At 38.1% G+C, this 40,624-nt stretch carries 40 protein-coding genes; 3 read left to right on the forward strand and 37 right to left on the reverse strand.

Annotation, left to right across the window (positions count from 1 at the left end):
* The 19 genes from hslU to TP70_RS08520 form a co-directional block, all read right to left on the reverse strand.
* Positions 1-1,412 (reverse strand): ATP-dependent protease ATPase subunit HslU (gene hslU / locus TP70_RS08430; protein ID WP_156962271.1); only part of this gene is annotated, 1,412 nt, incomplete at its 3' end.
* 16 nt (positions 1,413-1,428) lie between these two features.
* Positions 1,429-1,971: an ATP-dependent protease subunit HslV gene (gene hslV / locus TP70_RS08435; RefSeq protein WP_044360966.1), complete on the reverse strand. Its 543-nt coding sequence runs from the start codon at positions 1,969-1,971 to the stop codon at positions 1,429-1,431.
* Positions 1,972-1,978: 7 nt separating this feature from the next.
* Complete coding sequence (locus tag TP70_RS08440; protein WP_411914116.1) at positions 1,979-2,839, reverse strand: tyrosine recombinase XerC; 861 nt, start codon at positions 2,837-2,839, stop codon at positions 1,979-1,981.
* A gap of 148 nt (positions 2,840-2,987) precedes the next feature.
* Positions 2,988-4,295 (reverse strand): FADH(2)-oxidizing methylenetetrahydrofolate--tRNA-(uracil(54)-C(5))-methyltransferase TrmFO, encoded by a 1,308-nt coding sequence (trmFO, locus tag TP70_RS08445; RefSeq protein WP_044360968.1) that lies wholly within the window; start codon positions 4,293-4,295, stop codon positions 2,988-2,990.
* A 24-nt stretch (positions 4,296-4,319) separates the two neighbouring features.
* Positions 4,320-6,389 carry a type I DNA topoisomerase gene (gene topA / locus TP70_RS08450; RefSeq protein WP_044360969.1) on the reverse strand — a complete coding sequence of 690 codons (2,070 nt, stop codon included), beginning with the start codon at positions 6,387-6,389 and terminating at the stop codon, positions 4,320-4,322.
* A 102-nt stretch (positions 6,390-6,491) separates the two neighbouring features.
* Positions 6,492-7,376, reverse strand: coding sequence for a DNA-processing protein DprA (gene dprA, locus TP70_RS08455; RefSeq protein WP_084207680.1), 885 nt, complete (start codon positions 7,374-7,376; stop codon positions 6,492-6,494).
* Positions 7,377-7,493: 117 nt separating this feature from the next.
* Positions 7,494-8,402 carry a succinate--CoA ligase subunit alpha gene (gene sucD / locus TP70_RS08460; RefSeq protein WP_044360970.1) on the reverse strand — a complete coding sequence of 303 codons (909 nt, stop codon included), beginning with the start codon at positions 8,400-8,402 and terminating at the stop codon, positions 7,494-7,496.
* 20 nt (positions 8,403-8,422) lie between these two features.
* Positions 8,423-9,589: an ADP-forming succinate--CoA ligase subunit beta gene (gene sucC / locus TP70_RS08465; RefSeq protein ID WP_044360972.1), complete on the reverse strand. Its 1,167-nt coding sequence runs from the start codon at positions 9,587-9,589 to the stop codon at positions 8,423-8,425.
* A 218-nt stretch (positions 9,590-9,807) separates the two neighbouring features.
* A complete protein-coding gene (locus tag TP70_RS08470; RefSeq protein WP_044360973.1) occupies positions 9,808-10,077 on the reverse strand; it encodes a hypothetical protein in 270 nt (89 codons plus the stop codon).
* A gap of 85 nt (positions 10,078-10,162) precedes the next feature.
* Positions 10,163-10,807, reverse strand: coding sequence for a hypothetical protein (locus tag TP70_RS08475; RefSeq protein WP_044360974.1), 645 nt, complete (start codon positions 10,805-10,807; stop codon positions 10,163-10,165).
* Entirely contained in the window at positions 10,804-11,187 is a 384-nt protein-coding gene (locus TP70_RS08480) for a hypothetical protein (protein WP_044360975.1), read from the reverse strand. The genes TP70_RS08475 and TP70_RS08480 overlap by 4 nt, the downstream gene beginning before the upstream one ends.
* 144 nt (positions 11,188-11,331) lie before the next feature.
* Complete coding sequence (locus tag TP70_RS08485; RefSeq protein ID WP_044361013.1) at positions 11,332-12,111, reverse strand: ribonuclease HII; 780 nt, start codon at positions 12,109-12,111, stop codon at positions 11,332-11,334.
* Positions 12,104-12,985 (reverse strand): ribosome biogenesis GTPase YlqF, encoded by an 882-nt coding sequence (ylqF, locus tag TP70_RS08490; RefSeq protein WP_044360977.1) that lies wholly within the window; start codon positions 12,983-12,985, stop codon positions 12,104-12,106. The genes TP70_RS08485 and ylqF overlap by 8 nt, the downstream gene beginning before the upstream one ends.
* 334 nt (positions 12,986-13,319) lie before the next feature.
* Complete coding sequence (locus TP70_RS08495) at positions 13,320-13,736, reverse strand: cupin domain-containing protein (RefSeq protein WP_044360978.1); 417 nt, start codon at positions 13,734-13,736, stop codon at positions 13,320-13,322.
* 37 nt (positions 13,737-13,773) lie between these two features.
* Positions 13,774-14,409, reverse strand: a complete 636-nt coding sequence (locus tag TP70_RS08500; protein WP_044360979.1) for a putative quinol monooxygenase — start codon at positions 14,407-14,409, stop codon at positions 13,774-13,776.
* Positions 14,393-15,331 carry an amidohydrolase family protein gene (locus tag TP70_RS08505; RefSeq protein ID WP_044360980.1) on the reverse strand — a complete coding sequence of 313 codons (939 nt, stop codon included), beginning with the start codon at positions 15,329-15,331 and terminating at the stop codon, positions 14,393-14,395. The genes TP70_RS08500 and TP70_RS08505 overlap by 17 nt, the downstream gene beginning before the upstream one ends.
* The gene (locus tag TP70_RS08510) at positions 15,315-15,773 is read right to left on the reverse strand and encodes a MerR family transcriptional regulator (RefSeq protein ID WP_044360981.1); all 459 of its coding nucleotides are present in this window, start codon (positions 15,771-15,773) and stop codon (positions 15,315-15,317) included. The genes TP70_RS08505 and TP70_RS08510 overlap by 17 nt, the downstream gene beginning before the upstream one ends.
* A gap of 206 nt (positions 15,774-15,979) precedes the next feature.
* Entirely contained in the window at positions 15,980-16,339 is a 360-nt protein-coding gene (locus TP70_RS08515) for an NAD(P)H-dependent oxidoreductase (RefSeq protein WP_206168158.1), read from the reverse strand.
* A gap of 391 nt (positions 16,340-16,730) precedes the next feature.
* The gene (locus TP70_RS08520; protein ID WP_044360983.1) at positions 16,731-17,678 is read right to left on the reverse strand and encodes an aldo/keto reductase; all 948 of its coding nucleotides are present in this window, start codon (positions 17,676-17,678) and stop codon (positions 16,731-16,733) included.
* A gap of 538 nt (positions 17,679-18,216) precedes the next feature.
* On the opposite strand from TP70_RS08520, the gene TP70_RS08525 reads away from it, so the two are divergent.
* The 3 genes from TP70_RS08525 to TP70_RS08535 all read left to right on the forward strand — a co-directional run bounded on the left by TP70_RS08525 (position 18,217) and on the right by TP70_RS08535 (position 24,163).
* Positions 18,217-20,805: a YfhO family protein gene (locus TP70_RS08525; RefSeq protein ID WP_240626969.1), complete on the forward strand. Its 2,589-nt coding sequence runs from the start codon at positions 18,217-18,219 to the stop codon at positions 20,803-20,805.
* A gap of 349 nt (positions 20,806-21,154) precedes the next feature.
* Positions 21,155-21,535 (forward strand): GtrA family protein, encoded by a 381-nt coding sequence (locus TP70_RS08530; RefSeq protein ID WP_044360985.1) that lies wholly within the window; start codon positions 21,155-21,157, stop codon positions 21,533-21,535.
* A gap of 48 nt (positions 21,536-21,583) precedes the next feature.
* On the forward strand, positions 21,584-24,163 hold the full coding sequence (locus tag TP70_RS08535; protein WP_338091857.1) for a YfhO family protein: 2,580 nt from the start codon (positions 21,584-21,586) through the stop codon (positions 24,161-24,163).
* Between the two features lie 210 nt (positions 24,164-24,373).
* Here TP70_RS08535 and TP70_RS12740 read toward each other — a convergent pair whose 3' ends face one another.
* The 18 genes from TP70_RS12740 to fapR all read right to left on the reverse strand — a co-directional run bounded on the left by TP70_RS12740 (position 24,374) and on the right by fapR (position 40,324).
* The gene (locus TP70_RS12740; RefSeq protein ID WP_044360987.1) at positions 24,374-24,580 is read right to left on the reverse strand and encodes a DUF6007 family protein; all 207 of its coding nucleotides are present in this window, start codon (positions 24,578-24,580) and stop codon (positions 24,374-24,376) included.
* A 245-nt stretch (positions 24,581-24,825) separates the two neighbouring features.
* Positions 24,826-26,016, reverse strand: coding sequence for a spr1629 family repressor/antitoxin (locus TP70_RS08545; RefSeq protein ID WP_044361016.1), 1,191 nt, complete (start codon positions 26,014-26,016; stop codon positions 24,826-24,828).
* A 33-nt stretch (positions 26,017-26,049) separates the two neighbouring features.
* Positions 26,050-26,499 (reverse strand): hypothetical protein, encoded by a 450-nt coding sequence (locus TP70_RS08550; RefSeq protein WP_044360989.1) that lies wholly within the window; start codon positions 26,497-26,499, stop codon positions 26,050-26,052.
* Positions 26,456-26,809: a spr1630 family ClpXP-sensitive toxin gene (locus TP70_RS08555; protein ID WP_044360990.1), complete on the reverse strand. Its 354-nt coding sequence runs from the start codon at positions 26,807-26,809 to the stop codon at positions 26,456-26,458. Before TP70_RS08555 ends, TP70_RS08550 begins: the two co-directional genes overlap by 44 nt.
* 358 nt (positions 26,810-27,167) lie before the next feature.
* Positions 27,168-27,518 (reverse strand): 50S ribosomal protein L19, encoded by a 351-nt coding sequence (gene rplS / locus TP70_RS08560; protein WP_044360991.1) that lies wholly within the window; start codon positions 27,516-27,518, stop codon positions 27,168-27,170.
* A gap of 116 nt (positions 27,519-27,634) precedes the next feature.
* Positions 27,635-28,357: a tRNA (guanosine(37)-N1)-methyltransferase TrmD gene (gene trmD / locus TP70_RS08565; RefSeq protein WP_044360992.1), complete on the reverse strand. Its 723-nt coding sequence runs from the start codon at positions 28,355-28,357 to the stop codon at positions 27,635-27,637.
* On the reverse strand, positions 28,354-28,857 hold the full coding sequence (gene rimM, locus TP70_RS08570) for a ribosome maturation factor RimM (protein ID WP_044360993.1): 504 nt from the start codon (positions 28,855-28,857) through the stop codon (positions 28,354-28,356). The genes trmD and rimM overlap by 4 nt, the downstream gene beginning before the upstream one ends.
* 96 nt (positions 28,858-28,953) lie before the next feature.
* The gene (gene rpsP / locus TP70_RS08575) at positions 28,954-29,229 is read right to left on the reverse strand and encodes a 30S ribosomal protein S16 (protein ID WP_044360994.1); all 276 of its coding nucleotides are present in this window, start codon (positions 29,227-29,229) and stop codon (positions 28,954-28,956) included.
* A gap of 131 nt (positions 29,230-29,360) precedes the next feature.
* Positions 29,361-30,728 carry a signal recognition particle protein gene (ffh, locus tag TP70_RS08580; RefSeq protein ID WP_044360996.1) on the reverse strand — a complete coding sequence of 456 codons (1,368 nt, stop codon included), beginning with the start codon at positions 30,726-30,728 and terminating at the stop codon, positions 29,361-29,363.
* A 13-nt stretch (positions 30,729-30,741) separates the two neighbouring features.
* A complete protein-coding gene (locus TP70_RS08585) occupies positions 30,742-31,074 on the reverse strand; it encodes a putative DNA-binding protein (RefSeq protein WP_044360997.1) in 333 nt (110 codons plus the stop codon).
* A complete protein-coding gene (gene ftsY / locus TP70_RS08590) occupies positions 31,061-32,275 on the reverse strand; it encodes a signal recognition particle-docking protein FtsY (RefSeq protein WP_044360998.1) in 1,215 nt (404 codons plus the stop codon). The genes TP70_RS08585 and ftsY overlap by 14 nt, the downstream gene beginning before the upstream one ends.
* 1 nt (position 32,276) lies before the next feature.
* Positions 32,277-35,846 (reverse strand): chromosome segregation protein SMC, encoded by a 3,570-nt coding sequence (gene smc / locus TP70_RS08595; RefSeq protein ID WP_044361000.1) that lies wholly within the window; start codon positions 35,844-35,846, stop codon positions 32,277-32,279.
* Between the two features lie 3 nt (positions 35,847-35,849).
* Complete coding sequence (gene rnc, locus TP70_RS08600) at positions 35,850-36,521, reverse strand: ribonuclease III (RefSeq protein WP_044361018.1); 672 nt, start codon at positions 36,519-36,521, stop codon at positions 35,850-35,852.
* 187 nt (positions 36,522-36,708) lie between these two features.
* The gene (locus TP70_RS08605) at positions 36,709-36,942 is read right to left on the reverse strand and encodes an acyl carrier protein (protein WP_044361001.1); all 234 of its coding nucleotides are present in this window, start codon (positions 36,940-36,942) and stop codon (positions 36,709-36,711) included.
* Positions 36,943-37,126: 184 nt separating this feature from the next.
* Positions 37,127-37,864 (reverse strand): 3-oxoacyl-[acyl-carrier-protein] reductase, encoded by a 738-nt coding sequence (gene fabG, locus TP70_RS08610; RefSeq protein WP_044361002.1) that lies wholly within the window; start codon positions 37,862-37,864, stop codon positions 37,127-37,129.
* Positions 37,857-38,783 (reverse strand): ACP S-malonyltransferase, encoded by a 927-nt coding sequence (fabD, locus tag TP70_RS08615; RefSeq protein WP_044361003.1) that lies wholly within the window; start codon positions 38,781-38,783, stop codon positions 37,857-37,859. Before fabD ends, fabG begins: the two co-directional genes overlap by 8 nt.
* Complete coding sequence (gene plsX, locus TP70_RS08620) at positions 38,776-39,762, reverse strand: phosphate acyltransferase PlsX (RefSeq protein ID WP_044361005.1); 987 nt, start codon at positions 39,760-39,762, stop codon at positions 38,776-38,778. The genes fabD and plsX overlap by 8 nt, the downstream gene beginning before the upstream one ends.
* Before the next feature lies 1 nt (position 39,763).
* Entirely contained in the window at positions 39,764-40,324 is a 561-nt protein-coding gene (fapR, locus tag TP70_RS08625; RefSeq protein ID WP_044361006.1) for a transcription factor FapR, read from the reverse strand.
* Positions 40,325-40,624: the final 300 nt, after the last annotated feature.

Raw genomic sequence — 40,624 nt, forward strand, 5'->3', positions numbered from 1 at the left:
CGCCATAATATAAATTCACTTAAATCTTTATTTGTTGAGATTGTTTTCAATTTATCATCGACATATTGAGGGGTAATATCAACGTGTGCATGTGGCATGTTCGCTGCCTCATACGATAAATCTTCTAACATTTTTTCTAAAATTGTGTGTAAACGTCTCGCGCCAATGTTGTCTGTTTCTTGGTTGACGTGATACGCCATTTCAGCTAAGCGTTGAATCGCTTCATCACTGAAATTCACAGTTACTTCTTCTGTTTTAAGCAATAATTCATACTGCCTAATCAATGAAAGCTTCGGTTCAGTCAAAATTCTCACAAAGTCGTCTACCGTTAAGCTTTCTAATTCCACACGAATCGGGAAACGTCCCTGTAATTCTGGAATTAAGTCGCTCGGTTTAGAAACATGGAAAGCACCTGCACCGATAAATAACATATGCTCCGTATTTACCGTACCATATTTTGTTTTGACAACGCTACCTTCAAGAATAGGTAAGATATCACGTTGAACACCTTGACGTGAAACATCTTGCCCGCCGCCTTGACTGTTAGATGTCGCAACCTTATCAATTTCATCAATAAAGATAATACCCATCTGTTCAGCCAATTCCAGCGCTTCTTGATTTGCTGTTTCATGATCAATCATCTCATCAGCAAATTCGTCCGTCAAAATTTTACGTGCTGTTTTAACCGGCACTTCTTTTTCAACTTTTTTCTTCGGCATGAGTTGATTCATCATTTCTTGCATTTGCTCGTTTTGTTGTGTACCTAACATGCCAAGTGCACCCGGGTCTTGCGCAACTTTGATACGCACTTTTTCATTTTCCAACATACCTGCAAGAAGTTGCTTTTTAATTTCAGAGCGTTTCGTTTTAATTTCTTCTGTTGGCGGTTCTTCCTCTTCTTCTTGGCTTTGACCAAAGTTAGGCAATGCACCACCAAACAATGATTCTAGCGGATTGTTCGCATTTTGAGAAGCTTTCTTTTTCATACTTGGCACAAGCAATTTTACAAGCTTATCATTCGCTTTTGTACTCGCTTCTTCTTGCACTGCTGCTTTCTTTTGGTCTTTCACAAGTCTTACCGCAACATCAACGAGGTCACGTACCATACTTTCCACATCTCGCCCTACGTAACCAACCTCAGTAAACTTTGTCGCTTCAACTTTAATAAATGGCGCACCAACAATCTTAGCCATACGTCTCGCAATTTCCGTTTTACCAACACCCGTCGGACCCATCATTAAAATGTTTTTCGGTGCAATTTCTTGCTTAATCTCATCATCTAACAAACTACGACGATAACGATTTCTTAACGCAATTGCGACCTTTTTCTTAGCTTCATCTTGTCCTACGATATACGCATCTAGCTCGGAAACAATATCTTTCGGTGTTAACTTAATCGCACTTGTATCCATACCCAATAAACCTCCATTATAATTCTTCCACTATGATGTGATCATTTGTAAACACGCATATCTCTGAAGCTACTTTCAGACTTTCATAAGCCATTTCTCTCGCATTCAGATGCGTTGCATGGCGCTTCAATGCACGACCTGCACTCAAAGCAAAGTTACCACCTGAGCCAATCGCAATAAGGTCATCATCTGGTGCGATGACTTCACCTGTACCGCTGACAACTAAAAGGTGCTCTGCATCCATCACAATAAGCATCGCTTCTAATTGGCGAAGTTGCTTATCGCCACGCCATTCTTTTGCAAGTTCTACAGCAGCACGTTCTAACTTACCACCGTATTGCTGCAATTTCGTTTCAAACTTTTCAAATAACGTAAAAGCGTCTGCAACACTTCCTGCAAATCCAGCAATGACTTTACCATTATATAACTTTCGAACCTTCTTGGCAGTGTTTTTCATAATGACTTGTTGACCAAGTGTCACTTGACCATCCCCTGCCATTGCAGCTTGTCCGTTATGTCGCACTGCATAAATTGTTGTTGCATGAATTGATGAACCCATAAATGATTTACTCTCCTTTTTTCGCACGTGGATGTGCTTGTAAATAGACATGTCGCAATTGTTGGTTGGTCACATGTGTGTATCGCCCAGTCGTCGATAAATTCACATGTCCTAACAAGTTTTGTACCGTTCTAAGATCAGCACCTGCATCAAGCAGATGTGTTGCGAATGTATGGCGTAACTTATGTGGATGAATGGCAGTTACACCCGTTGTTCGCTTCACGATATCATTTAAAATATAGCGCACACCTCTTTCAGTGATTGGCTGACCTTTTAAATTCACGATGAGATAATCGTGAGACGCATTTTGAATCGGGCCGAACGATTCAAAATAATCAATCATACTTTGTCGACAAAACTCACCAAACGGCACAATGCGTTCTTTCTGCCCTTTACCCATTACTTTGAGCAAGGACATCGATAAATCAACGTCAGACTTTTTCAGTCCGACAAGCTCCGACACACGTATTCCAGTTGCATAGAGCAGTTCAAGAATGACGCGGTCTCTTAAACCTTTTGTGTGATCATGGATGACTGTTTGAAACAATGCTTCCATTTCTTCGGCATAAAAAAATGATGGCAAATATCGTTCTTTTTTCGGGTGCACCAGTTGCACAAATGGATTCGTGATATTCTCCTCTATCGTCATCCAATACGCATAAAAACTACGCAACGTAGAAATTTTGCGAGAAACCGTCGTACGTTGCAAGCCCATATCGTATAGCATCTGTAAGTACCCTCTTGCTTCTTGATAACTGAATGATTGCAATGTCAATTGCTCTTGTACCAAAAAGCGATTAAATTGAACGAGGTCATCATGATATGCCTTTAATGTGTGTTCTGAGAATAGGCGCTCATATTTGAGCATATTAAGAAATTGTTGTTGGATTTGTTCCAAAGTAAAAACCCCTCCATCATTTGCATTGTAGCATAATGATAAGGGGTCCTGCATAGATAAACTGTCAAATTTTCACAGTTATCTAAATTTTACTACTTTTGTCAAATACTTTCGTGAGTTATTGCAACGTTTGCTTAAAACTATCAAGATACGTAAGCGCACGGTCTGCCAGTGCTTCATAACGTGCCTTTTTATCTTTGACACGTTCAGGCAATGCAGGTACAAGTCCAAAATTCGCATTCATCGGTTGGAAGTTTTTATTGTTTTCAGCGTGAGAGATATAGTACGCCATACTACCTAACATCGTTTCACGTGGGAAAATAACATCTCCCTTACCTAACATACGATGTGCCAAGTTAATACCTGCAATCATACCACTCGCTGCACTTTCAACATAACCTTCAACACCTGTCATTTGACCTGCAAAGAATAAGTTAGGACGTGCTTTGAACTCATAAGTTTCCGATAAGACACCCGGAGAATTGATAAAAGTATTACGATGCATCACACCATATCGAACGATATCTACATTTTCAAGACCTGGAATAAGACGTAACACTTCTTTTTGTGCGCCCCATTTTAAACGTGTTTGGAATCCTACAATATTGTAGAGTGTCCCTGCCGCATCATCTTGTCGTAACTGAACAACAGCGTATGGACGTTTACCCGTCTTAGGATCTTCAAGACCTACTGGCTTCATCGGTCCAAACAACAAAGTTTTAGGGCCTCGACTTGCCATGACTTCAAATGGCATACAGCCTTCAAAGTATTTTTCTTTTTCAAAGTCTTTCATCGGTGCTGCTTCTGCTGAAATAGCTGCTTCATAAAAACGTTCAAATTCTTCTTTCGTCATCGGACAGTTCAAATATGCCGCTTCGCCCTTATCATAACGAGATTTTAAATAAACTTTGTCCATATCAATAGACTCTTTCTCGATGATCGGTGCAGCCGCATCATAGAAATAGAGCTGGTCAGCGCCTGTTAAAGCAACAATTTCTTCAGCGAGTCCTTCCGTTGTTAAAGGACCTGTCGCGATAATTGTTGGTCCTTCTGGAATTTTAGTGATTTCTTCATTTTTTACAGTGACATTCGGATGATTTTTTAAAGTGTCTGTAATGTATCCTGCAAAGTCATGACGGTCAACCGCTAACGCACCACCTGCTGGTACACGTGCCTTGTCTGCCGCTGCGATAATCAATGAATCTAAACGACGCATCTCTTCTTTTAACACGCCGACTGCATTCGTTAACGCATTACCTCTTAGTGAGTTCGAACATACAAGTTCAGCAAACTTATCTGTATGATGCGCCGGTGTTTGTTTAACAGGTCGCATTTCGTATAAATTTACGTGTACACCACGTTGTGCAAGTTGATAAGCAGCTTCTGAACCTGCCAATCCCGCACCAATAATATTCACAGTTGTCAATGTTACGACCTCCTTTTCTTACTGTTATTTTACAGCTTCTTCTTTATAATCACAGTTTGAACATACTACTTGCGTCGTACGCCCTTTTTTATGTTCAGCCAAGTAATGGTTACATTTTGGACAATCACGTCCGATAGGTTTATCCCATGATACAAAGTCACAAGTTGGATAATTGGAACATCCGTAGAATAAGCGATTTTTCTTCGACTTACGTTCTACGACATCGCCGTCTTTACACGTTGGACATTTGACACCGATTGGTTTCACAATGGCTTTCGTGTTGCGGCAATCCGGGAAGTTAGAGCACGCCATAAACTTACCGTAACGTCCCATTTTAATCACCATTGGGTGTCCGCATTTTTCACAATCTTCTCCCGCTGGTTCATCTTTGATCTCAACTTTTTCCATTTCTGACTCGGCACGTTCGACATCTTGTTTGAAACTATTGTAAAAATCTCCAACGACTTTACGCCACCCAATTTCACCATCGGCAATTTTATCGAGCAACGTTTCCATGTTCACAGTAAAGTCAACGTCAATAATTTCAGGGAAGTAGTCTTTTACTTGCTCATGCACAATCTCCCCTAACTCTGTAGGGACGAAACGTTTACTTTCACTTTTTACATAATTACGTTTTTGAATCGTATCAATTGTCGGTGCATACGTTGATGGACGTCCGATTTTCAATTCTTCCAACGTTTTTACTAAACGCGCCTCCGTATAACGTGGTGGCGGTTGTGTAAAGTGTTGTGCCGGATCAATATTTGTCGCAATGACTTCATTACCCTCTTCAAGCTTAGGTAAGCGATTTTCTTTTTCTTTGGTCACATCATCATTCGCTTCAACATATAATGTCATAAAACCTTTAAACTTGATTGTTTGACCATTGGCACGGAACTTGATGTCGCCTTGTTCTAAGTCAACAGCCACTGTATCAAGAATCGCTGGTGCCATTTGGCTTGCTACAAAACGTTCCCAAATCAGCTTATACAGTCTAAATTGATCACGTGTCAAATAGCTTTTTACATCTTCAGGCGTTCTTAAAGTACTTGTTGGGCGAATCGCTTCGTGCGCATCTTGATCGCCTTGCTTCCCTTTATTGACTACTTTAGAAATATAGTCTTTACCGTATGTTTCTTCGATGAACTGTTTTGCTTCTGCTTGGGCATCTTTCGAAATACGTGTTGAGTCTGTTCTCATGTACGTGATTAAACCGACTGTACCCGCACGTTTTAAGTCGATCCCTTCGTATAACTGTTGCGCAATCATCATCGTTTTACGTGCTTTGAAGTTCAACTTACGTGCTGCTTCTTGTTGCAACGTAGACGTCGTAAATGGGTTCGCTGGTTTACGCGTGCGTTCCTTTTTGTTCACTTTCGTTACTTCAAAACGATCACCGTCTAAAGCATCGGTAATCAGCTTAACGTCATCTTTATTCGTTAATTTAAATGGTTTCCCTTTATAATGAAGAAACTTTGCAGTGAACTTCGACTTTTGATAGCGAAATGCACCTTCAATTGTCCAATATTCTTCAGGTTTAAAGTTTCTAATTTCATTCTCACGGTCGATTACCAATCTTAACGCTACAGATTGAACACGTCCCGCCGATAGACCTTTTTTCACTTTTTTCCATAATACTGGCGAAATGTTATAGCCAACTAATCTATCTAAAATACGTCGTGCTTGTTGTGCATCGACGAGTTCCATTTCGATACCGCGTGGGTTTTTAAAACTTGCCTTTACCGCATCTTTTGTAATTTCGTTGAATACTACTCTATTGTCTGTTTTGTCTTCTAGCTCTAATATATTTGCTAAATGCCATGCAATTGCTTCACCTTCACGGTCAGGGTCACTTGCAAGAAAAACTTTTTTAGCTTTTTTTGCATGTCTTTTTAATTCTTTTACGACAGGGCCTTTACCTCGAATCGTAATATATTTAGGCTCGTAATTATCTTCAACATCAACGCCCATTTGACTACGTGGTAAGTCACGCACGTGTCCCATTGAGGCAATGACTTTATATTTTTTCCCTAAATACTTTTCGATTGTTTTAGCTTTTGCAGGCGATTCAACAATGACAAGATTTTCTGCCAATGCAGATCCCCCCTTGCAATTTCTGATTACAAATTTAAATGATAAACGCTGAATTTTGTTTTTGTCAATGTTTTACCATTATTTCGTCGGGGAATCTGCGAATTATTGACAATAATCTTTCAAAATATCCTTTTCTGACAATACAATTTCTGCACCTTCTTGTACCCTCAATAAATTGCCTCTTGTATATGTGTTAAACATATCGCCAGGTAATACATACACATTCCGGTTCTGATCGAGTGCCTGATCTACGGTAATAAGTGCCCCACTTCGTTCTCTTGCTTCCGTAATCAGTACACCGCGGGCTAAACCACTAATAAGACGATTGCGTTCTGGAAAACGGTATTTGGCAGGCGGTGTCTGGGGTGGATATTCACTTACACTGAGATGATAGGCATCTATGTGTTTTCGGAGTTGTTGCGTATGCTGAGGATAATGATGACGATGTCCAAAGCCTAACACAGCAATTGTGGCACACCCCGCTTTAATAGCACACTGATGCGCAATAGCATCTGCACCTTGTGCAAGCCCTGACACAATTGTTAACCGATGTTGTGCAAAATGTGGCATTAAATAATTTAAAGCTTGTGGCGTGTAGTGCGTATGTTGACGCGAGCCAACGATTGCAAGTGTATGAGTATGTTTTAAAAAGGCTAAGTTACCTCGACAAAAAAGAATCACAGGTGGATCATAAATATGCTTGAGTAATTGTGGATAGTCTGGGGAATCAATGCTAATGGCGTGAACCTTTGCTTTAGATAATGCGTGTTCAATGTGATTGATGTGCAATGTATTAAAACGATGTAATTTTGTATAAAGTCGTGGATCTTCTGCATTTGCAATTTTATCTCTTAATTTTTCATATAACATTTGCTGTGTCCCATATTGGATGTCACTATTGCAGGCGTATTTGTAGATTTGTCTTGTCGTAAAGCCACTATATACAAGCAATAATAAATATTGGCGCAGCGTTAAAGTTGTTGTCATAAAGACCTCCTTTACTTCTATAAATCAAAGCAAAAAAGGGCAGGACAAAAACCTTCTATTATAATATAGAAAGTTTCTTGCCCCACCTAAAACTTATGTTATGACATAAGTTCTATATTATTTTTTAACTGTTAATAAAGATTCGTAAATACCAGCTTCTTTGGCAGCTTCGATTAACGTCGCACCAATTTCAGAAGGTGTTGCAGCTGTTTTAATACCACAGCTATTTAACGTTTTAATCTTTTCAGCAGCTGTCCCTTTACCACCTGAAATAATCGCACCGGCATGACCCATACGTTTTCCTGGAGGTGCAGTTTGACCACCGATAAAGCCGACAACTGGTTTTGTCATGTTCGCTTTAATCCATTCAGCCGCTTCTTCTTCAGCTGTACCACCGATTTCACCGATCATAACAACCGCTTTTGTATCTTCGTCATTATTGAATGCTTCTAATACATCGATAAAGTTTGTACCGTTAACTGGGTCGCCACCGATACCAACAGCTGTTGATTGACCGATACCTTCTTCAGTTAATTGATGTACGGCTTCATAAGTTAACGTACCAGAACGTGATACAACACCTACATGACCTTTTTTGTGAATATAACCCGGCATAATACCAATTTTCGTTTCATCTGAAGTGATAACACCTGGGCAGTTTGGTCCGATTAAACGTGTCTTTTTGCCTTCTAAGTAGCGTTTCACTTTCACCATATCTACTACTGGAATATGCTCAGTAATACAAATTGCTAAGTCAAGTTCAGCATCTGCACATTCTAAAATTGCATCTGCCGCAAACGGTGCAGGTACGTAAATAACAGAAACCGTTGCACCTGTTTCATTTTTCGCTTCTTCTACCGTATTGAATACAGGTACCCCTTCAACGACTTGACCGCCTTTACCAGGTGTTACACCCGCTACGATTTGCGTTCCATATTCTAACATTTGTTTTGTATGGAAAAGGGCAGTTGACCCTGTAATACCTTGTACGATAACTTTCGTATTCTTATCTACAAATACACTCATTTTAGTTGTCCCATCCTTTCCTACGCTTCGTTTACGAGTTTAACAATTTTTTGTGCGCCTTCAGCCATTGTACTAGCTGGCTCAATCGCTAAACCTGATTCTTCTAAAATTTGTTTACCTTGTGCAACGTTTGTACCTTCCAAACGCACAACTAATGGTAATGTTAAGTCGACTTCTTTCACTGCTGCAACAATACCTTCAGCAATAACATCACAACGCATGATACCACCGAAAATGTTAACGAAAATACCTTTTACGTTGTCATCACCTAAGATAATTTTGAATGCTTCAGTTACTTTTTCTTTTGTCGCGCCGCCCCCTACGTCTAGGAAGTTCGCTGGCGTACCATTAAAGTGGTTGATTGTATCCATTGTCGCCATCGCAAGACCAGCACCGTTAACCATACAACCGATATTTCCATCTAAAGCGATGTATGAAAGGTCATATTTAGACGCTTCGATTTCTTTTGGATCTTCTTCGTCTAAGTCACGTAACTCTTGAATGTCTTTATGACGGAATAACGCGTTGTCATCAAAGTTAATTTTAGAGTCTAATGCTAAGACGTTTCCGTCACCTGTTAATACAAGTGGATTGATCTCAACGATTGAGCAGTCTTTTTCCATAAATACATTATATAATGCCATTAAGAACTTAACTGCTTTATTAATTGATTCTTTAGGAATGTTGATATTGAATGCGATACGGCGTGCTTGATATGGTGCAAGACCAACTACTGGATCGATTGTTTCTTTGAAGATTTTTTCAGGACTTTTAGCCGCTACTTCCTCAATCTCAGTGCCCCCTTCTTCTGACGCCATTAACGTCACACGGTCAGTTGCACGGTCAATAACAAAACCGATATAGTATTCTTTCTTGATGTCTGCGCCTTCTTCAATGTAAAGACGTTTCACTTCTTTACCTTCAGGGCCTGTTTGATGCGTCACTAATACTTTACCTAATAGTTCATTCGCATACGTTTCGACTTCTGATAAAGACTTCGCGATTTTAACACCGCCAGCTTTACCACGTCCCCCTGCATGGATTTGTGCTTTAACAACATAAACATCTGTGTCTAATTCTTTTGCCTTTTCAACAGCTTCTTCAGCCGAGAAAGCAACACGCCCCTCTGGTACTGCTACGCCCATTGAGCGAAAGATTGCTTTTCCTTGATACTCATGGATATTCATACTCCATCCTCCTGTTTCTTAAGGTTAAGTTCAACTACAATTATAAAAAATGTAAGCGCTATTGTAAACCGATAGGAACCACTTTCATAAGATTGATTTCAGATTTTCTGTAAATTACTTCTTGAATGAGGTGGTAGAACAGTAGAAATTCATTGCAATAAAAAAGACAACGCATTTGCTATTCATCATTGAATAACAAACGCGTTGCCTTGCATGTATTATTTATCTGTTTGGAAAGTTACTTGTGTATCGTCGTCCATTGGTACGCTGACAATTTTTTGATCGTCTTCTGATGACTCAACGACAAAGTTATGATCTTTCAACACACGAATAAGTTCTGGTTGTGATAATTCTTCTACTGATACATTTAAGTTTTGCTCGATTTCTTGTTTGATTTTAGCTAAAGTGGCTTCATCTTCTGTAATCTCAGTTTCTTTTTCTTCAAAATGTACTAAGACTGTATAAAGCTTTTGTAATGTTTCATCCATAAATTAATATATCCCTTTCTTTTTGGAATGTACATTATTAGTAAAACATAAAATAGTCTGTTTGAAAACTATTTAAGCTATCCATCTAATCGACGATTTCGACGCGACCGTTGTGGTAGCGCACTTTTTGACCTTGTTGAATCTTATCATAATCTTCTTTTGGTAATACAAGCAATCGCTGCTGTTGGTTGTCCATTTTCACTGTGACCGTATACAATTTTTCGCCCGATTTCATCTGTCTTTGTAAAATACGCTTCTGCACATCAAGCGCCATTATTTTTTCTTTTTGTTGTGCATATTCATAGTTATGCGCTGAGACAATTTGGAAAAATAAAAAGTTATTGTAATAGCTCGTTATTTGATATTGTGCAACTGGCGATAGACCATCGCGATACGCCGCTTTAACTGGCGCAATTGGATGATAACGTGATGAAGACTGCTTCGCTGACGCAGAACGGCCTTTATGCTGCGAACGCTGTCCGGTTTGACGTATATTTTGACTGCGAACCGCATTTTGCTGTGCACGTTGCATCGCTTGCCTGCTCGCATTCAATGATGATTGTCTTGATGTTACACTTGTGCGAGACGTACTGCTTGAAGACGAGCTACTCGTTGTTGTCGATGTACTGCTAGAACTTGATGTTGTCGTACTATTTGCATTCACACTGCATGGTAGCATGATACTTAGAAGTAACAAACTAATAATTGCACCGCCAACATGTCGCTTCATTCTTTGTCACTCATTTCGCTTTTATCTACCACTTCACCTGAAACACTGTCGTCACCAAATGTCATATACGGTGGACGATAAACATGAATATCATCTCCGTCCTTTACAAAAAATGGTGCACTTTCATCTTCAATAATATGCTCATAGACATGATCTAAATTTGTATAAACATGCTTTAACTGCCCTTTTTCTTTGTAAGCAATATCAATTTTTGGATAATCTTCATCTCCATTGTTCAACACTTCATAATAAACAAATTCATGCTTATTTTTTTGATAGGCTTCATCATCAGGTGCCTCAACTGGTTCTTCATCGTCACAAGCACTTAATAAAACGATACACATCACAAGTGTGCTGCCTAACATCATTAGCTTTTTCATTTCATCACCGCTCCTTTAAGTTATACTTCCCATTCAAAAATACTCATTCATATTATAACTAACACGCTACAACTCGTGAAGAATGAAAAAACCTACGCATCTGTTGTTCAAACAAATGAATAGGTTGCTGTATTTAATCATTATTTACTGATATTGTGATTTGATCGGTTCAAACGATAGCCGATGAATTGGACATACACCTTGCTGTGCGAGCCCTGCTAAATGTTTTGCCGTGCCGTACCCCGCATTATGTTCAAAATCATAGCCCGGATATTGCCCGGCATACTGCGCCATTAAATTATCACGATATACTTTCGCAATAATACTCGCCGCTGCTATCGACACACTATTGGCGTCCCCTTTAATAATATTTTGTTGGGGTTCATCAAGCTTCTCCAGTGTCATCGCATCAATTAAAAAATGCGTCGGACGTACTGATAAGGACTCAATCGCACGGTACATTGCTAGTTTCGTTGCTTCATAAATATTCAATGTATCAATTTCCTCAACGGTAGCAACGCCAATGCTCCACGCACGTACATTGTCTTTTAATGATTGATTCAGTGTTTCACGTTTCGCCGCATTCAATTGCTTGGAATCATTAATACCGATATGTTGATGGTCCGACTCTAAAATGACGGCACTCGCTACTACAGGACCGGCTAACGGGCCACGCCCCACTTCATCAATGCCGCAGATTAACGCATGCGGTTGTTCATTTAAAATGTCATTTTCATAGCGACACATCATCTCATATTGTTCAACTAACTGCGCTTGTTTTTCAAGTTGCTTCCGTCTTGAGCGAAATGCCGCTTGTACCCCTTTTCGTGTATCCACATAATCCGGGTGACTTTCAAGTGCTTCTATCGTCTCAACTTCTGCCAGTAGCGCCTTAATCTCTTGAATTGTTTTCTTTTTAGGCATTGTCATCATGCTCATCTTGAAATGTGTCATATAAATCAAAGCAATATGCACCGATTTTAGCGTTACGAATATCATTGATAATCAGTTCAATAACCGCTTCATAGTCCACTTCATTACCACGTTGTAACAAGCCTCTTTTACGACCAATCGCATCAAACCACTCTAAATTCTCTGCATCTTGAAGCACATCAATTTTGTAGTGATGAATTAAATTTTCATAGTCATGTTCAATTAAAAATGATAAGCCATATATCGCCACTTCATCTAGATGTACGATACTATCTTTAATCGCGCCAGTCAGACTCAACTTAATACCAACTTGTTGATCTTCAAACTTCGGCCATAAAATCCCCGGTGTATCGAGTAATTGAAGAGATTTCCCTACTTTAATCCATTGCTGTTGCTTTGTAACACCCGGTTTATTACCAGTTTGCGCAATAGAACGATTGGCAAGTTTATTAATAAGCGTCGATTTTCCAACATTCGGAATGCCTACAATCATGGCACGAATCGCACGTGGTTTGAGGCCTTTTGCTTTTTCACGCTCAAATTTTTCTTTCGTCACTTCAATTGCTGCCGCTTCAACACTTTTCAAACCTTTGCCATGCTTGGCATCTACAGCAACTGGTACGGCACCTTTATCTTTAAAGTACGTAAACCATTTCGCCATTTCTCGTTCATTTGCCATATCTTTTTTATTAAAAATAACAACGCGCGGCTTTTGTTGTATCACTTCATCTATCATCGGGTTTCGTGAACTATATGGAATACGTGCATCTACAAGTTCAAAAACTACATCGACTTTTTTAAGTTGTTCCGTTACTTCACGTCTCGCTTTCGCCATATGCCCCGGGAACCATTGAATTGTAGCCATCTCATTTCTTCCTTTCTTATAAAAACTAACAAACTATTATACACATTTTCACTATACAGTATTTGACTTGCTAAATACCATATGCTGCTAACCAGTCTATATTGTATCACGATTTTTAATGGATGTTCTTTTTAATTTTGAGAAGTTAGTACACAAAATGTATTTTTATTAAAAGCTTTTATAGACGCCGATGAACTTTTGCGATAATGGCAGACTTACATCAAGCAGATTTTTCTTAACATAAATAAAGTGAAGAAATCTAACAATACATATTGTAGACATCTTCACCATTCATCGAAATAAAACTATTTTATTTTAAACTTTTTCACGTGCTTTATAGTGCTTCCTTATGCGCTGACTGATACACTTCGTCACTAACAGGTTCATAAAATTCACTTGCACCTGCTGTCATTGCAACATGACTAAACCAGGCATCTTTCGTTGCACCATGCCAATGCTTAATCCCTTTATCAGTTACTAATACATCCCCAGCTTTCAATAGACGTGCTGGTTTGCCTTCTTCTTGATAAAGACCTTCGCCACCTGTTACTAAAAGGATTTGATAACCATCTAAATGTACATGCCAATTGTTGCGACACCCCGGTTCAAAAGTAACATTGCCAACACTTACTGAATCATCTGGAGCTTGTGCTAACATTGCTAAATATGATTGCCCTGTAAACTTATCGCCGTATGGATTGTCTTCTCCTAGACGAAATAAAGGGGCATTTCTTACTTCTTCATGTTTCATTACGAATCATCTCTTCTTTCAATATTATTTCTGTACCCTATCCGTTTTGATTGACTAACATTTCTCCCACTAGCACTTGTAAGTTTTTTTCCAACACAAGACTACGACTTCGCTCGATATAACTTTTAAAATACGATTTTTCTATATGACTTTTATAAGTAGTCTCATTTTCATATATCTCAAAGAAATACCATGTATTTGGATTTTCAATATCTGTACCAGCATACATAACGAATATTCCGGATTCTTCCGCTATACTTTGTTTCATAACAGGCAAAACAATGTCCTCGAATGCTGCGCTATCAGTCACTACGACAGTCGCTAATCGAACTGACAAATCCGTCTGTTCAAAAACACGCAATGCTTCATTTTTTTGAAGAAATACTTTTGGATGTAAATTAACAACTGTATGCGTACGAAAAACCTTTTGCCCCAAATCTTTGAAAGTATGAAAATGCGTTGAATTCACATGCGCTTGATATGCTTCTTCATTCTTATAGCGTTCCACGACAATTTTTTGATTGACATCGTCCGGTAAATGAGCAGCATACATAGCAAGTGTTCCGGGTTCATGCGCGATAGATTGTTTAAAATTTTGCTTTCCTACTTCGATATATTCTAGATCATTCCCCTCAGCTAATCCCAATTGGAAAAGTCTAAAAACCTCTGCCATATGAATCACCTAACCCAAATAATTTTTGCGCATTCCCGCTGAAAATCATCGCTTTTTCTTCATTACTAAGCGGCAACGCGTTAACTGCTTCGGCTATCACCTCAGTTGCACCTGCTGGCATGATGCCAAGTGGCGCATCTGTTCCAAAAAGCACGTGATCGACGCCGTAATAATCCACACATAGTTCAAGTGCTTTTGCGTTTCCAAGTAATGCTGTATCAACATAAAACTTTTTGAAATCTAAGACTTGTTCCTTGGGTAAAATATGCGCAATACGCCCAGCAAAATAAGGTACCATTGCCCCACCGTGATGAACTAAAATTTTAAGGTTCGGGAATGCCTTGAAATATCCAGCTTGCACAATTTCTAACATGGCTTGTGTCAGCTCATATTCCCAGCTGAAAACAATATTATTGTCTGGTTTACGCTGATCAAAAACCGGGTGTAACCAAATTGGAACATCTGCTTTAGCTGCCGCTTCAAAAACGGGTCTAAAATCATCATCCGCAACAGACTTGCCTAAGTGACGTGTAAAGAGCTGAACACCTAAAATTTCAGTGTGTGCAGTCACAAACCCTTCAATTGTTCGTACTGCTTCTTCTATATTATTCATCGCCAACATGGCAACGCCACCAACAAAAATATTTCCATATGCACGTACAGTTTCAACTAATTCTTCATTCGCTTTGGCAACTAAATGTGCCGCCGCTTCTTTCTCTAAGTAATCTTCCGGATTCGTATTAACGTAACTAATAATTTGCTTTGTTTGATCTGGCATCGTGTCATATCGTTTTTTCATGTCTAATAAAACGTCATTTTGAATAAAAGGCATCTTCTGTGCTAAATCTTTATCCAATATCGACATTTCTTTATAAAAATCTGGTAATAGCACATGTGCAAATGCATCAATTTTCATAGTCATCTACACGCACCTTCCAACTACCTTCTTCATCAAAAATAATGCCGTATTCTTCATAATAGGTAGACTCATTTAATATTTCTCCAGACTCATAGAGGCCGATCTTATGATTAAGTCGATCAATAGACCTTTGAAGATTTTTTTGCTTATTTTCAAGAATCGCTAATTGATCGCGTAGTATTGCTTCACGCACTTCGACAGTTTGATTACCTTGCATCAATAGCTGACAATAATCGATTAAAACTTCGATAGACACACCAGAATGACGCAAACATATCACCATCTCTAACCATTTGTTTAAATCGTCTGTAAAGTAGCGATTACCATTGGGCTGACGTGGAATTTTTGGTAATAGCCCAATACGTTCATAATAACGCAACGTATTCGGTTTAATATTATACATCTCTGAAACTTGTGTAATCGTATATTTTTGCTGACTGGACATGTGGTATCACCTTCAAATTCTATTTAAGTATTGCATCATTTCACTTACTAAAGCTTCTGTAAACGTGCAACATAGTCTTTTGATGCAGTTTCCAACGCTTCTTCCGACAAATTAAGTGTACCTGAAACGACAAACGGCTTCTCAAATTCTAAACCTGTCAAATATTTAATCGTTTCAATCGGTCTGAGTAAATCTTCAGTCGTTACTTAGAAACGGCCTTCTTTCGTATAATCCTGTGCACCAGAACCTTGCGTGACAGCTAAAATCACTTTCTTTCCATGTAGCGCATTCCCATTTGAACCATAAGCCCAACCATATTCAAGAACGCGGTCTAACCATTCTTTCATTAATGATGGCGTTGAATACCAATACATAGGAAATTGAAATACAATACGCTCAACATCACTCAGTATTTTTTGTTCATGCGCTACATCAATCTTGCCATCAGGGTATTGTTCGTAAATATCGCGTACATGAATACCTGCATCTTCTGCTGCTTTTGAGAGCGCTTTGTTAACTCGAGAAGTCGCTAAGTTTGGGTGAAATAAAAAAATTGTTGTTTTCATAGTAGTCTCCTTTGATTTCATGTGCAACCATATTCGCTTTAAATGCTTTTACATCATACGTTGCATAGAATAATATATGTCAATCGCATGCCAACACGTTGCTTCGGCAATAACAAGACACGTCATCCCCTGCTATTTTGACGGCGCTACAAAACGCTGAAACATAGATAGATTTGTCTTAAATAAGTAAGCAAAAATCTGTGAATGGCAGTAGGTACTACAACCTTAGGTATTAGCATTGGTTTCGTCATAGTGTCTCTACAAAGCTGATTATATATGTGTAAAAGTGTAGGCATATATTAATCAGCTACTGTCAAACTTCTATTGTCAGTGTTCGCAAAGCACATACACACGTCTCATTTTTAAAAACTTTTGCTTGAATGATCGTTCATTAAGCTTGACCTTCCCAACCACCACGTGTATTGACATTTGAATCAATCGCCAATTGTTCTAATGTTGCCACTTCTTCATCAGTGAGCATTAGATTCGCTGCCTTAGCTGCATCTTCAACTTGTTCTACTGAAGTAACACCTAAAATTGGCGTCGTTCCTTTACCAATTGCCCAAGCTGTTGCTATTTGTGCCGGACGCACTTCATGTTTCTCAGCCATGCTACGTAACGCTGCAATCAAATCTCGTAACGCTGGGAACATAGGATTATACGTTTTACCACGATTAGACGCCGATGGTAAAAGTGTGCTTTCATCATATTTACCCGACAGCGCACCTTGTTCTAAAACCATGTATGAAAAGAACTCTATATCATGCTCTTTACAATAATCTAAAAGACCGTCTTCAATTGAGTTACGATACAAAAGACTAAAGTGATTTTGTACAGCTGATAACTTAATGTTGTGCGGTGTTAAAATTTCTTGAACACGTTTTACTTGTGACAAGTTATGATTAGATACACCGATGCGCCCAATTTTACCCGTTTGAAATGCGTCAACGATGAGTGGTGTCCATCGTTCTACATCTGATGAATTGTGAATCCAATAAATATCAATATAATCTGTCCCTAAGCGTTTAAGAGACCCTTCAAACATGTCAATGACTGGATTTTCTGCCTCTTCATTATATGCACTCGGTGTGAATTTATCTGAAATCACAACTGCTTCACGATCATATGTACTGAGCAACTCACCAACGATGCGTTCTGAATCTCCCATTCCATAGACATATGCTGTATCAAAGATATTCAATCCATTTTTAATTGCATGATCTACTACGGCCTTCAAGTTTGTAGTGTCTAAATTGTTGCCGAAGACCATATCACCGCCGAACATTCCGGCACCCCATGACCACGTTCCAAGTACGATTGCTGATGTTTGTTCTGTCATTTTTGTAAGCTCCTTTTCGTTTATGTTTGTAATTTACCACTTACAGTTAACTATAAGTCAAGCATTTTATAATAAGATTTTGAGTAGCGTGAACGATGAAAAAGAAGTCTAGAAGTACATCCCATTCATTTTTAGATACTTATCAAAAAAGATGTCATGGCAAATGTGCAAATAATGCCATAACACCTCCTCACTACACACGAATAACGTTTAAAAGCAGAAAAACATAGACTGAATCACTTTTTCACTAATTTATCCCCTTTTCTTAAGTAATTTGTGGTATATTCTATCAGTACGTTGTAAAATAAACTTAATATAAATATTAATGTATTCATGAATATACAAACTAACTATATTCATGAATACATTGTATATTTAAGGTTTTAACGATTTTTAAGGCGTGTTCTATTTTCATACTTATTCAGTCACCTTGTTACTTTCGTTAGATAAATCGTTAATGATGCCTTTTACTTATTGTGTGCGATGACATGATTGTACACATATCCGTTTCAAATGAATGATGAAAGAGTGACTGACATTGAAAAAATCATACCTTTTCCTAAAGTGGGTTAAAATTTTATGTGCTGCATTTTTTGTTGCCGCAATTGTATATTTTCCAGTTTTTAGACGTTATTTTGAATATACTTCCGTTTATTGTGGTGCTTATGACGGTACGAAACAATTAATACCTTTTCAAATATTTTTATATGACCGTATCTCTCACTTGTCATCTTTGTATGATATTGGTCTTGGCTTAGGTGGCGATTACTTCACAGACCTTGTATATTACTACGCAACTTCGCCCATCATGTATATCAACTTTTTATGTATTAAAGTGTTAGAAACATTAAGTGATATCGATCCTTCAAACATTGATTTTTGGGCTGCAAATCTGATGATTGTTGCTTATTTTAAATGTGTGCTTACGTTTTTAGCGATTTACGGGATGTTAAAAATGTTTGATCTTAAAAATCCATATCGTTTTCTAGGTGCGATGCTTTATAGCGCGTCAACTATTCTTTATTTTTTCAACTTTTTATGGTCATTTTTTGGTGATGTTTTAATTTATTTGCCGCTTTCTATTTGGGGAATGGAACGTTTCTTTAAAACACGAAAAATCGGCTTATTTATCTTGGCAATTTCGTTGACACTCTTTTCTAATTTTTACTTTAGTTACTACGAAGTGATCGCATTAACTATTTATCTTATATATCGCATGATTGCCAGTCATCCAGATGATATTGTCACACGTTGGAAAAAGCTTTGGCTGTTGTGCCCTACACTATTGATTAGTATGTGTATCGCATCTTTTGGCTTTTTTACAGGTGTTTATTCATTTTTAAATAATGACCGTAAGCTCAATCATTTTCATGTTCCGAGATTACTTGATGTGACACTCTATAACCATATCTTTTCAAATGACTATTATTTTACAATTTCATTTATTGTATTAGTAGCACTCTTTTCATTTAAGCTTTATCGCTACTATTATTATCGTCTGTTTGCCATTTTCACATGGCTGTTACTTATCGGTACATTATCACCTTATACGGATAGCTTATTCAATGGCTTATCGTATCCTGAAAGACGTTGGGGTTATTTATTAGTGTTTTCATCAAGTATACTCATTGCGTTGTGGTTAAAACATGTTACGGAATTAACGTGGCGTGAGTACTTAATATCGTTGTTACCACTCATTCCATTTGCTTTACTAACATTTTGGTTTGCTGGCGGACGTATGTGGTGGATGATTGCAACGGCTTTAATATTATATATCATGGCATTCTTTAGATTCCCTCAGCAGTCTATACCGAAATGGTGTCTAAGATTGGTTGTATGTCTTTTTGTGTTACAACAATTTGTGATGTTGCTCAATTACCATACCAATAACATTGTTTCCCATGTACCTAGTTTAAAAAACTTAGATACGCCATACTATCATAGTACGAAATTGCAAAAAACATTTGATGAGATTACGGAACAACGCGGACCTTTTGCACGCATTGACTATATCGACTATCTTGGCACACATCCTGTTAACTCAAATATGATATATGATTTTAATGGCCTATCACTTTATTCAAGTATTTTTGATGGGACGATATTAAACTACTATGACAATATCATGCAAATTAACACAGGATATGACAGTAACAGTACGTATCGCTCACTCGGACATCGTGCGAATTTATATGCGCTTTGGGGTGTAACGGATCGTATCGCAATCATACCTGATAAGACGACACCTTATGGTATGAAGACGCTAAGAAAAATTAAAGATGAAGAAAGAACTTGGACTTATAGCCGAAATATGATGCATTATCCAGCAGCGCATTTGACGTCAAAAGTTTACAATGCCAAAGATTTAAAATCACCTTTAGACCGTGAACAAGCTTATCTCCAAGGGGTTGTGTTAGACGGTGTCAAAGGCAATACTTCATTTAAAGCAAACCCGAATCTTATCGACGATGCCGAAATCACACCTCGCCGTGCAACATATAAAGGCAATCGTCTTGTCGTTCAAAAGGATGATGGTGGTTTAAACATTTCAATGCCTTTAGATGATGGGCAATATGAAGATTACTACTTAGAAATGGATGTTGAATTATTGAAACCTGACATTCAACATTACATTAAAGTAGATGGTTTCCAACAACATCGCGTGTCATTGAGCTATAAATACAAGCGTTTCGTCACACCGATAACAATACGTGTTCCCGCAAAAGAAACGATGCGCATCAAGCTTTTAAAAGGGACTTATCGTTTAAAAATTAAAGGCATCTATGGCGAAGATTATACGACACTTCACAAAGCGCAAAAAGATGTGACACCTGTTAAAGTGACAAAAACAAACAGTGATTTTCGTATCGAAATGAAGCCAAAGAAAAAGTCATACCTTGTATTGCCAATACCATATCGTGAAGGCTTGAAAGCAGAAGTAAATGGTGAAGCGAGACCCGTCAAAAAAGGCAATGGTTTGCAAACAATTATTCCTGTTAACAAAGGGGATAAAAAGCTAATCCTCTATTACGAGTTACCATATTGGCGTCTCTATTTTGTTCTAACGCTTATTGGTATTGTTGGCGCATTTGTTTATCGTTGGTGGTTACGCGAAAAAGTGAATTAACATACATTATAAAAAGGCAACGAAGATTTTGAAGTCAATCATCGTTGCCTTTTTATAAATAAGATGGTTTAAGTTCTGTTTAGAAATATATTAGAACGGGAACAATGGGATTGTCATATTTTTCATTACAGAGTGAGCGGTTGATTTCCTACACTTAAAAGTATCATGCGATTTTATTGCAGTTAAAAGTTATAATGTATTTGTAATTATATGACACCAAATACTAGATATTTATTCATATTAATATTTCACGCTTTTCTCCTTGATTTATGTTATATTTTATCAGTAGGTTGTATACGATGTGACATACGACCCAATTTTTTATATTAAATGAAAGTAGGCATTCATGATGATGCAATCTGATCGTCTTTTTGAAATTATTCGTTTTATTATTGTTGGTGGCTTAAATACTGTCAACTACTACATTGTGTATTTAATCTTGTTACATTTATTCCATGTACAATATTTAATCAGTCACCTCGTTGGCTTTGCTGTAGCATTTGTTATTTCTTACTACTTGAACTGCTATTTCGTCTATAAAGTGAAACCAACACTTAAGAAATTTTTAGCATTTCCACTTACTCAAGTTGTAAATATGGGCGTACAAACGTTGCTCATTTATCTTTTTGTTGATTTTCTTCATTTCAACGAATCGATTGCACCTTTTGTTGGACTGATCGTTACAATACCAATCACGTATGTGCTATCTAAATTTATACTGACAAAATAACGGTACACATACACGTTTCAAATGATTTAAGAAAGAGTGTGACTGTAAGTGAAAAGAAATTATCCTTACCTTAAATGGTTCAAAATAGTGTGCGTTGCCATGTTTGTCGGCGCACTCGTTTATCTTCCAGTATTATATCGCTATTCCGCACATGGTGTTATTTATAGTGGTGCTGGTGATGGTTTTAAACAAATGATGCCATTCCAACTGTTTCTCTATGATCGAATGTCCAATTTATCATCCTTCTATGATATTGCCCTAGGATTAGGTGGGGACTACTTCACGGATTTATCTTATTACTACACAACTTCTCCGATTATGTATGCGAACTTTTTATGTGTGAAACTCATTGAAACTTTTAGTCATTTTGATCCAACGCATATTGATTTTTGGCCAGGTAATCAAATTGTTGTTGCGTACGTAAAATGTGTCCTAACCTTCCTAGCAACTTATGGCATGTTTAAAATGTTGAACCTTAAAAATCCTTATCGCTTTTTAGGTGCGATGCTTTATAGTACATCGACCATTCTATATTATTTCAATTTTACATGGTCTTTTTTTGGAGATATTATGTTGTACTTACCACTCTCTATTTGGGGTATGGAACGTTTCTTCAAAACACGTAAAATTGGATTATTTATTGTTGCGATTGCATTAACTTTGTTTTCCAACTTCTATTTTAGTTATTATGAAACAATCGCATTAGGTGTTTATTTAATTTATCGTATGATTTATACGCATCCAGATGATGTCATTACACGTTGGAAAAAATTATGGTTACTGATTCCAGCGGTGTTAATCAGTTTTTGTATTGCGTCACTTGGCTTTTTAACAGGTGTGCGTTCATTTGCGAATAACGATCGTAAACTGAACGATTTTGATATTCCTGCACTGATTGATTTCTCACAAAAATACCATATCTTTTCAAACGGTTTTTATTTTACGATTACGTTTATCGCATTAGTGGCACTGTTTTCCTTTAAACTCTATCGCCACTACTATTATCGTTTGTTTGCAATTTTTACTTGGCTTATGCTTATTGGCGCATTAACGCCGTACTTTGACAGCTTATTCAATGGCTTTTCGTATCCACAAAGACGTTGGGGGTATTTGCTAGTATTATCAACGAGTGTGCTGATGGCATTGTGGTTAAAACATCTGACCGAATTAACTTGGCGTGATTATCTCATTTCATTGTTACCACTTATTCCATTAGCTATTGTCACACTGTTCTTTTCATCTGGACGTATGTGGTGGATGATTGCGAGTGCATTAATATTATGTATCGCCGCATACTTTATTTATCGTCAAACAACGCTGTCCAAAAAAGTTATATATCTCATTATTGGGCTGTTCATCATACAACAGTACGTATTGTTATTAAACTATCATTCCAACAATATGTTACGTCATGAAGCAGGTATATCAACGTTACACGCACCGAAATATCATAGCGCCCCACTTCAAGAAACGATTGATGCCATTACCGAGCGACAAGCACCCTTTGAGCGTATTGATTATATGAGTACCTATGCCATTAATTCAAATATGATTTATCACTTTAATGGCGTTGCACTGTATTCGAGTATTTTTGATGGAGAAATTTTGGACTACTACGACAATCTCATGCAAATTAATATGGAATATGATAGTAACAGTACGTATCGTCTACTTGGTAACCGTGCCAACTTATATGCGTTATGGGGTGTTTCGGATCGTATTAAAAAAGGAAACGATCCATCTATCCCTTATGGTATGGTTGTTCAAAATAAAATTAAAGATAACCATATAAAATGGACACACAGTCGAAATACGTTCAACTACCCTGCAGCACACCTAACTTCTAAAGTGTATGATGCGAAAGATTTAAAATCACCTTTAGATCGTGAACATGCCATGTTACAAGGTGTTGTTGTTGATGGCGAGAAAAGTAATACTGCGTTTCAAGCTAACCCTAATTTAATGAAATCAGCTGAAATCACACCACGTGATGCAACGCAAAATGGTCAAAAACTGACCGTTACAAAAAATTTAGGTGGATTAGATATTAAGATGCCTAAAGATTCGTTAGCACGTTACAAAGATTATTACTTAGAGATGGATGTCGAACTTTTGAATCCAGACAAACCGCACTATTTAAAAGTGGATGACTTCCATCAACGTCGTACGATGCTTAGCTACAAATACAAACGCTTTGTAACACCTGTCACTATCCGTGTACCAGTGCGAGAACCGATGCAACTCAAACTGAAAAAAGGCACATATCGTGTCAAGATTAAAGGGATTTATGGCGAAGATTATTCAACATTAGAACAAGCACAAAAAGATGTAACGCCCGTTAAAGTAACAAAAACACGACGTCACCTACGTGTCGACATGCATCCAACCCAAAAGTCATACCTTGTACTACCCATGCCATACCGTGATGGTTTGAAAGCAGAAGTAGACGGTAAAGAAATACCTGTGAAACAAGGCAATGGCATACAAACAGTTATTCCTGTTAACAAAGGTGATGAGAAACTGATTCTCCGTTATGAATTACCTTATTGGCACGTCTATATTGCATTAACGATTTTTGGACTTATCAGTGCCTTTATTTATCGCTGGTGGTTACGTCGGAAATTTTAAAAGTAAAAAGCAACGGTCTTCACTTTTTCAAGTGCCGTTGCTTTTTTGTGGGAGCGGGACAGAAAGTTTATTTTTACAAAAAGCTTTCGTCGTCCCGCCCGGCAAGGGTGACTAGAAGTGAAAAAAGTTTTTTAAACGTATTTTCACTTCAGACACCTACTGCCAATGAGTGCTGTTTCCCTAATATTATCCTATCCCGATTGGATAATATTATTTTTTTCTTACGATACTTTTAATGAGATAAAAGATTTGCGTTAGGCCAATAGCAGTCAATATGATGATGATTAAGTTTACTAAGATTTGCCACCAATAGTCTGAAGGTAAGTATGAGAATAGTAAACATGATGGAATAAAAAAGATCAGGTCTAAAATGCCTATGTCCTTAAGATTTTCATCTAAGTGATTGTTTTTATTCATCTATCAAACCTCTTTTCTAAATTTAACTTATTATTTTACAAGCTTGTCTATTGGCAAAACCAAGTGCAGGTCTAAATCTTTTGATTACATGTATTGGTTACCATAAGAACTAGAAACTAAAATGAATAAATGATTTCTTCATATGAATTCGTCTTTTTTAAACTCTACCCTTAAATGACATCAAAAAAACCGCCCTAACATATGATAATCACATGCTAAGACGGTTTATATCAAAATTGAACTATTTATGTTATTGAACGTTTATCACGAAAGTCTCCGATATTTAGCACTTCTGTCTGACTAAAATAATCTTTTTGATTGGTCATATACGCCTCAAAAAAGTCGGTTTCTAAATTCAATAAATGTACTAAGAAATTAGGTCGAATATGAAAAGTATGCCATATATCATCAACAGTCACGACTTCTTTATCTAATACAAATTTCAAAAGCGCACGTACTTTTCCTGGTTTGATCGGAACGATTTCATCATCTAGCGGTTCAAATGTTTTGTACCCTTTTTTACTCAGTTGTCCCCAGAAGTATCTATTTTCTTGATACGTCATCAAACCGAGTTCATACGCCCTCATTTCCATAGCTGCAATGGATACTAAGTATTTACGCTTCAAGTCAATATAATAGTCTGGATTCGATTTTCTTGCCAAATTCAAAAAATCATTTGTAAATTCGGCTTCTGGTAATAAAAATGCTGACGCAAATAAATGCGCTTCTTTCTCTATTATTTTCAAATCGGAGGTGCTTAAAATATCCATATCTACGTCATCATGTAACAATAAATGCCCTAACTCATGCGCTAAATCAAAGTTTCTTCTAACTGCTGATTTTTTGGCACTTCCTAAAACAATATATAGACGCCCATCGTTTGTCACAGTACTATAAGCATCAATGTCAGTACCTAAATGTTTTTCAACAATATAAATACCACTTTTCTCCAGCGTATACATCAAATCTTTATTATCTTCTAAAGCAAGCGATGTTCTGGCATATTCAGCAATCCGTTTGATGATTTCATTTCTATCATCATTCGTTTTTTGTATCATACGCAAAGTTGTTTCTCTAACTGCTCGAATAGGTGTTTTTGGCATAACCAAACGTTGTTCAAAGAAATGAATATAGTAATCCACAAAGTTTACAAAGGTCAATTCTAACTTTGTCTTTTTTCTAGATTCTCTATCTCGTGCTCTATAAGCGACTTTTTCTTCAGACACTTTTTGAACGACATATTCTGACGAGAAAAAATATTTGGACGCTACATTAAATAAATGGCTTAATTCATTTAAGACATCAATACGAGGAAGTATTGAGTCGTTTTCATATTGCCACACAGCTTGTTCAGTGATATTTAACTGATCTGCGAGCTCTTTTCTGGAGAGTCCATTTAACTTACGGACATTGCTGAGCTTTTCTCCATAAAACATCAATGTCATCACAACTTTCTTTTATTTCGGCTCTTAGTTAGAATCTTTTTGATCTTCAGCAGCAATCTCATAACCAAATAATTGATTATCATCTACAAATGTACTTGCTGGAACTTTATCATTTTTCACCACATCAAGTTCATCCAATGTAATTCTAGAGGTACTCTCCTCTATGAGATGTGTTAAATCTGCAACTTCAATCAAACGCATATTCTGTTGATCAGGCAGTGTTAATGCAATTTTACTAATCATTTTAGATTGTGCATCAAATTCATACACAACTACATAAAATCGATTATAGTGTTTTAAATTTTGATCATCAATACTTTTCTCAAATTCCTCTTCTTCTGACAAGCGAAACTCTAATTGTACACTTCTGTTTGCTGGCAATGTTTTTAAAGATTTACTATTAACAATTGAGTTATTTATACCTGCATACTCATATAAATAACCTTCTTTTTTTGTTTTTATCAATTTTTCCATTGAATGTTCTATCAATTCCCCAACTATTCTTAACAATAAAGAGAAAGCTTTCTTGAGCGTGTTTTAAAGTAAATTGAACATACTCCCACGTATAGCCTGCTTTATCTACTTTATATGAAACACCTTCAAATTCAGAACATGCTTTAGCTACATATGTATCAATAATATTTGCCTTTGACCATGAAAATCCTGTACTTACTATATATTTTTCTTTTTTAGCACGGCGTTCTTCAAGATATTCTTTATAGCCATTCAAAATCCCATCTACAATCAATTGGTTCAACTCAGTTGGTAGTGAAAACTCGTTCATAATAATCCCATCCTTTTAACCTATTGTTTGAGATTAATTATACTTCATTCTCTAAAAAAAGAAAGTATTTTTTTATATTTTTTTAAAGTGAGTTTCAGAAGCGACTTAGATTGCTTTCATATTTAACACATCATAAATAATAAGTTATGCAACGTATATAAGCATATTATATGCTCGTTGTTTTAATTCTGTGATATTCATTGTTTGAGATAGCAAAATAGATTACAGTTCATTAGTAGATACCATCTTTGTGGGGTTTTTAACATATTTATTCAACCTAAAAAACCGCCCTAACATATGATAATCACATGCTAAGACGGCTTTATTATCAGTGTCGACCGTTAATGGGACAACTGGATTAACGAATTTCTTGGATACGTGCTGCTTTACCACGTAAGCTACGTAGGTAGTAAAGTTTCGCACGACGTACTTTACCACGGCGTTTCACTTCGATTTTCTCGATTTTTGGTGTGTGTACTGGGAATGTACGTTCAACACCAACACCTGAAGAAATTTTACGAACTGTGAAAGTTTCTGAAATACCGCCACCACGACGTTTGATTACAACACCTTCGAATACTTGGATACGTTCGCGAGTTCCTTCGACGATACGTACGTGTACACGTAAAGTGTCACCCGGACGGAATGATGGGATATCATCACGTAATTGTGATTGTGTTACTGCTTCGATTAATTTGTGGTTTGTCATTATTTATTCTCTCCTTCAAACTATGTTCTTGCCTCGACAATAAATAGCAGCGGATCATAGTGTTATTTGTGCTTTCACACTTAAAATATAGTAGCATACATCGTATTATAATTCAATCATCTTTTGAAACGTTCGATTATTTTTTTATCTTCTTCAGTCAGTGGATACGTTTCTAATAAATCTGGGCGTTTCTGAAATGTTCGATACAATGCTTGTTCGTATCGCCATTTTTCAATATGTGCGTGATTCCCTGATAACAACACATCAGGTACGTCATGTCCTTCAAATGATCTTGGGCGTGTATATTGTGGATATTCAAGCAAGCCACTTGAGAACGAGTCGTCTTCGTGTGACACTTGGTTGCCTAACACATCTGGTAACAGGCGTACGACAGCGTCTGTCATAACCATGGCTGGCAACTCACCACCTGTTAGCACGTAGTCGCCCACTGATACTTCATCCGTCACGAGATGTTCACGTATACGCTCATCGTAGCCTTCATAGTGACCGCAAATAAAGACTAAGTGCTCCGCTTCGGCTAACGACTCGGCTAACTTTTGGTTAAACGGTTGCCCTTGTGGTGTCATTAAAATAACCCGTGTCTCTGGTGTTGTCTCAACATCACGCATCGCATTAAAAATGGGTTCTGGTTTTAGTACCATACCTTGACCGCCACCGAATGGATAGTCATCCACCTGATTATGCTTGTTGTTCGCATAATCTCTAAAGTTAACGGTGCGTGTCGTCAACTGCCCTTTGTCACGTGCACGTTTTAAAATAGACTGGTTTAAGACACCTTCAAACATTTCTGGAAATAGTGTTAAATAGTCAATTCTCATTCACTTAACAATCCTTCCATCGGTGTGATGACGATTTTACGCGCGTCAACATCAACAGATTGGACAACATCTGCAATGTACGGAATCAAATGTTCTTTTTCGCCTTTGACGACCCATACATCATTTGCCCCTGTTTCAAATATTTCTGTGACACGACCAATCGCTTCGTCTCCGTTAAACACGGTACAGCCAATAATGTCTGAGTAATAAAATTCATTTTCTTCTAGCGTAATTGCTTCATGATCGCGTTCTTGTGTTAATTTTGCGCCTTTTAAATGTTCAATATCATTAATATTATGAATGCCTTCAAACGTTAACATATGCAAGCCTTTGTGCATACGATAGCTTCTGACTGTTAACTCAGTCGTCTTACCATTTAATGTCGCTTGAAGTACTTCGCCTGGCTGAAAACGAACATCTGTAAAGTCTGAGTTTGACTTCACTTTCACTTCGCCTTTGATGCCGTGTGTATTTACAATTGTGCCGACTTCAATCTTCACAACGATGACCTCCTTACTTGTGTTGCTATGCGCTCTAATAAAAACAGTGAGACAAAACCTGCTTTTGATTTGTCCCACTGTAACGTGTTGTTCGTATTATTTTGAACGTTTTTGTTCATCAAATGTTTTTAAGATACCTTCACGTGATAAGATGTTGTGAACTGTATCAGTTGGTTTCGCACCGTCTTTTAACCATTTTAAAGCTAATGCTTCGTCGATTTTTACTTCTGGTGCATTTACTGCTGATGGGTTGTAAGTACCGATTTGTTCGATGATACGACCGTCACGTGGTGAACGTGCATCAGCTACTACGATACGGTAGAATGGATTTCTTTTTGAACCTAAACGTGTTAAACGAATTTTTACTGCCATTTATAATTCTCTCCTTCAAAGTCATAAGTTTTGTTATCTACAAGAAACAATAATAACAGGTAACAGACACTTTGTAAAGAGAAAATACTTTACCTTTTATTTTTTCTTATACAAACTGCTAGATACACGTGTTAAAACGGCAAGTTCATACCTTTTAACATGTTTTGAAGTTGACCTTGACGACCTTTTTTGCCTTTGCCGCCACCTGTAAATTGTTTCATCATTTTTTTCATATCATTAAATTGTTTCAATAAGCGATTCACTTCTTGTAATGAACGACCTGATCCTTTTGCAATACGTCTTTTTCTTGAAACGTTTAGCTTTTCTGGATGTTCACGCTCATCTAATGTCATGGATTGGATAATTGCTTTAATATGGTCGATCTGTTTGTCGCTCATATTCAATTGATCCAAGCCTTTTACTTTGTTCATACCTGGAATCATTTTCATAATGTCATCCAACGGTCCTAAGTTTTTCACTTGATCGAGTTGTTCTAAAAAGTCATCGAGTGTAAATGACGATGTACGCATTTTTTTCTCGAGGTCTTTTGCTTTTTCTTCATCGACATCTTGTTGTGCTTTTTCGATTAAGCTTAAAACATCGCCCATACCTAAAATACGAGATGCCATACGCTCTGGGTGGAATAATTCTAAACCGTCCAGCTTTTCACTCATACCGACAAACTTGATTGGTTTTTGCGTTACGGCGCGAATTGAGAGTGCTGCACCACCACGTGTATCCCCGTCAAGTTTTGTTAATGTAACACCTGTCACATCGAGTTGTTGGTCAAATGATTCTGCAACATTTACGGCATCTTGACCTGTCATCGCATCGACAACAAGCATAATTTCATTCGGCTTCGCAATTTCTTTCACTTCTTGCAGTTCGCCCATTAACGCTTCATCAATGTGTAAACGACCTGCTGTATCGATAATGACAAAGTCTAAATGTTCTTCTTTTGCATGTTTTAACGCATTTTCAACGATTTGTTGCGGTTTGACTTGATCGCCCTCTGTGTAGACAGGGATGTCAATTTGCTTACCAACTGTTTGCAATTGTTTAATCGCAGCTGGACGATAAATATCTGCAGCAACGAGCAACGGTTTTTTATTATATTTTTTACGCATTAATAATGCTAACTTACCCACTGTTGTTGTTTTACCTGCCCCTTGCAAACCGACCATCATCACAACAGTTGGTGGCTTCTTCGCCATAGTAATCGCACTATTGTCGCCACCCATCAGTGTTGTCAATTCTTCTTGTACAATTTTAATCACTTGTTGTCCCGGTGTTAATGATTTCATAACATCCGAGCCGAGTGCACGATCTGAAACTGTTTTGACAAAGTTTTTTACGACTTTAAAGTTAACGTCCGCTTCAAGTAATGCAAGACGTACTTCGCGCATCATTGTTTTGATGTCAGCTTCAGTCACTTTACCCTTACCTTTGATTTTCTGCATTGTCGCTTGTAAACGATCGGATAATCCTTCAAACGCCATAAAGTGACCCTCCTTATTCTAATTCTTCCAATTCTTGTATATAACGATTCAATGTTTCTGGTTCATCTATATGTTCACGCATCGCACGATAAAGTTCTTGTCGGCGCGTGAAACGACGGTATAACCCGAGCTTTTCTTCATAATCTTCTACAAGCTCGCCCGTTCTTCTTATGTTATCATACACGGCTTGGCGACTCACATCAAATGTATCTGCAATTTCACTTAATGCGTAGTCTTCCAAATAGTATAAACGCAAATAATTACGTTGTTTCTCAGTGAGTAATGATTGATAAAAATCATACAAGTAGTTCATGCGTAACGTTTTAATTAAATCATTCTCTTTCATCTGTTGACGCCTCGTCTGCTTGTTGCGCGTCATCCGCAACGTTCTCTTCAATCATATCTGCAAATAAACCATAGACGTAGCTTTCTGCATTAAATGGTTGTAAGTCGTCCAACTGTTCGCCCAGTCCAACATATTTTACTGGAATGTGCATTTCGTTACGGATGGCTAATACGATACCACCTTTAGCTGTACCGTCAAGTTTCGTTAAAACGATCCCTGTCACATCTGTAACTTCTTTAAATGCTCTTGCTTGTGCTAAAGCGTTTTGTCCTGTTGTTGCATCAAGACATAATAACACTTCATGCGGTGCTTCTGGTAATGCACGACCAATGACACGTTTGACTTTTTCAAGTTCGTTCATCAAGTTTTGCTTATTTTGTAAACGACCCGCTGTATCACAAATTAAAATATCGACACCTTTGTTTTTCGCTGCGTTCATCGCATCATACATGACAGCTGCTGGATCTGCACCTTCACCTTGGCGGATGACTTCTACACCGACACGTTCGCCCCATACTTCAAGCTGATCAATCGCACCGGCACGGAATGTATCACCGGCTGCTAACATCACTTTTTTACCTTGTGCTTTATAGCGGTGTGCCAATTTACCGATAGTTGTCGTTTTACCAACACCGTTAACACCGACCATTAAAATAACGTTTAAGCGGCCATCTTGAATGTCCATCTCTTCTGATTTGTCATCTTCTTGATGATAAATTTCAACGATTTTTTCAACAATTGCCTCACGAAGGTCGACTGTTTCTGTAATGTTGCGACGTTTCGCTTCCATGCGTAGTTCATCAACAAGCTCCATTACAGTGTTAAAACCAACGTCTGCTTGAATTAACATTTCTTCCAATGCCTCGAAGAAATCTTCATCTACTTTACGATAATGTGCAAGTAAATTATTAAGTTGGTTTTGGAAGTTTTCTCGTGATTTTTCAAGTCCATCACGGAATTTCGCCCCAATTTTTTGTGACTCAAGTTCTTCAAATTCTTCAATCGAAATTAAATCATCGTCAAAATCTTGATTCGACCAATCTGGTTCTGTTGTTTGTTTCGGTTGTGGTTGTGTTTCTGCTTCACCATGCTGTATGTCATCTTCTGAAGGCGACGTCGGTTGCGTTTCCGTCGCCTCTTCTTTGTGCGTTACTTCTTCAGATTTTGCAAACTTATCTTTTAATCGTTTAAAAAAGCTCATGTTACTCTTGCTCCTCCTTCATCACTTCATCAATTGTATTCAAATTCACACTGACTAGTTTTGAAACACCTAGCTCTTGCATCGTCACACCATACAATCTATCACACATCTCCATTGTACCTTTTCGATGGGTAATAACGATAAATTGTGTCGCTTCAGATAATGTTTTTAAATACGACGCATAACGTATCACGTTCGCTTCATCAAGTGCCGCTTCCACTTCATCCAAAATAACAAACGGTGCAGAGCGCACTTTTAACATTGCAAATAATAGCGCAATGGCACTCAACGCACGTTCGCCACCGCTAAGCAGTGACAAATGCTGTAATTTCTTCCCTGGTGGTTGCACTTTAATGTCCACACCGGCTGTTAAATAGTCATTCTCCGTCAAAATAAGTTCCGCTTGTCCACCACCAAAAAGTGTTTGGAACACTTCTGAAAAATGACCTTGAATGGCATGGAACGTCTCACTGAAACGTGCGACTACTTCTTGATCCATCTCATCAATTAGCTGCTCAAGCGTCGTCTTCGCTTCACGCAAATCATCTCGTTGCTCGCTCAAGAACGTAAAACGTGTATTCACTTCTTCATACTGCGCAACCGCGTTCATATTCACCGGACCCAGTTCATCAATCGACATCTGTGTGAGCTTCACTTTTTGTCTTAGCGCTTCAATATCTTGTTCGCCAAGTGGGTACGTTGCCGCTGCATGTTCGTATGTCATGTGGTAGCGAGACGACAAGTGATCCAATGCGTGATCAATCAAGACGTCTAAACGTGATTGCGCCCCTTTGATCTCTTGATATTGATTTTCGAGTGCTAGAATGTGTTGGTGCGTCTCTTCTAACGCATGCTCATTCGTTTCAATCAATTGTTCTATCGACTGACGTTTCGTACGCAACACATCTTGTTCTTCAACCAACGCTACTTTTTGTTGTTGCGCTGTATCAATTGTTGTTTGCAAGTTCGTTAACGTTGATTCGTCATTCACTTCATCAGAGTTAACCAATGCCAATTGTGCTTCCAACTTCTGTTGTTGTTCCGCAAGTTGTTTAAGTGTCTGTTGTAAGCGGTCCTCCGATTGACGTTGTGTACGAAGGCGTTCATTAACCACTGCCAAGTCAGATTGTTTCTGATGCAGCTGCTGTTGGCAATCTGCCAATTGCGCCTTACCTTCCTTACTCTCGGTCGTCAATTGTTTAATTTGCATATCCAGTGATTCAAGTTGTTTCGCAATGTCAGCTTTACGTTGTTCATGCGCTTCAAGTGTTGCTTGACCTTTATCACTTTGATAGCCGTCATTTTTTTCAAACTCAAACGCTTCATGTTCATTTTTCAGACGTTCTACCACTTCATTGTAACGATCATGTTCTAAGTCCAAGTCATGTAACGCATGTTTCAAGTGATTGTATTGTTGTTGCAACTTAACATATTCATCACTCAGTTGCGTTTGCTCATCTTTCTTAGCCATACAAAACTGCTCTAGTTCTTGCGTTTTGGCTTGATAGTCTGCCAGTTGTGCCTCGAGTTGTTGCACTTCGTCTTTTTGACGTAACAATGATTGGCGTTGTGCCGTACCACCGCCGGTCATTGAGCCACCCGGATTCACAACATCTCCGTCTAGCGTCACAATACGTACCTTATAACCAATACTTTGTGCCACTTCATTGGCGTGTTTCAGTTCATCCACAATCAAAATACGGCCTAACAAATGATCAATCACATGCTGATACGTTTTGTCAGTCTTAACAACATCATTGGCGACCGCAATAAATCCAGGGTGTTGCTGTGCCTTTTGAATCAAATAAGCATCTATATGTTTTGCTTGAATGACCGATAACGGTAAAAATGTCGCACGTCCTAGTCGTTTCGTTTTTAAATATTGAATCGCTTGGCGTGCTGCTGCTTCGTCTGTTGCAATGACGTGTTGCATGCTCGCACCTAACGCTGTTTCAATCGCTATCGTATACTGTGATGGCACATCAATTTTTTGTGCGACTGCACCGTGAATGTCTTTCAATGTGTCCGTTGCTTTTAGTACGGCTTTTACACCTTGATAGAAAAAGCTAAGGTCATCTTCTCGCAACTTCATACCTTCAATACGTGACTTCAACTTATCGTTGTAGCGATACGCTTGATGCAATTTTTCTTCAGATTCTGACTGAACTTGCTTCACATCTGTCAACGCTTGTTCCGTTTCTTTACTGCGTGTTGTGACACTATCCAATTGTTGCTGTTTCTCATGTTGCTCTGTTTCAATACGCTTCAGTTGTTGCGTCGCTTCTTCCATTTTGGCATACGCCTCTGTCATGCGTGAGTCCAAACGCGATTGCTTCTTTTGATGTTCGGCTAACGTGCGTGATAAAAAGCGAATTTCGTTATTAATATCTGATTGCTCAGTCATCAATTGATAGTACTGATCTTTCAGTTGTTCAACATCTTCATCGGTTGCCGATTGTGCTTGATGCAATGCTGTTTCTAACGTTTGTACTTCTTGTGTCAAAGCTTGTTTTTGCTTTTTCAATGCAGCATATTGTGCTTGTACTTCCGCCAACTCTTCTTGCGCTTTTGTCTGTTGCGCTAAAATATCTGCTTGTTCTTCTTCAATACGCGCATTCGTTTGTGATTGGTTTTTTTGACGTTCTTCAATTAAATGATATTGCCCTGTTAGTTTTTCAACTTGTTCCGTCGCTTCAATAAGCTGTGCATTCAGTTGTTCTAACTGCCCATCAACTTCAAAGCGTTCACCTTTCGTCGTTTTAATCGTTCGCGTAATATGATTCTTTTTACTTTGTACCCGTTCTTGCTCGCTTTTCAGCTTGTTCAATTCATCATCATGCTGTGCAATTTGTGTTTTATACGTATCAATATCATGCACTGTGACACAAACATCACTTTCTTGCAATATTTCAGACAGCGTCTCATATTCTTTTGCAATAGCAGCCTCTTCTTTTAAAGGCTCTACACGCTCTTCTAAGTCACTTAAAATATCTTCTACACGTGTTAAATTATCTTCCGTTTGCTGAAGCTTATCGAGTGACGCCGCTTTACGTTTTTTATATTTCAATACACCTGCAGATTCTTCGATAATTTGTCGACGATCGACCGGCTTTGCATTCAGTACTTCATCCACACGTCCTTGCGAAATAATGCTAAATGCTTCTTTACCTAATCCAGAATCTAAAAATAGTTCAGTAATATCTTTTAAACGTTGCTGTTCATTATTTAAGTAATACGCACTTTCCCCACTACGATACAGTCTACGTGTTACAACCACTTCATCTGTATCAACGTTTAACAATCGCTTTTTATTATCTAGCTTCAGTTGTACTTCAGCATAGTTTTGCGCATTGCGATGTTTTGCACCCGAGAAAATAATGTCCTCCATTTTACTTCCACGCAACGAACGGGCCGATTGCTCACCAAGTACCCATTTGATTGCATCAGTAATGTTACTTTTCCCACTACCGTTTGGGCCGACAATCGCCGTCACACCTTTATCAAATTGGATTTGCGTTGGCTCAGCAAAAGATTTAAAACCGTATGCATCAATAGACTTTAAATACACCATACTTTACTCCTTATTCGTCATTTTTACATAGGCCTGTTCTGCTGCCTTTTGTTCTGATTCTTTCTTCGTTCTACCTTGACCAAGCGCAATCGCTTTATTGTCGAGTAACACTTCGGATGTGAATTGCTTGTTGTGTGCTGGACCTTCTTCCTTCACAACTCGATACGTTAACTGCCCTAAATGATACTGATGAATGTATTCTTGTAATTTCGTTTTAAAATCAACAACACCCATTAATGTATCGCCTTCGATATACGGGAAGATAACGCGTTCTGCAAACTGGCGCACAACATCTAACCCTTGATCTAAATAAAGGGCCCCTACAAACGCTTCAAACGCATCCGATACAAGTGCCGGACGTGTTCGACCGCCTGTTTTTTCTTCGCCATTACCTAATAAAATAAGCGGATTCATATTGATATTCGTCGCAAATATTACAAGTGAGGGTTCACACACAATTGTCGCACGCATTTTCGTCAAATTCCCCTCCGGCAGATGAGGATATTGATCGTATAAGTAGCGTGATACCGTCAATTCTAATACCGCGTCGCCTAAAAACTCTAAACGCTCATTGTGCATTAATCGTGCCATATTAAAATCATTAATAAAGCTAGAATGCGAAAAAGCTTGTTGATAAATATCAATATTATCATAAGGTAATCCAAGTTCTTTCATTTTTCGGTCAAACTTTTCTCTAAAATCATTAACTAATGTCGCTTTGTTTACTTTAGCCACATACAACGCCTCCTTTATTGTGCTGTACTTATTTTTCTATCTATCGCTATGTAAACGAGAGTAATCACTCAAATTAAATATATTAGTAAAAAATCTGAGCCGACAAGATCGGCTCAGATGAAAATAATTATTTTTCAAGTGTATTAATGAAATTAACAGCGTCGCCTACTGTATTGATTTTTTCTGCTTCCTCATCCGGAATTTCTGTACCGAATTCGTCTTCTAATTCCATTACTAATTCTGCAATGTCAAGAGAGTCTGCACCTAAATCATCTTTGAATGATGCACCTTCAGTGACCTTATCAGCATCTACGCCTAAACGGTCAACGATGATGTCTTTTACTTTATCGAAGTTTTCCACAGTCTGTCACCTCCTTTAAAAGTTCAAGGATTGCCCTTGGTCGACTGTAGTGATACGCATAAGTTATCATACTCGACTGTTATATTTTGCCATGATATAGCCAGAAATACAACCCACTACACCATTTGTTAAAACACAAGGCACTTCCTTTATATTATAGCATGGTTCACGCTATATGAAAGCATTATTCCATGTGCATTCCACCGTTTACGTGAATCGTTTGACCAGTGATATAACTTGCATTGTCTGACGCTAAAAAGGCAACCGTATGTGCGATGTCTGTATCTTGACCGAAACGACCAAGTGGAATTTGCCCTTTCATCGTTTCTTTTAACTCATCGCTCAATGCGTCCGTCATATCAGAAACGATAAAGCCCGGTGCAACAGCATTCACTGTAATGTTACGTGATGCAAGTTCACGCGCAGCCGTTTTTGTCATACCGATAACGCCCGCTTTTGATGCTACATAGTTAATTTGTCCAGGGTTACCGACTGCACCAACAACACTCGTTAAGTTAATAATACGACCGTGACGTTGTTTCAACATTTGTGGTGTTACTTTTTGAATACAGTTGAACACACCTTTTAAGTTTGTGTCGACAACATCATCCCATTCATGTTCTTTCATACGCATTAATAAGTTGTCACGAGTAATACCCGCATTGTTTACAAGAACATCAATAGAGCCAAAAGTTTTTACAACGTCTTTAATCATTGCTTTTACTTCGTCACCGTTCGCAACGTTTGCTTGGATTGCCATACTTTCTAAACCTTTTGCTTGAATCTCAGCAACTACAGCTTCTGCTTTCTCTTTGTTACCTGCATAGTTTACTACTACGTTATAGCCTTCGTCAGCTAATTGTAATGCGATACTACGGCCAATACCACGTGACGCGCCCGTTACTAGTGCTACTTTAGTCATTCGTCATCCATTCCTTTACGTCTTCGAGTGTTTGAATCGAAGTTATTTGAACATCTCTATTAATTTTCTTAACAAGCCCGGATAAAACTTTGTTTGGACCAATTTCTACAAAGTGTGTTACACCTTGGTCAATCAACCATTCAATTGAGTCGATAAATTGTACAGGTGAGTAAAGTTGTTTAATCATATGTTGCTTAATTGTTTCCGCTGATGTTTCACCTTGTGCATGATAATTTTGTACGACAGGTACTTGTGCATCATGCCATTCAAATTGGTCAATGTATGCGGCAAAGTCGTCTTCAATGACTTGCATCATTGACGCGTGGAACGGGCCAGATACTTGTAATGGTAAGACACGTTTCGCACCTAAAGCTTTCCCGTTTTCTACGAGTTGTGCAATCGCTGTCGCATGACCCGATACGACGATTTGACCAGGACAGTTAATATTTGCCGGTTCAACAATCGCATCTTCCGTCGAAATTTCTGCACAAATCGCACGTACTTCATCAAGTGACAAGCCAAGTACAGCCGCCATGCTACCTACACCACTTGGAAAAGCTTGCGCCATTAACTCACCACGACGGCGAACGATTTTGATCGCATCTTCAAATTTCAAAACACCATTTGCTACAAGACTTGAATATTCGCCGAGACTATGACCAATTACATAATCCGCAGTCGGCTGCCCCATTGCTGTGTAAAGTGCGGCACTATGCGCCAACAAAGCAGGTTGTGTATTTTCAGTTTGGCCTAAAACACCTTGTGGATCTTCAAACATCGTTTCAAGGAGATCGAAGTCAACGTTCGCTTGAGCTGAATCAAGCAAAGCTTTCGCAGCGGCATCATCTGTGTAAAGATCATGTGCCATGCCTAGTTTTTGAGCCCCTTGTCCCGGAAACATAAAAGCAATTTTACTCACTCTGTTCACCTACCATTTCACGCATATTTTCTACAATTTGTGTTTCACAAGCGGTTTTAGCTTGACGTATCGCTGAATAAAACGCTTTAGCACTTGAGCTACCGTGGGCTTTTACAACGACACCGTCTAGACCGAGTAGTACAGAACCACCGTATTCAGAGTAATCCAGTTGTTTCGCAATACCTTTAAGGTCTTTCTTCATTATCAATGCTGCGAGCTTGTTTTTCATGCTTGATAACAAGTCATTTTTTAGGATTTTACCGAATGACTTCGCAACACCTTCTAAATTTTTCAAAATCATGTTGCCTGTAAAACCATCTGTAACGATAACATCCGCTTCATCTTCCATAATAGATTTCGCTTCAATATTACCGACAAAGTTAAATTGTTGCGTATCTTTCATTAATTTAAAAGCTGCTTTCGTTAAACTATTTCCTTTTTGATCTTCAGTACCGATATTTAATAACGCGACTTTAGGATTTTCTATACCGCGTAATTTTTTCGCATAAACATGTCCTAACACCGCATTTTGATACAAATGTTCCGCTTTGGCATCTGCATTCGCACCAAGATCTAAAAGGACGACACCTTTCCCGCTAACGCTCGGTATTGTCGCCACAAGTGCTGGTCTCGCAACGCCCGGTAAACGTCCGACAACGAATAATCCCGCTGACATCAATGCACCGGTATTACCTGCTGAGACACACCCTTGTGCTTCGCCATTTTTTACAGCTTCAGCCGCACGTACCATGGAACTATCCTTTTTACGTTTAATCGCACGTACGGGCTCGTCTTCCATCGTAATCATTTCTGTCGTTGGACGGAATGTAATACGTGGGTGATTTAATGTATATTGTGCTTCATCGCCAAATAAAAGAATTTCTAAGTCTTCAAAATCATTCACCGCTTTTTCAACTGCTTCTAAAACGATTTGCGGTGCATCGTCGCCACCCATCATATCTACAGCTATTTTTACCATCTTATTCATCCTCACTTATATAGTACATTTTGAATAATCCTTCAAAAACTTTGGCTTCTCCTACATAGGAAATAACCGTCATTTCATAATATTTGTCATCATGATATTCCACTTTTGCTTCTGCCACGACACTATCTCCTAAATGTACTGGCTTTACAAAGTGAATATGACTTTCTTTCGTGAGCACAAAACCGTGCTTAACCATCGCCACGCAGAGTGAATTTGCCTGTGCAAACACGATATGTCCACGTGCGATATTATTACGTGTAAAAACATCTTGAGGTGATATCGTTAACAAAGACTTGGCAGAACGATTAGGTTCTAACGCTACAATATCACCGATGATATCTTGATTTTCAAGTGAACTGATCTGTTCGTATTGCTCAGTCGCTACACGCTTCACACGTTCACGTAACTCTGGAATATGTAGTTGATTACGATCAAGTCGAATCGTTTGAATGCTGACATCATACATCTCACTCAATGCTTGATCGGTTATAAATGGATTTTGTTGAATCGTCTGTTCTATTAACTTACGTCTTTCATTTTTATTTCTTTTCACTTCATCGCCACCAATATTTAGTACCAAGTCTTAATTGGTTCTTGTACATTTTAACATGTTCTTTCCTATCTTCAAAATAATTTAATGTTTGATACGACGCTATTTTTAAGACATTTATTGCCACGAATGCCACTCGGTAAAAAGCATATAAACTGCCACCACGATAAAAAGGGGGCACTACAATAACAGTAATTAAAGTGGACCCCATGTCAAGGACACTTAAAAAAAAGACCATTAACTAAATAATTAACTCCCACTATGATGGTGTCATAGGAGGAGTTAAGGCAATGTGAGCCTGTA

The organism is Staphylococcus microti (assembly GCF_000934465.1).
In the GTDB taxonomy this organism is placed as follows: Bacteria; Bacillota; Bacilli; order Staphylococcales; family Staphylococcaceae; genus Staphylococcus; species Staphylococcus microti.

What these genes read in the sequence shown, in the direction of transcription:
- trmD (WP_044360992.1), bottom strand. Translation starts at nt 28,357, where the DNA reads ATGAGAATTGACTATTTAACACTATTTCCAGAAATGTTTGAAGGTGTC.
- ffh (WP_044360996.1), bottom strand. Translation starts at nt 30,728, where the DNA reads ATGGCGTTTGAAGGATTATCCGATCGTTTACAAGCGACAATGCAGAAA.
- TP70_RS08505 (WP_044360980.1), bottom strand. Translation starts at nt 15,331, where the DNA reads ATGACTATGAAAATTGATGCATTTGCACATGTGCTATTACCAGATTTT.
- ylqF (WP_044360977.1), bottom strand. Translation starts at nt 12,985, where the DNA reads ATGGCTACAATTCAATGGTTCCCGGGGCATATGGCGAAAGCGAGACGT.
- TP70_RS08585 (WP_044360997.1), bottom strand. Translation starts at nt 31,074, where the DNA reads ATGAAAGAGAATGATTTAATTAAAACGTTACGCATGAACTACTTGTAT.
- dprA (WP_084207680.1), bottom strand. Translation starts at nt 7,376, where the DNA reads ATGACAACAACTTTAACGCTGCGCCAATATTTATTATTGCTTGTATAT.
- ftsY (WP_044360998.1), bottom strand. Translation starts at nt 32,275, where the DNA reads ATGAGCTTTTTTAAACGATTAAAAGATAAGTTTGCAAAATCTGAAGAA.
- TP70_RS08470 (WP_044360973.1), bottom strand. Translation starts at nt 10,077, where the DNA reads ATGGATGAAACATTACAAAAGCTTTATACAGTCTTAGTACATTTTGAA.
- TP70_RS08485 (WP_044361013.1), bottom strand. Translation starts at nt 12,111, where the DNA reads ATGCCTAAAAAGAAAACAATTCAAGAGATTAAGGCGCTACTGGCAGAA.
- TP70_RS08480 (WP_044360975.1), bottom strand. Translation starts at nt 11,187, where the DNA reads ATGAAAAAGCTAATGATGTTAGGCAGCACACTTGTGATGTGTATCGTT.
- rplS (WP_044360991.1), bottom strand. Translation starts at nt 27,518, where the DNA reads ATGACAAACCACAAATTAATCGAAGCAGTAACACAATCACAATTACGT.
- TP70_RS12740 (WP_044360987.1), bottom strand. Translation starts at nt 24,580, where the DNA reads ATGAATAAAAACAATCACTTAGATGAAAATCTTAAGGACATAGGCATT.
- TP70_RS08530 (WP_044360985.1), top strand. Translation starts at nt 21,155, where the DNA reads ATGATGCAATCTGATCGTCTTTTTGAAATTATTCGTTTTATTATTGTT.
- smc (WP_044361000.1), bottom strand. Translation starts at nt 35,846, where the DNA reads ATGGTGTATTTAAAGTCTATTGATGCATACGGTTTTAAATCTTTTGCT.
- fabG (WP_044361002.1), bottom strand. Translation starts at nt 37,864, where the DNA reads ATGACTAAAGTAGCACTAGTAACGGGCGCGTCACGTGGTATTGGCCGT.
- TP70_RS08510 (WP_044360981.1), bottom strand. Translation starts at nt 15,773, where the DNA reads ATGTCCAGTCAGCAAAAATATACGATTACACAAGTTTCAGAGATGTAT.
- plsX (WP_044361005.1), bottom strand. Translation starts at nt 39,762, where the DNA reads ATGGTAAAAATAGCTGTAGATATGATGGGTGGCGACGATGCACCGCAA.
- sucC (WP_044360972.1), bottom strand. Translation starts at nt 9,589, where the DNA reads ATGAATATCCATGAGTATCAAGGAAAAGCAATCTTTCGCTCAATGGGC.
- hslV (WP_044360966.1), bottom strand. Translation starts at nt 1,971, where the DNA reads ATGGGTTCATCAATTCATGCAACAACAATTTATGCAGTGCGACATAAC.
- TP70_RS08515 (WP_206168158.1), bottom strand. Translation starts at nt 16,339, where the DNA reads ATGAAAACAACAATTTTTTTATTTCACCCAAACTTAGCGACTTCTCGA.
- TP70_RS08545 (WP_044361016.1), bottom strand. Translation starts at nt 26,016, where the DNA reads ATGTTTTATGGAGAAAAGCTCAGCAATGTCCGTAAGTTAAATGGACTC.
- TP70_RS08475 (WP_044360974.1), bottom strand. Translation starts at nt 10,807, where the DNA reads ATGAAGCGACATGTTGGCGGTGCAATTATTAGTTTGTTACTTCTAAGT.
- TP70_RS08495 (WP_044360978.1), bottom strand. Translation starts at nt 13,736, where the DNA reads ATGAAACATGAAGAAGTAAGAAATGCCCCTTTATTTCGTCTAGGAGAA.
- rnc (WP_044361018.1), bottom strand. Translation starts at nt 36,521, where the DNA reads ATGAAAGAACTTGGATTACCTTATGATAATATTGATATTTATCAACAA.
- TP70_RS08555 (WP_044360990.1), bottom strand. Translation starts at nt 26,809, where the DNA reads ATGAACGAGTTTTCACTACCAACTGAGTTGAACCAATTGATTGTAGAT.
- TP70_RS08440 (WP_411914116.1), bottom strand. Translation starts at nt 2,839, where the DNA reads ATGCTCAAATATGAGCGCCTATTCTCAGAACACACATTAAAGGCATAT.
- TP70_RS08500 (WP_044360979.1), bottom strand. Translation starts at nt 14,409, where the DNA reads ATGGCAGAGGTTTTTAGACTTTTCCAATTGGGATTAGCTGAGGGGAAT.
- TP70_RS08550 (WP_044360989.1), bottom strand. Translation starts at nt 26,499, where the DNA reads ATGGAAAAATTGATAAAAACAAAAAAAGAAGGTTATTTATATGAGTAT.
- TP70_RS08520 (WP_044360983.1), bottom strand. Translation starts at nt 17,678, where the DNA reads ATGACAGAACAAACATCAGCAATCGTACTTGGAACGTGGTCATGGGGT.
- rpsP (WP_044360994.1), bottom strand. Translation starts at nt 29,229, where the DNA reads ATGGCAGTAAAAATTCGTTTAACACGTTTAGGTTCAAAAAGAAATCCA.
- sucD (WP_044360970.1), bottom strand. Translation starts at nt 8,402, where the DNA reads ATGAGTGTATTTGTAGATAAGAATACGAAAGTTATCGTACAAGGTATT.